Consider the following 57671-nt stretch of genomic DNA (forward strand, 5'->3'; position numbering starts at 1 on the left):
GGAAGAAAAACTAGATTTTGACATCATGAAATTAAAAGGTGATATTTCTCACTTAATTCAAGTTCATAATCATGTTCTAAATTTCCTTATTACAGCAAGATTGAAAGAAAAACGTATTTACTTAGTAACTAATGCTCATCGAAAAGGCATTGCACTAAAAATGCAAATGTCAAAGCTGGAAGGCTACTTTGATAAAATTATCTCTTCACATGATTTTGGAGTTGTTAAGCAGGAGCAACAATTTTGGGAGCAATTGACAACTGTCATTCAATTTGACAATGAAAGAACAATTTTTTTTGATGACTCGCTAGATGTCTTAAAGTCAGCTTCAACATTTAAAATTAAGAATATAATCGCAATAAATAAACCAAGTAGTATGATTGATAAAAAAATAGTTCCTGGCTTTATAAATATTGAGAATTTTCTTGAAGTAATGCCATAGAAAGTATTATTAGCAACTTGCAAATTATTAATGAAACAAATTGACACAAAATCTTAATTTGTCCTCTATAAAATTATATTTCTTTAAAAATACTTAATATTAATATAATTAAACTGCACTATAGAATTATTGAAGGCTATATTTACTTCAAATGATATACTTCTGTTCAGTTAGAAGAGAAATTTATAAGTGGGCTGATTAGCAGCGTCCTTAAACTTATCTCCTTTTTATTTTAACTACAAACTAACAATAAAATATTATGAAAAATGCTTTTTATGCTCAATCTGGAGGAGTCACAGCAGTAATAAATGCTTCGGCTAGTGGCGTTATTGAAACAGCTCGTAAACACCCAGATAAAATTGGCACCGTATATGCAGGTGAGAATGGAATCATTGGAGCCTTAACTGAGAATTTGATTGATACGTCAGTTGAAACTGATGCCGATATAGCAGCACTAACTCACACTCCTTCAGGTGCATTTGGGTCTTGTCGCTATAAAATGAAGTCTCTTGAAGCAAATAGAGCTGAATATGAACGCTTAATTGAGGTTTTTAAGGCTCATAACATTGGTTATTTTTTTTATAATGGTGGGGGCGACTCGGCAGATACCTGCCTAAAGGTATCTCAGCTCTCGGAAAGTATGGGGTATCCGATTCAAGCGATTCATATTCCTAAAACTGTTGATAACGATCTTCCTGTTACTGATAATTGCCCTGGTTTTGGCTCGGTAGCTAAGTATATTGCAGTCTCTACGATGGAGGCCAGTTTTGATGTCGCATCAATGGCTGCTACGTCAACAAAGATTTTTGTACTTGAGGTTATGGGACGTCATGCTGGGTGGATAGCAGCTGCTGGTGGGCTTGTTGACTCGTCAATACCCGTTGTAATTCTTTTTCCAGAAATTGACTTCAATAAAGAGAAATTCCTAGAAAAAGTAGATACGAATGTAAAAGAGTTTGGCTACTGCACTATTGTCGTTTCAGAAGGAACCAAATGGCCTGATGGAAAATTTTTAGCTGAGCAAGGAACGCGTGATGACTTTGGACATGCTCAATTAGGCGGCGCAGCGCCAGTTGTTGCAAATATAGTAAAAAAAGCCTTCGGCTATAAATTCCACTGGGCAGTAGCAGACTATCTCCAGCGATCAGCCCGTCACTTAGCATCGCATTCAGATGTGGAGCAAGCTTATGCACTTGGCAAGGCTGCAGTTGAAATGGCACTAGATGGTAAGAACTCCATTATGCCTTCAATTGTCAGGTTATCTAATAACCCCTATAAATGGGAAATAGGTTATGGCGAATTAAAAGACATTGCTAACGTCGAAAAAATGATGCCAGAAAATTATATTTCAGAAGATGGATTTTCAATTACTAAATCATGTCGTGAATATTTGCTTCCACTTATTGAAGGTGAGAACTATCCACCGTATAATAATGGGTTACCCGATTATGTCGTAATGCAAAAATCAAAAGTTAAGAAAAAATTACCGCCTTTTGAAGTTTAACTACAAAGTGTCCATATGAACGTTATTTTATTAGGGCCGCCTGGTGCTGGAAAAGGTACTCAAGCAGCTCATATTTGTGAAAAATTTAATATCCCGCAGATTTCTACGGGTGATATGCTGCGGGCAGCAGTAAATGCAGGAACTTCTATTGGACTCGAAGCAAAAAAAACTATAGACGCAGGAAACCTTGTCCCAGATGAGATAATTATTGCTTTGGTTAAAGAAAGAGTTCAATCAAAAGATTGCAGTAATGGCTATTTACTTGATGGATTTCCTAGAACCATTAATCAAGCTGATGCTCTTAAATTACAAGGCATTAAGATTGACTATGTTGTTGAGGTTAAAGTTCCAGACGATGACATAGTAGTTAGAATGTCTGGTCGCCGCGTTCATTTACCTTCAGGAAGAACATATCATATTGCCTTCAACCCGCCAACATTAAAAGGCAAGGATAACTTAACTGGTGAAGATTTAATTCAGCGCGTTGATGATGATGAAACGATTGTTAGAGGACGTTTAAAAATTTACCACAAACAAACTGAGCCACTTGTTAAATACTATCGTGATGATGCAAAAATTGCTGCTTCAGGCTCAAAGTTTATCGCTATAAGTGGAGTTGGCTCACTTGATGAAGTCAAAAACAGAATTACATCAGCTCTAATTAGTTAAATTATAGTTTTTTAGAGATCGATTTTAAACTTTACTCTTTTAGTCCCATCCTCTGAGCCTTTAACAATAACTTTATCGTTATTAATGTCATAGGTTAATGTGTCACCACTAAACGAGTCAAATCCTTGAACTAAGTAGGCATTCCCAACCAAAAAAATCATGCCTTCATTCACATCATAGGTAATCAATGTTGCAGTTGCCTCTATAAAGCGCGCCTGATTTTCTTGACTTTGAATATACTTAGCAGGATTATCAACTGTGCCAGTTGCTTTCATTGTTTCAACACCATCTGTGTCAGTTTGAACCTGGATAAGCTCTGCAGTCATCAAGAGTGAACCCTGCCTAACTTCAGCATTTCCACTAAACTCATTAAAACCTGATAGCTCATCAACTATGACAGACTCAGCTTCAATTTCTATAGGCTGCTTTGCATCTTCTGGGAGCGCAAAAACAAACGTCGTAAAAAAAATGGTAATTAATAAAATAATTTTATTCATAAACAGCCACAACCCTATTCATTAATTCAAGTTTCTTTGTTACAGCATCATAATGCATTTTTTTTGCCTTTATGTCAACAGTATTTGATTTAAAGTGAGAAAGTGAGTTTGATTTTAAGACCTCACCATCATTGGACTGATCAATTACAACATTTGAACTCTTAAGAACACCTCCAGATCCACTCACAACCTCTACTTTTCCTAACAGATTAATTAGCTTTATATTCATATCCATATCAATTCCATTTTCTGAATTAACAATAGTATCTTTTGAGCGATAAACTGTTTTTTCTTTACTTTTATATATTTTTTCACCTGCATTATGACTAATATTTAGATTTTTTGTATCAACCGTCATACCAGAATCTTCAAAAATTTTAACATTGCCACTTAAATACATCATATCACTATCAATATTCATTTCCATTCCCTCAGAAATGATTCTTACTGTCTCACCTAAATATGTAACCTCTTTATTACTTTTGATTTGTCCATTATCACTGAGAACAATTAAGGACTCTGTATCAAGCTCATGTGAAACTCCTGTCTTAGTTTCAATTTTTACCTCGCCATTAAAAAACATCTCGCCAGATTTAAGGATTTCAGCACGGTTTGATCTAAGTACGAGTCCTTCTTCTTGATTATCATTAAATGTTTTAACTTCAACGTTGAGAATCTGGACTGGGGAGTTTTTATAACTGAAGTAAGTATCAGCTTGTATCGTGTGCAATAAAATCTGCTCATTTGAATATTCTTTAAGAATAAAATTATCTATTTTTTCAAGATAAGTAGTTTCTTCAGGCTCTTCAGCACTTAAGATTGATTGATCTGAAACTTTTTGAAACACCAAAAGCTTTAGAAAATTATCTTGAAATACCCATAAGATAGCTGCCAAGACTATAATGAATACTATAAATGATTGAATTTTCTTAGTTTGAAAAAGAGCCATGATATGTTAAATCAAAGAATAAAAGGTCTGTACGGAATCACGCCAGACAAAGACCTGAATATTGCCCTTATTGAGAATGCAATTAAAAAACATAAAGTAAATATTCTCCAATACCGCCGTAAAATCCAAGATGAAAAACGTAAGCTACATGAAGCAACACAGTTGCTTGAACTATGCATACAATATAATACTTTATTTATAGTCAATGATGATGTCAACCTTTGTAAGAAAATTGGCGCTGATGGAGTTCACTTGGGACAAAATGATGTGGATATTTCTGCTGCAAGACATCTGCTTGGCAAGAAATTTATTATTGGTGTTTCATGCCATAATGATCTTGAACTTGCTTTAGAAGCTGAAAAGAATGGTGCAAATTATATTGCTTTAGGGGCTGTTTTTAAATCTAAAACTAAACCAAATGCTGCTTATTGTTCTCACTCAACGATTCAAAATATTAAAAGCAATATTAATATTCCAATTGTTGGTATAGGGGGAATTACTTTTGAAAACCAACAAAGTGTACTTGATGCAGGCTGTAACTCTATTGCTATGATAGAGGGTCTTTTTGGTCACTAAATCTAGAATTATTTTTGTAATTATAGCCACCTTTTAAGCCCTTTTTTGAAAGCACAAACTGCCATAAGTGGTTTTTTCTAGAGCGAAAAGAAGCTGCACACATTAGCAAATAGTACTCCCACATCCTCTTAAATCTTTCATCATATACTTCAGTTAATTTATCAAAGTTTTTTTGAAACTTTTCATTCCATGCCATTAATGTTGGATCATAATCTTGTCCAAAATTATGCCAATCCTCTATAACAAAAAAACCTTCGATAGATTTGCAAATTTGACTGGAAGAGGGAGACATTCCATTTGGAAAAATATACTTATTAATCCATGGATCCGTTGCACGCCCTGGGTTGTTTCTTCCAATAGTGTGTAATAAAAACAACCCATCATCCTTTAAGCATCTGTTTACAACTTTCATGTAATTTCTATAGTTTTTATACCCCACATGTTCAAACATTCCTATTGACACTATACAATCATATTTTTTTTTAAGTTCACGGTAATCTTTTAATTCGAACGATACATCAAGGCCATCGCAAGATTTTTTTGCATAACTTACTTGTTCTTTTGAGATAGTTACTCCATGCACACTTACTCCATAATTTTCAGCGGCATATTTTGCAAAACTACCCCATCCACAACCAATTTCCAGAACACTCATCCCAGGCTTAAGGTGAAGTTTTCTGCAAATTAAATCTAATTTATTGATTTGAGCTTGCTCCAAATTCTCTGCCCTCCTCCAATAGCCACATGAGTAATTCATTCTTTCATCGAGCATTAATGAAAATAAATGATTGCCAATATCATAATGCTCTGTTCCAACTATGTAAGCTCTTTTTGTTGTTTGGGCATTGAATAAGTAAGCTCTAACTACATTCATTAAAAAATAAGGGTTGGTTATTTTGACTTGCTTATCTATTCGTGCACTCAGCAGCTTATCTCCGAATTGATCTAATGATTCACAATCCCACCATCCATCCATATAGCTCTCACCAAGCGCTAAAGACCCTCCACTTAAAACGCGAGCATAAAATAAATCATTATTAATTTTAGGGTCCCACGAGCGTGGCCCATTGATTTGAATATCAGCGGAATTAAATAGTTTGTCTACTGTTTTTTTAAAATCAGTCAAATATTCAAATACTTCTGTTTTCTATCGAAATATTATCTTACCACAGAATTAATTATTTTGGAAATTGTGAACTAACTTTGAAATTTAATTTGAAAAATTTGTCCTTAATAGAGCAAAAAGGCTAAGAGCGACAATAACTATAAAAAAGATTAAGGACCAGCCTGCCATACTCAAACCTAAAAATTGCCATGGTATTTCAGCGCAATTACCATCACCCATAAATAACGCATTTAAAACATCGGCAAATGGAAACACATCAATAATGTATTCAAGCGGAGGACCACAAAGTGGAACCTCATCTTCGGGAAGTCCTTGCAACCAAACCTGGCGACCAGAAATCCATACACCAGCAATAGCAAAAAGAGCTATAAAAAAAGAATACAGTTTGCTGGCTCGAATATGCGGATTATGCAAAAAAGCTACAAATGAACTAACGCCAATCAAACAATAAAAAAACTGCTGAGTTATGCATAGCGTGCAAGCCTCTAGACCTAGAACCTTAATACTATAAGCTGCATAACCAAGCAATGACCCTACTAGTATAAAAATAATTAAGTGTATTTGTCTTGGTAGAAGTTGAAGTAAAAAAGTATTCATTTTATTAAATTAATTTGAATTAGTTATCATACAAGTTTTTCAGGCTCATTGAACTTGGGACTTGAAAAAAAATCATTGATCATAGGAATAAAAAATTCTAGAGGCTTTGTCTCATAATTTGGATCAAAACAATTCTGATCATATTCATGACAAAACTTTATAGCATCTTGATACCAAGGGCTATTAATAAATAATTCTCTAGCATTTCTATCTCCACCTGAATGATGTGCATAGTAGTACATCTGAAAGACACCATGGTGTTTTACAATCCAATAAGTCTTCTCTGATACAAAAGGTCGAAGGATTGCTGCTGCCATTTCTGAATGTGAATATGGAGCTAGACCATCTCCTATATCATGAAATAAAATCGCTATTACTATTTCCAAATCTTCCCCGGCAAAATGGGCTCTTGTAGCACCCTGTAAACTATGCTCAAGCCTACTAATTTGATAACCAGAAAGACTTGAATTAAGTGATCTCAGTGAAGCAATCAATCGCTTTGGAAGCTCTAAATTAAATTCATCTTCAAGGTCATTTAGAAAAGCATACTCTTCAGCAGTTCCATTCTCCATACTTTTAAAGCTAACCTTTTTCATAATAAATTATTCTTCCTTATATTCTTTTTGCACTATCCTTTAATAATCCAGCAACATAATGAGAAAACGAGTGTCTAACCATCATCAACAAATTTCCCTCAATATTTCGATAAATACAAACTGGCGCTTGCCCACAAGTAGTTGATACAACTTTACCTATAGTCAAGGAGCCCTCTAAATCATAACTCATCCATCTAGACAATAAGGTGTCTACATTATTTCCTGAAAACTCCAGAATACCATAAGCTCCAGAACTGTCTGTCGTTGACATTCCTTTAGGGAGTGATTTAAACTTTTCAAGAAGTTGATCTTTATTATTTCTATTATGTAGCAACCAAATTTCATCTGGGCTTATCCATAGAAAATTATCACCATTATCATTGAGGCTTGCAGATAAAGATTCAGGTAACTCTGCATTAAAAATGTCTTTAATAGTAATAGCATTTTTTTTATGATCTTTTGATGTTCTTATAACCATTAAAGATAAATCTGAAATCTCACGGCAAACTAGGTCATCTTGATTAATAAGAAAACCATCCTGATCCAAAACAGGTTGAAAAGTTGTTCTAAATTCCATAATATTGTTTTCTACTAAACTACTCATTACCATCCACCTTTTCACCTTCAATATCATAAAAAACACTACTAGAAACTTCACAAGGGATTTCCTTTAAACCTTGTTTCTCTTGAACAATTTTAACTAATACTATTTCAGTCATTTTTGAAAGTCCCCCCTTAAGTTGAGCCATTGCAATTGACCTTCTAAGTATAGGGCTAAAATAACTGGAGGTCACATAACCTATGGAGCCTCCTTTATTATTAATTATGTGAGAACCTTCTGGAAGCACAACATGAGCATCCTTTGTTAATAGTCCTACTAGTTGAAAGCGATCATCAGAATTGAGTGCAGAAATACTAAAAGAACGACGGCCAATATAAGAAAAAGGTTTATCTTTTGCAAGAATCCAATTCATGTTGACATCCATTGGTGTCATCGAACCATCAGTATCTTGACCAACAATAATATAACCTTTTTCCGCGCGAAGTACATGCATTGATTCAGTTCCATAAGGCGTTATATTCCATTGCTTACCAGCCAATGCAACCTCATCCCAAATATACCGACCATAATTAGCCTCAATATTAATTTCATAAGCAAGTTCGCCAGAAAAACTAATCCTCATAATCCTTGCTTCTACGCCACATACTGTTCCAGGTCGCCACTGCATAAACTTAAAATTATCACGCTCAAAGTCAATGTCATGACATAGAACTTTCATCAAATTACGAGCATTTGGTCCAACAACTGCAACGGTTGCAAATTGGTCTGTAACACTACTAAGATGAACATCTAAGTCACTCCACTCGGTCTGAAGCCACATCTCTAAAGCAGAGTAAACGCTTGCAGCACCTCCAGTTGTAGTAGTCATAATAAAGTGATTATCATTGATACAGGCTGAGACTCCGTCATCAATGATCATTCCTTTCTCATTACACATAAGTCCATAACGACAGCTCCCTGGAGCAAGCTTCATCCAAGCATTGGTGTAAACTCTGGATAAAAATTCTCTAGAATCTTTCCCTTGAACATCAATTTTTCCAAGAGTTGATGCATCCATCATTCCAAGTGAAGTTCTAACGGCAAGACACTCTCTATTAACTGCTTGATGAATATCTTCTCCACTCTTTGGATAATACCAAGGTCGGTACCATTGGCCTACAACCTCGAACTCTGCTCCACTTTCTAAATGAGAGTCGTGGATTGTTGTATACCGTTGGGGATCAAAAAAACCTCCTACTTCCCGGCCTGCCATAGCACCAAAATCAACTCCAGTATAAGCTGGGCGAAATGTAGTTGTTCCAACTTCAGACAAAGGAACATCTAGAAACTGTGCTGCAACAGCAATACCATTGATATTACCAGTTTTACCTTGATCAGTTCCAAATCCCATCGCAGTGTAGCGCTTAATATGTTCAATCGAGCGATACCCCTCTCTAATTGCTAGAGCAACATCTAAAGTAGTCACGTCATTTTGCATATCAATAAACACTTTAGGCCTATTCAGAATTTCTATTGGCACAAAAAATTGACTAGCATTGTAGTAATCTAAATAATTTTCGCTCATGCTATCTTGGGTAGATTTCTTAATTTCGCCCAAAGATAAAAGAGTCAATTGAGCTTTATTTTTTGCATCAATTACAACATCCTTCCAAAATCCAATGGCACTAATTGAGCCACACACTTGTCTATTTTTTCGCACCTTTTGTGGCAAAAAAGCTTGAGAACCTTCATCAAAAAAAGTTTTTGCGCCGCAATGACAGTCAAGGTGGACCACCGGATTAAAGCCACCTGATGATGCCAATAAGTCACAATTCAATCTTTTTGAAGGACCTGTAAGCCTCCACTTCTTGCCTTGCACTTCAACCGAAGAAACCTCGATACCTTTTACAAGGTTTGTTCCATGTGCTTTTAGCACAGCATAACCTTGGAGAACTTCGATACCTAATTTTTTTGCCTTTAAGACAGTTTCACTCTCTCCACCAGATGGCCTAATATCAATGACCTTACAGTTAATCTCATTATTATTGATGTCAATTGCTGTGCTATAGATGCTGTCATTATTTCCATACAAAACAACATCTTTGCCTGAGATTACACCAAACTCATTAAGGTAACGCCTAACAGACTGACTCAACATTATATTTGCTAAATCATTCGTTTCAAATAATATAGGGCGCTCATGAGCTCCAGTTGCCAATATAACTTCTTTAGCTCTTATCTTATGCAGCACTTTCCTAGCAGCTTGTGTGCCTCCTGATATCAATGACTCACCAGTAGCATTAGTTTGCAATACCTCTATATAGTTATGGTCATACCAAGCATAGGCTGTTGATCGGGAGAATATTTTCAAACGACTATTGGCTACATTTTTAAATTCCAGTAACTTACTAAGATTATCATGATGCCAACTAATGGCAGTATCATCACTTTGAAATTCATTAAATAATTCCCCACCTAAATGCGCTCGCTCATCAACCAAAATAACCCTTGTTGTTTTAGAGTTATTGAGAACTTCTAATGCAGCTGTTATTCCCGCTACGCCACCTCCAACAACAAGGACCTCAGTATGATGGAAAATATGATCATAAACATCCTCATCTTTTTCAGTAGGGGCTTTTGAAAAGCCTGCAAGTGATCTTAGGCTATCTTCAACCATTGCCCAAACCTTTTGCTTTATAAAGGTTTTATAATAAAAACCTGCTGGCATAAATCGATGTAATGGTTTAATTAAAGCGCGAAAATCAATTGAATTTGGATTACTAGAGCTCACTGCACTTAAGCCATCATAAATCATAACTTCAGTTGCCTTCAAATTAGGCGTATAGCGCCCACCAATTTCTAGTGAAACAAGTGCGTTAGGCTCCTCAACACCTGAACCCATTAGGCCACGCTTACGTCCATATTTAAAGCTTCTAGCATAGAATAGAACGTCATTTGCTATTAATGCAGAAGCTAAGGTGTCGCCTTTGTACCCCTTATAGGATTTGTTATTAAATATAAAGCTTAGAACTTCAGATTGATCTATAAAGTCACTCTTATGATTCTTTAATCTCATGATCGATTCTCGCTCGTTACCTCTCCAAAAGCCGCAACCTCAAGAATTTCATGGCTAATCGTAGATCTTTTAACTAAGAAATATTTACGACATCCATTAGTATGGACCCACTGCTCCCAGTGATCTCCTTTGTGATTAGTGCGATAAAATACATAATCAGACCACTCATCATCACTAAGCTCTTCAGGGTTCTGAGGTCTGGCAATAAAAGCCTCTCCAGCAGGAGAAAATTCATTTTGATCTCTCGATTCTTTACAATATGGACAATCTATCAAAAACATAATATTACCTTTATATATAACTAATGTGCAACTCCTGCTGCACCATGCTCGTCAATAAGAGCTCCACTTGTAAAACGATCAATATGAAATGGAACTGCTAACTCATGTTGCTTATCTTGAGCAATGGTGTGAGCAAAAACATTTCCAGAGCCTGGAGTCGCTTTAAAGCCTCCAGTTCCCCAGCCACAGTTAAAGTAAAGCCCTTCAACTTTTGTTGGACTAATTACAGGACAAGCATCAGGGCAAACATCAACTATGCCTCCCCATTGACGGTTCATACGAACTCTCGAAAAAATTGGAAACAATTCAAGTATTGCAGCAGCGCAATGTTCTACTATCTTTGCACTACCTCTTTGAGCATATGAGTTGTAACCATCAATACCAGCTCCAATAACTAAATCTCCCTTATCACTCTGGCTTACGTAACCATGAACAGCATTCGACATTACTACCGTATGGAGAATTGGTTTCATAGCTTCAGACACAAATGCTTGAAGAGGGTGGCTTTCAACTGGCAGTCTTAATCCTGCCATTTTTGCAACAACTGAAGAGTGCCCTGCACTTACGCAGCCAACTCGATCTGCCATAATATCACCCAATGTTGTCTTAACGCCTTTTACTCTTCCTTCTTCAACCTCGATGTCAATAACCTCACAATTTTGTATAATGTCAACTCCAAGATTTGAAGCGGCCCTGGCAAAACCCCAAGCAACACCATCATGCCTAGCAACGCCAGCACGTGCCTGGAAAGATGCTCCCATAATTGGGTATCTTGCATTTTTAGAAGTATTAATAATTGGAATTTGTTCTTTTATCTCCTTTTGGTCAACTACTACCGCATCAACACCATTGAGCACATTAGCATTTACTCTTCGCTCAATATCTCTCATATCTTGCAGAGTGTGTCCAAGGTTGTACACCCCTCTCTGACTAAACATAACATTGAAGTTTAGATCTTCACTAAGCCCTTCCCAAAGTCTCATGGAGTGCTCATAAAGACTAGAAGCCTCGTCCCTTAAATAGTTTGAACGAATAATAGTGGTATTTCTGCCAGTATTTCCACCACCAATATAGCCTTTTTCAAGAACCGCTACATTTGTAATACCGCACTCTTTAGCTAAATAATAAGCTGTAGCTAGTCCATGGCCACCACCACCAATGATAATAACATCGTACTTAGATTTAGGTTTTGATAATGGGATCGCTTGATCCCATTCTTGATTGCCTAATCCAGCCTTTAATAACGAATACCAAGAATATTTTTTTTGCATAATAATTTAAGCTCAAACAATAAAACTATAAATCAAGAACTACGTCACTTGTGGGATAAGAACAACAAGTAAGTATGTAACCCTCTTCCTCATGAGACTTTAAAAGCCCACCCTGAGCATCCATCTCAACTGTACCTTCTATCATCTTGGTGCGACATGTTCCACATAGCCCCATAGAGCAAGCAAAAGGAACTGTAATGCCTTGTTTTTGAATTGAAACCAATATACTCGAATTACTGCCACAAGACACCACCTTATCACTCTTCGACAGGGTGACATTATATTCATTTATTCCACTATCTGGAACTTTATGTTCTGGCAATTCCAGATTAACTGCCATATTACTTTGAGCAGTTGAACTCTCAATATCAAAGCTCTCTTGATGATAAGCAGACATATCAAAATTGCTCGATTCTAAAATCTTTTTTGCATTTTGCATATAAGGTTCTGGCCCACAACAATATACCTCTCTATCAGTGAAATCTGGCACAAGTTCTAAAAGCAGTTCAGAACTTAAAAATCCACTAGGTCCCTCCCAGTTTGCATCTGGTTTATCACATATAAAATGCCTTTTAAAGTTAGTCTGATGAAGTTCATAAAACTCAAGCTCTTCTTTTGAAATTAAATCTTTGGGAGATAGTGCATTATGAATAAAAACTAAATCAACATTTATAGATAAATCAATAAAGTATCTTGTCATTGAGAGCATTGGGGTAATACCACTTCCACCTGACATAAGTAAAATTTTAGGCCTAGGCTGATCAAGAGCAACACTAAAAGACCCTCCAATATTAAGAGCATCAACGCAATCACCAATCTTTAAGTTGTCATGCATCCAGTTAGTAACAACCCCATCCTTCATTCTTTTATTAGTAATAGTTATTGTGTACGGTCGAGTTGGACTTGACGCTATGGTATAAGTTCTCATAACCTCATTGCCATCTATATTTAAAAATAGAGTTGTATGCTGGCCTGGCAAAAACTGAAACCATGCGTCTTTCTTTGACTTAAAAGTAAAGCTCTTAACATTGTGAGTTTCATCTTTGATTTCAACACACTTTAGAGGTGATAGATCTCCAACCCACCTATCAAGACTTTCAATATTTATATTGGGAAAAACTAATTCATTCATCTTACTTCAACTTAGTATTTAAATAATTGTTTACAATTTTATCATTGCCTTATGCAGTTGTAAAAATTAGAAAAGAAAACAGACTGTTTTTAATTCCAGCTAGACTTAATTAAAAATAACACTCTAAGGCATAGGAATTACATGTTTTTTTCTGGCATTCATTCCCTGAAAAATAATTGCCATAAATATAGCGCAACCACCAATTAAAGTATTTGTACTCGGAACCTCGTGAATGCCAAATATTGGAAGCCATGCCCAAAAAATTCCCAAAACCACCTCAAGCAATGAAAGCATTACAAGCTCACCACTAGGCAAATATTTTGCCCCTAATCCATATAATATAAGGCCAACTCCAACTACTAAGCCATGCATCATACTAATTCCAATATTGGCTGAGGCCATCTCAAAACTACTTCCACTTACTAGAATTAAAATTGTTGCCCATAACATACAAAAAAAGCCAGCAAGAGCAGGCGTTAATAATTTAGGCACTTCAGGGTTTTTTCGAATTGTAATTGTGTATATTGCAAAGCCTAAAGCTACAAAGAAACCATAAACAACACCTAATAAAGTAGTTGATTTTTCAGTATCCCAAACCATAATTGTAATTCCAGCAGCAACAATCAACATGTTTATGAAAGTTATAGGGCTCAACCTTTCACCTAAAATAAGATAGCCTAAAAACGCAGAAAGAACTGGGGACAGGGCAAGCATTAATAGAGTAATAGCAACTGTTGTTGTTGTTAATGCATAAATCCATCCAAAAAATGTAAATGACATTACAACGCTTCCGACCAAACTCCAGGAGTCGATCCTCTTAAACGTAAGAAAAAAATCTTTGCCTTCTCTAAATGCTACATAAATGAGAATCACCGATGTGATTATTAAACCCCTATAAAGTAGATATTGAAGTCTATAGTTTTCAGCATCTTCTAGTAGGCGAACAAGTGGCGCACCAAAACTCCAGATGATTCCGCTGATAACGACTAATAAAAATCCAAGAAAATATCTATTCTGCATGAAACCCCTACATAACATAAAGATTGACACTAATTATTTCCGCATTTTGTTCTTAAAATATATATCTGTCAATCATTTTTTTACGTGCCAAGAAGAGATACCAAAGTTAACACTATTATTTGTACAAAAAAATAAGTAAATTCAAAGCTTAGTTCCAGTTAAAATTTAACTTTAAACACTTAGACCTAAAAAATTCATGGATAACTTAAGAGGTATTCTATTCATGATTCTTGCAATGGCTGGATTTGCATTTGAGGATTTATTTATTAAAATTCTCTCAGCTTATTTTCCAATTTCAGAAGTAATAATAATTCTTGGCTTTACTGGAAGTATCGTTTTTCTCATAATTGCACTTTTTCAGAAAGCACCAATTTTTCATAAAGACCTATTAAATAAGCATGTAATAATTCGAACAATTTGTGAGCTTTTAGGGGCGGTATTTTTTGTTACAGCAATTGCTTTAACGCCTCTTTCATCCGCTTCAGCTATTCTACAAATAACGCCATTATTAGTAACCATTGGTGCTGTAATATTTTTTAGAGAAAAAGTAGGATGGAGGCGCTGGACAGCAGTATTTGTTGGCTTTATGGGTGTGTTATTAATTTTGCGTCCTGGCTATGGTGGCTTTATGCCGGCTTCAATATTTGCATTGCTTGGATCTTTATTTCTAGCAGCAAGAGATTTATCAACTCGCGCAATGAAGGTTGACCTTCCCTCGGTAACGATTGCTTTATATGCCTTTATAGCTTTTGGAATCTCAGGTATTTTAATTATTCCATTTAATTCGCCAATGATCGCTCCATCACTATATCAACTTATGTACTTTATTGGAGCATCGACTTTTGGGGTAATTGCTTATTATTCACTTGTTATATCATCACGTATTGGTGAAATGTCCGTTATATCACCATTCCGATATTCACGGATTGTATTCGCAATGCTTCTAGCAATAATAGTTCTTGGAGAGAGGCCAGATAGCTTTACCCTTATTGGAGCATCAATTGTCGTAGCTTCAGGACTTTATACATTCATACGTGAAAGTATTTTAAATAAACCTCAATGAATTAGAGTAATTAGACCATGGGTCGTAAACTATTTTTCATCAAGCAGAAAATATATGCTTTAAGAAAAGCTTGCTATACTTTACTAAAATGACTAACATCCGCACAAATTAACTCAATCAAAGGAGTCGCTATGAATATGCCAAGAACAATACTTATACCAAATGGTGACAATATAGTTCACACATTTAGTGATAAAGAATTCCAAAATCGCCAGCAAAGTCTCAGAACTCATATGGCGCAAAATAACATTGATAGTGTAATTTTTACGTCAATTCATGGCATTAATTATTACAGTGACTTCCTCTATTGCTCTTTTGGCAGACCTTACGCACTTGTCGTTACGCAAGATAAAACTACAACGGTAACTGCAAATATTGATGGTGGCCAACCTTGGCGTAGAACTTTTGGTGAAAACTTAGTCTACACAGACTGGCAAAAAGATAGCTTCTTTTATGCACTACAACAGCTCGTACGTAATGGCGATAAAATTGGCATAGAGTATGATCATATAACTAAAGAGCGCTTGGATAAGCTTCAAGCTGCATTTAACAAATCAAACTTTATTGATATTTCAGTTGATTGCATGAAGATGCGCTCTATCAAGTCAGATGAGGAAATTGTTCATATCATTCAGGGAGCAAATGTTTGTGATATAGGCGGAGCAGCACTCGTTGAAGCCGTTAAAGAAGGAGTGCCAGAACACGAGGTAGCCCTTCACTCGACGCAGGCTATGGTCAGAGAAATTGCTAAGCGATATCCAAACTCAGAGCTAATGGACACCTGGACTTGGTTTCAATCTGGCATTAATACTGATGGCGCGCACAACCCCGTGACCACTAGGAAAGTTCAAAAAGGTGATATTTTAAGTCTTAATTGTTTTTCAATGATTGCAGGCTACTATGTTGCACTCGAAAGAACATTATTTTATGATCATGTTGATGACGCATCCATGAGATTGTGGGAAATTAATGTAAAGGTACATGAGGAAGGAATGAAACTTATCAAGCCAGGAGTTGCATGCAAAGACATCGCACTTGAACTTAATAAAATTTTTGAAGAGTACGGCTTGCTTGAAAGTAGAACTTTTGGATATGGTCATTCATTTGGAGTTTTGTCTCACTACTATGGCCGTGAAGCTGGAGTTGAGCTAAGAGAGGATATAGATACAGTGCTGCAAAAAAATATGGTTGTCTCTATGGAGCCTATGATTATGATCCCAGGAAGTCAGCCTGGTGCTGGTGGTTATCGTGAACATGATGTTATGGTGTTAACTGAAGATAGCGCCTATGACATTACCAAATTTCCATTTGGTCCAGAGCATAATATTATTACTTAGTAGTTTTTATAAAACACTAACCCAGAAAAATGGAAACTATTGATTACTCGTATTTATTAAAAGAGTTGAAATTAACAGCCCGAAATGCTGGTAATGAAATTATGAAAATCTATGCTAATTCAATAAATGTTAACTTCAAAGAAGATGGATCGCCGGTTACACTAGCTGACAAAGCAGCAGAGCATGTAATTCTTAAAAAACTTAAAGAGATTACCCCAGATATCCTAATCGTCTCAGAAGAAGACTCAAAAAGTCATAGTTCAAAAGCTACGAATCAGTTTTTTCTCATAGATCCACTTGATGGCACAAAAGAGTTCCTTAAAAAAGATGGCTTAGGTTCATTTACTGTAAATATTGGACTTATTGAAAATGGCATTCCAACTTTAGGGGTTGTTTATGCACCTGTACTTAACAGGATGTTTTTTGCTTCAGTTACTACTGGCGCTTTCGAAGAATCAAATGACTTAATTAAGCCTATAACTATTCGAGAATTACCTCAATCTGGAGCTGTTGCTGTAGCGAGCGTTTCTCATCGTGACGAATTAACAAACACTTGGTTAAATGATCATAAAATTAAGAATACAACATCCATTGGGTCTTCATTAAAATTTTGTTTAGTTGCCTGTGGTGAGGCTGATGTCTATCCTCGATTTGGTCCAACTATGGAATGGGACACTGCTGCTGGAGATGCTGTATTGAGATGTGCAGGTGGCTCAGTTAAGCATCCAAATGATGAGCCGTTTAACTATGGAAAGTCTAATTATAGAAATGGTCCATTTATTGCTTATGGAAGTTTCTAGATCAAAAGAAATAATAACTCTTACTAATCAAACCATCCTAACTTTCGTAAGAATATATCTCTACCATCATCTCATCTGCAATTAGCTCAAGCTTATCTCTAATAAGGTTTTCGTCAAGAGAGACTGGCAAATGAAGAGTAATTTGTGCTTTGAAAAGCTGCTCTCCAGACATAGATGCATCAATTATCTCAGTCTTTAACTCTTCTACATTTGCTTGCAAATCATCTGCTAGAACATGAGATAGTTTATTGATAATGCCAACATGATTTTGACCAATAAGTTCAATGTTATAACTCTTTACATTAGCTTGCTTTAATGGAGAAGTTTCTTCGCACGCTATTTGCAATCCTAAAGACGATGAAACCAACTCTTTACTTAATTGAGTAGCATTTTTGGATGGCACATTAACCTTCAGAATTCCAGCAAACTTTCCTTCAAAGCTGGACATATTACTCTCAATCCAGTCACCATTATTGGCCACAATAATCTTTGAAAGACCATCAATAAGCCCAGGTTTATCGTCACCTAAAACACTAATCAAAAATGATGTCATAAAATTTTTATTTATAATCTTCTACACTTGGACAAGAACAAATTAAGTTCTTATCACCATAGACATTATCCACTCGCGAAACTGGCGGCCAGTATTTAACTCGCCTTAAACTTTCGACAGGATATGCTGCCTCTTCCCTGGAGTATGAAAAATTCCATTCTGTAGATGTTACCATTTCTAGAGTATGTGGAGAATTAATTAGCGGGTTATCTTCTGTAGAGTATTCTCCAGACTCAACTTTTAGTATCTCTTTTCTGATTTGTATCATAGCATCACAAAATCGATCAAGCTCATCCAATGACTCAGACTCTGTTGGTTCAATCATCAACGTTCCAGCAACTGGAAATGACATAGTTGGGGCATGAAAACCGTAATCAATGAGTCGCTTAGCTACATCATCTACACTTATACCAACTGTGTCTTTAATGGGCCTAATATCAATAATACACTCATGGGCAATCCTACCATTTTCATCACTATAAAGTATTGGATAGTGCTCTTCAAGTCTCTTTGATATATAGTTTGCATTTAAAATTGCATTGCATGTAGAAGCATAAAGGCCTTCTTTACCAAGCATTGCAATATACATCCAACTGATAGGCAAAATACTGCCAGAACCCCATGGAGCCCCAGAAATACTTCCAACATCTGTATTATTTAATGGCGTTGTTGGTAAAAAATGTACTAAATGCTCTTTAACGCCAATTGGCCCAACTCCAGGACCACCCCCGCCATGAGGAATAGCAAATGTTTTATGTAAATTAAGGTGTGATACGTCGCCTCCAAATTCACCTGGAGCAGAAACACCAACCATTGCATTCATATTAGCACCATCAATATAAACCTGACCTCCAGCATTATGAACAATTTCACAAACCTCTTTTACATCCTTTTCAAATACTCCATGAGTCGAAGGATATGTAATCATTATTGCAGCTAGATTATCGGCATGCTCTTTTGCTTTTGCTTTTAAATCTAAAAGATCAATATTGCCATCCTCTGCACTATCAATTACGATTACCTTCATACCAGCCATTTGTGCAGATGCTGGATTAGTACCATGGGCAGAAGATGGAATTAAACAAATATTTCTGTTTTCTTCACCTCTACTTCGATGATAAGCACGAATTGCAATTAACCCCGCATACTCACCCTGAGCTCCTGAATTAGGCTGCAGTGATATTGCAGCATAACCTGTTGCCTCACAAAGCATTTCTTCAAGCTCACTAATCATCTCTTGATAACCTATGACTTGATTCATTGGAACTGCTGGATGGATCTGAGAAAATTCTGGCCAAGATACTGGTATTAATTCAGCTGCAGCATTAAGCTTCATTGTGCATGAACCAAGAGGAATCATTGAGCGATCAAGTGCAATATCCTTATCTCCTAAATACCTAATATAGCGCATCATATTTGTTTCTGATCGATAGGTATTAAAAACATCATGTGTCAAGAAGCTTGATTTTCTTTTTAGACTTTTGTGAATTTGAGTCTTATTTTTTTCAAATATAATTTGAGTATTTAGGCCAGATTCTGTATTAAATATTTTCCATAAGCGTTCTATATCCTCAGGAGCACTGAGCTCATCAAATGAAACTGAAACGAGTGTCTTACTAAAAACATTTATGTTGTATCCATTCTTTTCAGCTTGCATAACTACTGCATCAGAGTTCTCAACTTCTATAGTTAATGTATCAAAAAATGTCTCATTTAAAATACGAAATCCCATTTCTGACATGCCGTCAGCAAAAACACTTGAGTAGCGAAAAATTCGATCAGCGATATTTTTAAGTCCCTCTGGTCCATGATAAACAGCATACATGCTTGCCATAATTGCTAGAAGAGCTTGAGCAGTACAAATATTACTTGTCGCTTTTTCACGGCGAATGTGTTGCTCTCTAGTCTGAAGCGCAAGTCTATAAGCAAGCCTCCCTTTAGTATCAACCGATGCTCCAATAATACGCCCAGGCATAGACCTTTTGTATTTGTCACTGATAGACATGAAGGCAGCATGTGGACCACCATAACCAATTGGCACTCCAAATCTTTGAGTATTACCAACTACTATGTCTGTACCCATTTCACCAGGTGGCTTTAAAAGTGTTAAAGAAAGTAAGTCTGCACTAACTGCAACGAGAGCTTTTTTTGATGAACTAATTCTATTAAACTTGAGTAATCACTATAGCCGCCATAAGTATTAGGATATTGCAATAACACTCCAAAACAATCAAGCTCTTTTAGATCAGTTAGAGGGTCACCAACAACAACCTCAATATTTAGTGGCTCAGCTCGAGTTTTAATTACTTCAATATTTTGAATAAAACAATCATTAGCTACAAAGAAGATATTACTCTTAGATTTACTAACTCGATGACATAAAGTCATAGCTTCTGCGCAAGCAGTTGCCTCATCTAGCATTGATGCATTTGCTAAATCCATCCCTGTTAAGTCTGAGACCATTGTTTGAAAATTCATTAATGCCTCTAACCGGCCTTGAGATATTTCTGGCTGATAAGGAGTATACGCAGTGTACCAAGAAGGATTTTCTTGGACATTGCGCTGAATTACTGGTGGTGTAATTGCATTGTAATAACCCTGGCCAATGAATGACTTATAACGAATATTCATTCTAGCTAGATTTCTTAATTTTTTAAGGGCTGCCAACTCCGACATACCTTTAGCTATATTCATCGGCTTTTTCCGACGAATAACATCTGGCACAATCTCATCAATTAACTTATCTAAGTTGTCAAAACCAAGATAATCAAGCATCTGATTTTTCTGCTCAGTTGAAGAACCAATATGCCTAGTAGTAAAGGCATCATTATTTAATAAATCTTCAATTTTTTTAGCCATTTAACTCTTTCCTTATTCCTCAATAAAAGTGTTGTACGCGCCTTCATCCATTAACTCATCTAATTCTTCAGGACTTGATAATTTCACCTTGATAAACCAACCTTCGCCCATAGAGTCTTCAGTGACAAGTTCTGGCTCATCTTCTAAACGACTGTTAACTTCAACAATAGTTCCAGATACTGGTGCAACTAGATCTGAAGCAGCTTTAACTGATTCAATTACGGAAATATTCTCTCCGCGGCTACACTCATCCCCAACTTCCGGTAACTCAACGTAAACCAAATCTCCTAATTGCTCTTGGGCAAAATCCGTTATCCCAATAACTACTAGATCATCTCCTTGTGACTGAATCCATTCATGATCTTCTGAAAATTTAATACTCATTACTGCTCCTCATATTAATATTTAACCTCTGTAATAGTTCTGTTTAACAAATGGCAGACTTACAATCTCAACTGCAATTTTTTTATCCCTAACTAATGCAAAAAGCTTGGAATTTTTTTCTATATAACTCTTTTTTAACCTTGCTATAGCTATTGGTCTATTTATGCTAGGGCCAAAGCCACCGCTTGTTACCTTTCCCACATTATTACCCAACTCATCTTCAATCATGGCTCCATCTCGAACAGGCATTCTTCCTTGTGGTTGAAGGCCAACAACCTTTGATTCAGAGCCCTCATTAAGGTGCTTCATAATAGTTTCGAAGCCTAAATAATTACCTTCTCTTTCTCCACCAGTTCTTCTTACCTTGGATAAGGCCCAGCCCAATGAAGACTCAACAGGACTATGATGAATATCAAGCTCATGACCATAAAGAGATAATCCAGCTTCTAAACGAAGAGAGTCTCTTGCACCTAAGCCAACCCATTCAACTTCTATATTAGAAAGTAAAAGTTTTGCTAACTCTTCAGAATCTTTGGCTGCTAATGAAATTTCAAAACCATCTTCTCCTGTATAGCCAGATCTTGTTACCAAGCATTCCATTCCATTTATAACTACTTGTTTAGCGCTCATAAAAATCATTTCACTAATAGAAGGTGCAATCTCAGATAAAACTTTGTGGGCTAAAGGGCCTTGTAATGCTAAAAGCGCAACATCTTCAAGAAACTCTACTTTACAGTCATCACCAATTGTCCTTTGTAAATGAGCAAAATCAGCATTTTTACAGCCGGCATTAACCACTAAAAACAAATCTTCATCGCCCAGATTGGTAACCATCAAGTCATCCATTACGCCGCCAGATTTATTTGTAAATAAAGCATAGCGCAATTTCATTAAGGGTAAATCAATAATATCAACTGGAACTATAGACTCAAGTGCTTTTTTTGCATTTGCACCACCCAGCCTTATTTGTCCCATATGAGAGACATCAAAAAGTCCTGCTTTTTCACGTGTGTGGTTGTGTTCTTTTTTTATCCCAAGAGGATAACTTACAGGCATATCATACCCAGCAAATGGTACCATCTTTGCTCCAGCATCTAAGTGCATTTGGTGCAAAGGAGTAGTTCGAATTAGCGTATCTTTAGACATTAAAATTTGTCTCAAAAAGCCATATTATATAAGAATAGTTTATTTAGTTGAATTCAATTCGTCTTGAATTGATATAAATAGGGTAATTATGTGAATATCGACAGAATGGTTACAAGTCTCACCCAGTCTTCCTTTAGTTAATCATAAAGTTTTATATCAGAATTAATACCCATTAGTCCTACTATATATAGGATAAGGCAATTCTCCTTTTTGGATTCGATAGATGTTTTCAGAAATAGTTTGTCCTGCTGAGTTTGGATTACTTTGGCCTGCAATGTGTGGCGTTATATAAACTGAAGGATGGTCCCAAAGTGAATTATTTTCTGGCAACGGTTCTTGAGTAAATACATCCAAAGCAGCTGCTTTAATATACCCTTCACTAAGAAGAGTCAACAAATCATCCTCATTAATTATTCCACCTCTACCAATATTTATAATAAATGAATCTTTTGGAAGAAGGCTAAGCTCTTTTTTTGTAATAATGTTGGTAGTACCTGATGTTAAGGGAAGGACATTAATTAGAATGTTCGTCCTGCCTAAAAAATCAGAAAGCTGATCCTGACCATAATAATATTTAATATCTGTCAGTGAAGATTTTTGATTAGCGCCCCAGCCAATAACATTAAAACTTTGAGTAACTAATAATTCACCAATACTTCTGCCAATATTCCCTAGGCCCATAATGCCAATTGTTCGGTCCTCTGTCTGAATAGAGCTTTGCTGAATCCACTGGCGTTTAAGTTGTTGAGATCTATAAAGATACTGACCGCTATGAAAATGAAGCACCCAATGCAAGGCATGAAGGCACATTTCATGAGTTAATTTTTTATCAACCAGGCGAATTATAGGTAATCCTTCTGGTAAGTCAGGATCACTAATAATATGGTCTACTCCCGCCCCCAAGGACAGAATTGCTTTTAAATTAGGATATTTTTTTAAAATACCTCGAGGATGCTTCCAGACAACAGCAAATTCAACCTCATTAACATCACCATCATCTGGATAAACTTTTATATCCATCTCTGGCATAGCTTTTTGCAGGCCATTTGACCAAACCTCCATATCCTCCCAGAAGTCTGTAGACGCTAATACTATTGACATAATTCAACCCATAGTGATTTTCTAATTAATATTGATATTTTAATTTACTTATTAAGACAGTACTCTTAAAAATAGCTATTAAGAAATTCACGGTATCATGAATTTTTTTAATAGCTAAAATCAAATATTAATGTAGAATGTTAGTAATAATTTTTATCTAATTTTTTTATGTTTATCAGTGTTTTAGACTTATTTAAAGTTGGTGTTGGGCCTTCAAGCTCGCACACAATGGGGCCTATGGTTGCTGCCAATGATTTTATGACGCATGTCAAAAAATTTTTAGATTCAAATCCTGCTGGTGAAATGCGTCATATTAGATGCACTCTAAAGAATTCTTTAGCTTACACAGGAGTTGGCCATGCAACAGATAGAGCTGTCACTCTTGGACTTAATGGATATCTTCCAAATACCATCATTAAAGAGAATATGGATGAAGTCATTGAGAGAACTTGGAGCTCAAAAAATATAGCTATCAACAACACTCAAAAAGTTGCATTCTTTTCGGAAGATGATATCATTTTTGATACTAGGAACTCATTAAAGCAAAACCCTAACGGTATGGTTTTTGAGCTTCTTGACAAGACAGATTCAATTCTAATATCACATACTTATTTCTCTATCGGTGGTGGTTTTATATCTACATTAGCAGAAATAGATAATGTTGAAGCGCCCATTGCAGCGGAGCCAAGCTCAGCCTATCCATTCCCGTTTGATAATTCAGATCAAATGCTGGAAATGTCTAAAAAGCATGATAAGACTATTTGGGAAATGAAGCTCGCCAATGAAATAGAAAATATTCCTGAAAAAATTCTGAATAAGGAGCTTGATACTATCTGGGACGCAATGAAAACGTGTGTTGAGAGTGGTCTTGCAACTGAAGGTATATTGCCGGGTGGTTTAAATACCAAGAGGCGGGCAAAAAAATTGCATGAAAGCCTCCAGAGTGATCCAGAAAATACAAATTCTAGTGACTGGCTTTGTGCATATGCCATGGCAGTAAATGAAGAAAATGCTGCTGGTCACATGGTAGTGACTGCGCCCACTAATGGAGCAGCAGGTGTCGTTCCAGCAACTCTTTACTACTTCTATAAACATAAGTCGGCAACTCAAGAACAAATTCGTCAATTCTTATTAACAGCATCTGCGATTGGTGGGCTAATAAAACATAACAGCTCTATATCAGGAGCTGAGGTTGGCTGTCAAGGGGAGGTAGGATCAGCATCCTCAATGGCTGCTGCGGCTTTATGCACTGTTAGAGGCGGCACAACAGCGCAAATTGAAAATGCTGCAGAAATGGCGCTAGAACACCATATTGGAATGACGTGCGACCCAGTCAAGGGTCTTGTTCAAGTTCCTTGTATTGAGAGAAATGGATTTGGCGCAGTTAAGGCGTATACTGCAAGCTCACTTTCGCTTAGAGAAAGTGGTGAACATTTAATTTCGCTAGATCAGTGTATTGCTGCTATGAAAAGAACTGGCCTTGATATGTCTACAAAATATAAAGAGACGTCATTAGGCGGTTTGGCTGTAAGCTTTATTGAATGCTAAATTAGTCTGTATCAACTAGTCCTGCGCCTGCACCTGAAGCTCTAGACTCAGCACTTGATTTAACCAAGCAGCGTGAAAAGTAGCTATAAATTGCCTGCCAATTCTCCTCTACTTTAATGCCATTATGAAGTACTCTTAATTTTTCTTCAGCTAACTTAAATTTTTTAACATTCTTACCTTTATAGGATTTATCACCTATTTCTAGAGGTGAAATTAACACATCAGCATTGCTGCTTAATTCTATAGGATTAGATGACGAGCTTAACACTTCCCACTCTTCATTATCAGTTAAGTTAACTTGAAATTGATTTTTATCTTGATCAGTCCAAAGTACTTTTAGCCCATTACATTTATTAGCACCAAGAGCGGAAACAACTAAAAATGGAGAATCAACATTACTAATTTTTAATTCACTGACTCTACTATTAATCTCAACCCAATCAACACTGCTTGAAGATGCCTCTAAAGAAGATAAGAGCTTCTCTTCTGGACAAAATAAATGTCCCCCTGCTTTTGTTTTTTCAAATTTAATCGATAAACTACTTGCTTGACTATCTAGATTATCAAGCGCTTTTAAGCTACATAGCGAAGGGTCAAAACCATTTTCTGAAATCCACATATTGGCTCTTGCAAAGTCTTCTGAAAGACCAATAGGAGCTTCTACACCAAAGGCTGCTCTAGTGAAATAAAAAAGAACTTCATTTAATGAAATTGTTAAATAACTTTCTGACATGTACAATTTATGCACGGAAATGACTGGGGTCTTCCCGCAATTGGAAATGACCAGCAATCATGGTTTGGCTCTGACAGTTGATCAGGCATTGGAGCACCTTGATACATTGATATCCGAGTCCATAAGTCGGACTTTGGATCAAACTTTGAAGCCCCAAAAAAGGCTAACTTAAAACGTAATAAATCTAGTGGCCTCATGGATTCACTTAATAAATTATCCTGAACTTCAGAATAAGGCCTGACAAAAGTATTTTGAATTCGACGAATGATATGTCTAAATTCTGGGTACATCATTACAAACTCACTGATTGAAATATCATTAGAAGTGGATGATAATACTTTATTGAGCTGACTTACATCTCTACCAATAGCCAGTGGCATTTCTTGCTCAACGCCATCATCAATTCCTTTAGAGCCAAACCTAGGCTCCAACTTATCTTCAGAATAGTACCAAAAATGGTGCTGTGATTCTTTTAAAGAAAAATCAATACTAGTAGCCCATTGATAAGAATCTTCAACAACTTCTTTTAATTGGGCTAATGACATATCTGCATTGAATGTTGGAATCAGATTAGTTGACATTGTCTCTGCAAGATCATCTACTAATGAGCCATGAGGCTCAATAATTAAAGAGACGACCATCTCTTGACATTCTAATGAAAAATTATCCTCTACAAACTGATAAATTCCATTCCAAGGATAGGGTCTAGATATATTAAACTCATCTTCACACCAAATCCTGAGCGATTGTATTTCGTCTGTTAAGCACGAGATTCTATCAGCCTGGACAGTATCCTCAACATTCCATTCATCAACATGCTGACTAACCTGAAACAGTGACTTTAAGAAAACTTTAAGAGTACCTTCAATTGGAGTTTCAATTGATCTTACTCTTGCTAATGCGGTTTCTTTTGCAACAACCCAATTATGAATTAATGCTGGGTGTTTAAGTAAAAATGGAGCCATACCCAAGCCTGTTGCATTTCCCACACCAATAAATTGACGTGTAGTTTTATCAAGTTTAACTGCTTTTTTACCGCCTCTTTCTCTTGCAAGCTCTTCAACTGAATCAATCGTAAACCAGCGAATTAAATAAACAGTTAACAACTCCATTTGAAATGGTGCTTTACACTCCTCTCGATCAGCAATCTTAGCTCGATCTGCACAGCCAAACTTTCCACTTCCATAAACCGCGGAAGTTCTCATTAAATAACCTACAGAAGTTAATAAATCGATATCTGGTTGCTGACCTTTTGATAGAGAGTCAACTGCATTTTTAAATACTCTTAAACTTTTGTTTGCTCTTGCTAAAGCAAGCTCACTTGGTCTATATCGACCCCCTTCCTGCTTGGGGGTATTATTTGCTAAATAGTCAATATCTTCTTGAGTGGGTACACCGTCAAAAAGATTAAAAGTTGCATCCCATACTTCTGCAATAACTCTATCAGTTCTCATTTCATCTGGTATTTTTTGAGTAAAGGCAACCAATGAATATGTCCTATGTGGAGTCGTCACAGCATAAATACTTAAACCATAACCATCCTTATCAACTTCTCGACGAGTTCTCTCAAATTTCCAATTCTCACGAGCCATTCGCCTTATAAGCGTTCGCATAAAACTTAAACGAGTAGGGAATGAAGAACCCATTCTCTCAAGACGCATAACCTTTTCAGGTGATCTCATAAAATCAGATTCAATATCAATAATTGCAGTTTCTGTAGTCATAATTCCAATTATAAAGGTTCAAAGGATGCTTCAAAAAAGTTTAGCCAGTTCTTACCCATGATTGAATCAATATCATTGCTATTAAAACCAGCACTTTTTAGGCCAGTTGCAATATTTAAAAAGTCACGGTTATCACGGAACCACTTTGGCTGATCAGGAAAACCTGCAAAACTTGCAGAGCCCTCTCCAAAGTCACGCTCATTTGTCCAAGTTCCATTTCTCATCCATTCAACAACACTGTCAGGCTGATTTTGGCATAAATCAGTTCCAATACCAATATTATGAACACCCATAATTTCGGCAGTGTCGGCAACCATATTACAAAAACTCTCTAGTGAACAGTTAGTACCACCTTTAAGATGGTGCGCATAGACTGAAAAACCAAGCATACTGCCACTTTCACCTAAAGCCTTAAGAACTTTATTAGACTTATTTCTTAATGCAGGATGCCAAAAAGTTGGATTAGCATGGGTAATTGCAATAGGGCGCTCTGAGATTTCAATCGCCTCAAGCGTAGAAATTTCTGAAGAATGGCTCATATCAACCACTAAGCCAACTCTATTCATTTCTTTAATTACTTGCTTACCCATTCGGGTTATACCTGGGTCATTTTCTTCATAACAACCTGTGCCCAATAAACTCTGATTGTTATAGGTTAGCTGCATAAATCTAACACCCAATTGATGGCATATTTCGACCAATCCAATATCGTCTTCTATTGGCGAGCAATTCTGAAAACCAAAAAATATTGCAGTTCGTCCCTCATTTTGAGCTTTAAGAACATCACTTACAGACTTACCATGAAAAATTAAATCTGAAAAACTTTCAAAACGGCGATTCCAATCAATAACATTTTTCACCATCTCTTGAAAGTCTTCATGGTAACAAATTGTAACGTGGACCGCACTAAGCCCACCATCATTAATTTGTTTGAAGACCTCTTCACTCCAATTGTTATACTGAAGTGCGTCAATAAAAAGTGATGGATGAGCCATTATGGGTTTCCGCTAGAAATATATGAAGTTTTAACTTGAGTATATAGCTCTTTTGCGTATGATCCTTGCTCTCTAGGACCAAAACTTGAGTTTTTTCTACCACCAAAAGGAACATGATAATCAGTACCAGCCGTTGGTAAATTCACCATTACGCACCCACTCTCTGCGTTTCTTCGAAAATGACTTGCTCGTGATAGTGACTGAGTAATAATGCCTGAAACAAGACCAAAATCTGTGTCGTTGGCAACTGATAGAGCTTCGTCATAATCCGTAACCTTAATAACGCAAGCCATAGGCGCAAATAATTCTTCTCGGTTCACGCGCATAGCGTTATTACCGCCAACTAATAAGGCAGGCTGCATATAAAAGCCAGGATTATCGAGCTCCAGTTTTTCACCACCACATACTATTTCACAGCCCTCTTCTTTAGCTAAAGACATGTATTTAAGATTTGAGTCAAGTTGCTGTTGACTTGCTACTGGGCCAATTTGAGTCCCTTCGTGGAGCGCATGTCCAACCTTAAGAGCTGCAGTAGATTGACTCATTCGATCAACAAACTCATCATGAATTGATGCATGAACAACTAACCTTGATGAGGCAGTACACTTTTGACCTGTACTTCCAAAAGCACTCCCAGTAGCCGCAGCAACAGCAACATCAATATCTGCATCATCCATTACTACTAATGGATTTTTAGAGCCAAGTTCTAATTGAAACTTCGTTAAGTTTTTTGCCGCAGCACCAGCTATTTGAAGGCCAACATCATAGGACCCAGTAAAACTAATAGCATGGACTTTTGGGCTTTCAGCTAAAGCCTGACCGATAGATGATCCAGAACCCATAACTAAATTAAATAATCCTTTTGGAATATCTTGCTTTACAATGATTTCTGTTAACGCTACTGCACTTGCTGGAGTTAGGTTGGCAGGCTTCCAAATAACTGCATTACCGAATGCTAATGCAGGGGCAATTTTCCAGCTTGCAGTCGCAGTTGGGAAGTTCCAAGGAGAAATAATTGCAACAGTCCCCATCGCTTCTCGTCGAACATCAATTTCAATGTTTGGCCTAACTGAATCTGCAGTATCCCCACTTTGACGAAGCACTTCAGCAGCGTAGTAAGTAAAAAATTGACCAGCTCTATAAATTTCTCCTTTGCCTTCAGCTAACGGTTTACCTTCTTCACGAGAAAGTAACTCTCCTAACTCAGCACTTCGAGCCATCATCTCCTCACCAATCTTCATCAACACAGCTTGTCGCTGCTCCAAACCAGTAGCAGCCCATTGCTTTTGCGCAATTTGAGAAGAGTTAAGGGCATCCTCTAGCTGAGCATTATTTGCTTGCGCATACTCACCAATGACATCGTTAGTGTCGGAAGGATTTATGTTAGATATCGAACTAGAACCCTTGACCCAGTCGCCGGCTATAAAGTTATTAGACAGATTTGACATTATTTTTTATTTATTTTTAAAATATTAAATTTTACTCTTTATTGCTGATTTATCAAGAATATAAGGCAATAAGTAAATATAGTATTTTTCATGTTTGTATGAAAAATTAATGTACCATTTAACAAATATTTAATCAACGATACATATATTAAATATATTGTAATCAAACTATTATGGTTAACTCTTCTAAAAGACTTGGTAGGGATGCAAGGAGAACAGATCGACTAAAAGTCAAGATTGAAATGTTCCCTACTTTGAATAATGCGATGGAAGAGTCGGTATATTAAAAGAACAAAAATGAGCAAAATTAAACTACCAAAAAACCCTGGTAAAACTGGCTGGAAAGAAATCCTTTCTAAAAGAAAGGTCAATCCAAAGCTTTCTAATCATAGCAATGTAGACTATCTCATTATTGGTGGAGGTTTTGCTGGCCTCTCTGCAGCTCGACGTTTAAATCAAATCAATAAGGATGTAAAAATTGCAATACTTGAAGCCTGTGAAATTGGTGAGGGTCCTGCGGGAAGAAATTCGGGCTTTATGATTGATCTTCCTCATAACCTAGCCTCCGATGACTACCTTGGAAGTTTAGAAAAAGATCATGAACAAACCCTTATCAATCGCTCAGCAATTCAGTTTGCTAAGAGCGCTTCAGAAGAGTATGAAATGCACTCCGAAGCGATACAACTTGTCGGCAGAACAAATGCAGCAGCAACCAAAAAGGGTGTAAATTTCAACACCGAGTATGCCAAACATCTAGATAAAACGAGTGAAAGTTATAAGGTACTTGATACTCAAGAAATGAAAGATTTAACTGGAATTGACTATTACATTAACGGACTTTGGACTCCTGGGACAGCCATGCTTCAGCCAGCACTTTATATTCAATCGCTGGCGGATGGAGTTTCTAAACATTCCAATATAACAATCTATGAAAACTCTCCAGTGATTGACTTAATTGATGAAGGTATGCATGGTGGTGAAAAAATATGGAAGGCCAAAACCGAAATGGGGTCAATATCAAGTTCAAAAATTATATTGGCAGTCAATGGAATGGTTGAGCGTTTTGGATACTTTGAAAACAGACTGATGACTATTTTTACTTACTCATCCATGTCAAGAAAATTAACCTCAAATGAATCTACTATATTAGGAGGCTCAAAAGAGTGGGGGCTTACCTCAGCAGATGCAATGGGGTCCTCAGTAAGACGAATCTCTGGTTTTGGTGGAGATCGCATTCTGATTCGAAATCGCTGGTCTTACAATCCAAATATGGAGGCTTCAGATTCATTTATGATCTCTGCAGCAAAAAGTCACTCATCATCCTTTAATGCTAGATTTTCTTCGCTTGATGGTGTCACTATGGAATATTGCTGGGGAGGAAGACTTTGCCTCAGCCTTAATACTGTCTTTGCACAGGGCGAAGTTGAAGAGGGTGTTTATTCTGCATGCTGTCAAAATGGTCTTGGAACAGCTAAAGGCACAGCAATTGGCATCGTTACTGCTGAAAAAATTAGTGGGGCAATTAGTAGCCTTGTGCCTAATTTTGTTGATGAAGAAGCGCCAAAAAAATTGATGCCAAAAGCTATCATGTGGGCAGGTGTTAATGCCTACTTGGGCTGGAAAGAGCTTATGTCAGGAAAAGAAAAGTAGCTTTAAGCGTCAAGGCAATAGTACTAATTTTCCAACGTATTTTTTAGCCAAGAAGTCTTTTTGGGCACTTACAATATCCTTGAGGGGATAAGCTCTGGATACTAATGGCTTAATTTCATTTCTTTCTATATAGCCAATTAAATTTTTAAATACTTGGGAGTCCTGGACAGTGCATCCCATTAATGTTAAGTCTTTTAGGTAGAGGGTTCTAATATCAAGTTCAACAATTGGACCTGCAATTGCTCCTGCAGCAGCGTACCTTCCGCCTCTCTTTAAAACATCAAGCAGATCCGCCCAATCACTTCCAGCAACTAAATCGATAACAACATCAATACTTTCATTTTCTAAAGAGCTTACTAATCGATCTTCTCGATTAATAACCTCATCAGCACCTATCACTTTAACTGCGTCTGCCTTTGATTTACTTGCTATTGCTACTACAGAAGCGCCCCGTCTTTTTGCAAGCTGAATTGCAGCAGATCCAACGCCGCCCGATGCGCCAGATATCAGAACAACTTCGCCTGCCTTAACATTTGAACGCTCTAATAGGTTTTCTGCTGTTGAGTAAGCACAGGGTATAGATGCAAGTTCGGCAGCAGACCAATCACTTTCAATCTTAAAACTCTCTTCACTAAAAGCTACCATAAACTCTGCAAAAGCACCATCACATTCAGAGCCCATTGTCCAGCACTCGTAGGGTCGATATCCCACTGCATATTGCTGCATTGTTCTAACCAGAACACGTTCACCAATTCGCTCTGAGTTGACTCCAACTCCAACAGCAACTATCTCACCATAACAATCAGCGCCCTGGATAATTGGAAAATCAAGCGGCTTACCTGACCAACCTCCATCTTCATCTAGGCCTTCATTGGAATTAGTTTCACCAGTAACTGCCTTGGAATACCAAGCAGTGCGAGTATTGATATCTGTATTATTAATGCCAGCACCTAGGACTTTAATCAAAACTTGGTCTGACATAGGCATAGGAACTTTGACGTCTGTGCGAAATTCAAGCACCTCAAATCCACCGTGGCCAGTTGTCAAGATTGCACTCATTGTTTTTGGAATTCTACTCATATAACTAATAATTATTTGAGAGTTTTATTATAGTATTTGAAGCATATGTCTCACCAGCTTTTAGAATTGGACTTTCAAAGTTATCCTGATTTATTGCATCAGGAAAATACTGCGTTTCCATACAAAGACCATAATTTTTTCCATAAGTCCTTTGGTTTTTTCCTTGATACTCTGGATGCATATTACCACCAGTATAAAACTGAAGGCCTGGCTGATCACTTATATATTCCACACCCATTCTTGTTCGGTTACTCCATACTCTCCCAACTGGCTTCATTACTTTTTGATGGTTAACAGCGTAGTTAATGTCTATACCTCCTTGCTCCAAAAGATCTTTTGAAATCATATTACTTTCGACAAAATCGTACTTAGTATTGACAACATTTAAGAAATTACCATTAGGGATAAGGTCAGCCTCTACCTCACAAACTTCATCACCATAAATCTGAACTCCATGGTTGAGAATTTTTCCATAGTGATCATTATGGCCATGAAAGTTCCAATAATTATGATTAGTAATATTGACAATAGTGTCTTGATCTGTTGTCGCTGAATAACAAATTGAAAACTCATTATTGTTATTGAACTTGTATTTAGTTATACAGGATAAATTACCAGGATAATTTTCTTCTAAATGTTCAGAGAGGTAAGACATTGAGACAATTACTTCATCTGAAGTCTCATCAATTGAATCTAGATTCCAAAGCCTTTTATTGAAGCCAATACTCCCACCATGAAGGTGGTTGTTTCCATTATTATTATTTAATTTATGTCTCTCATTATTTAGTGTAAATTCTGCATCCTTCATACGATTACAAACTCTTCCAGTAATAACATTAAAAAAGCTTCTATCTGTCATACACCCGGATGGATCTTCATAACCAAGTATCACGTCTTCATATAATTCAGGATTGTTTCGATAAGGGATTAAAACCTGATGAATATAACCACCAAAGTTTGAAAAAGAAACACTGTAGTTATTATCATTTGTAATAGATACAAGGTAGATACCCTGATCATCAATATTAGAAATTAATTCTTTATTTATTTTCATATAGACCTCTAATTAGAAATTAATCTTCTCCAGTTTAGATTAATAAGTCTGATTCAAATGGATAGCTTGTTAATAGTTCATGCCCGTTATTAGTAATTAAAACTTGCTCTTCAAGTTTAACCCCAGGACCCCCACTTAATCTTCCAACATAGGTTTCGACGCACATCACCATGCCATTTTTTAATACACCATCAAAACTGTTTTCATTTAACTCCCAACTGAACGGGATTGCTGGAAATTCATCACATAGTCCTACGCCATGAAAAAGGACTGAATAATGTCGAAACTCATCCTTAGAATACTCCTTAGCATTAAGAGTTAACTCTTTAAAGGTTATCCCTGGCTTTAATAATTCCATATTCTTTTGGATTTGTTCATAGCCCAAAGTATAAATTTCTTTTTGCTCATTAGTTGGCTTCTCGTCGCCACAAAGCCAGGTTCTTGACATGTCAGTACAATAGCCATATGAACCAACCAAATCAGTATCAAAACCCATCAATTCTCCAGCCCGGATTGGTCTCGATGAGCACTCTTGGTACCATGGATTTGCTCTAGGACCAGAGGCAAAAAGTCGGGTTTCAATCCACTCTGCACCTCTATTGACTGCCTCCATCTGAAAACGACTCCAAAGCTCCTGCTCAGAAATACCAGGTTTAAAATAATTTCGCATTAACTCTACAGAGCGCTCACAAGCAAAAATAGAGCGCCTCATTGCATCAACCTCATCATCTGATTTAATGAGCCTTGCTAACTCCATTACCTCTTCACCATTAGTAAGCTCTAGACCAAGAGATTGAAGCTCATAAATTCCTTCTGGAGCGCAATGATCCACAGCCAACCGCCTATTGCCTTTACCGTGCTCTATCACAATATCAGATATTTCAGAAGCCCAAATCTTAGCTTTTTCTTTACTTTTATTGCCCGCAGTAAAGTAGAGGTATGTCAGTGCATGTCTGACTTCAGTTATTAATGGGTTATGATTTGATAAAAACTCATAGGCATCAAACTCAAAGATAATAACGGGCCCTTCAGTCATTATTAATGAGTATCTAGCTGCATTATGGGAAGTCCATAAAGACATATTAGTACTATCTGTTGCGTATCGAATGTTGACAGGGTCATAAAGTAGAATTCCAGCACAGTCAAATTCAACAAGTTTTTCACGAACTCTTTTAAGGCGATATTCTCTAATCTTTGTCATATCTGGAGCTTCTAAGCAAGCTTCAAGCCATTCTTTTTCTGCCAGCTCTCCAGGCCCAAGCGCGTGCTTATTAAGGCTAAAAATATCTTCAGTAGTGTCTAGATGAGAGCCAATTTTCGAGTGGTGTCTTTTGGGTATTGAAAAGCTCATAAAAATCCTCTTTTTACTGTCTCATTTTGGATCCAGAAGCATCATAGAGTGGTTTCATTTCTACCGAAGCCTTATGAAATTCGCCTAATATCTCCACTTCAAGATCTGTACTAGAGTTAATCAGTGCAACTGGAAGATAGGTCATAGCAAGGGATTTTCCAACCGAGTGGCCATAACCTCCTGAGGTAATATAAGAGACACACTTGCCTTTATACATTACCGCTTCATCTCCACTCACATCAGTTTCTGTATCAATTTGAATGACTGAAAGTTTTTTAATTGGACCATTCTTTTTTTCTATCAAGGCTGCTTTTTTACCAATAAAGTTACCCTCCCAATTAACAAAGAAATCCATTCCAGACTCCATTAAAGTAAAGTCAGGGCGATAATCCATTGTCCATGCTCCCCAATTTTTCTCAAGCCTCATTGACATTAACGCTCGTCCACCAAACCACTTTAGTCCAAGATCTTTTCCTGCCTCATCTATTTCCTCAAAAAGCTTTAATTGGTATTGTGGTGAGACATATATTTCATAGCCAAGCTCTCCTGTAAATGAAATTCTGACGCATAATGCAGGAACCCCAGCTATAAAGGTATCCCTTATATCGCGAAACTTAAAATCTTCAGAGCTGACGTCTTCTCTAGTAAGCTTTGACAACAATTCTCTTGACTTTGGTCCAGATATTGCAATACCATGAAAATCATCTGTCATGTTTTGATAGAGAACATCATCTATACCCTCAAGATGTTTTTCAAACCATCGAAGGTGCATATTTTGTGCTGCACTTGAGCCAAATAAATAATAGGTCTCTTCATCAATACAAGAAACTGTTAGGTCACCATTCAACTTACCACTCTCTAGCAGCATGGGTGATAAGTTAACGCGGCCTTTACTAGGAATATGTCCAGCAAGAATTTTTTCTAAGAAAGCTTTCGCTCCTTTCCCAGTAAACTTATGATTCGCAAAGTTTGCAACTTCGATTGCACCAACAGATTCGCGAACAGCATTGACCTCACTTGCAACATAGTCATGGGATCTTGATCGATGAAATGTAGGGTCTTCATAAGCATCCTCTGGCGAGTTTGCAAACCATAAAACATTTTCGAGTCCAAAAGTGTCTTGCCAGACTGCGCCTTTATGAGTTAAACGATCATAAATAGATGTGGTTTTTTGACGCCTTCCTTTAGGTAGTGTTTCGTTTGGAAATGTCATTACAAATCGTCTTTCATAATTTTCAGAGGATTTAGTAACACCCCATTGAGGTGTCGCAAAGCTTCCAAAGCGTGCAATGTCCATTGCCCAAACATCGACTGATGGCTCCCCTTCAATCATCCACTCAGCAAGAGTTTTCCCAACTCCACCTGCTTGACAAAAACCAGCCATAACACCGACAGCTGTCCAATAATTTTTCATACCTGGAACAGGCCCAATCATAGGATTACCATCTGGAGAAAATACAAATGGCCCATTAATAATGTTTTTAATGCCAGCGGTCGCTAGCGCAGGAATACGCTCATATGCTAGCTCCAATCGATCTGCAATATTATCAAGTTTTGGCTCCAATAAATCATGCCCAAAGGTCTGTGGTGTTCCGTCAAGAGACCAAGGAGTAGATCGAGGCTCATAGGTCCCTAGCAACATTCCAGTATTTTCTTGGCGCGTGTATATATTTGCTTCAAAATCAATAAAACTAGGTAAGCGTTGGCCATCCGCTAAGCCAGCAATCTTTTCAATCTCTTCAGTAATTAAATAGTGATGCTCCATCGGAACAACAGGCAAATGTACTCCAGACATCCGCCCAAGTTCACGTGCCCAAAGACCACCAGCATTAACAATATGCTCTGAATGGATATTCCCTTTCTCGGTCACAACATCCCAAGATCCATCTGCCCTTTGGTTGGTCTCAATAACTGGTGTATGCGTATAAAATTCAGCGCCATGAACGCGCGCAGATTTTGCATAAGCATAGACAACACCAGAAGGGTCAACATCACCTTCAGTTGGATCCCATAGTGCAGCAACATAATGTTTAGGGTCAATTAATGGGTGCTTATCTACCACCTCATCTAACGATACAAATTCTTGGTCTAAACCCAATGTTCTAGCCTTAGAGCGCTCTCGTTTGAGGTAGTCATACCAGCTTTGATTTGAAGCTAAGTAGAAGCCTCCTGTTTTGTGAAGACTAATTGAATGGCCCGAAGTCTCCTCAATTTCTTTGTATAAATTAATTGTATAGTCCTGTAACTTGGAAACATTCGGATCAGAACTAACTGTATGAAATGAGCCCGCTGCATGCCAACTTGAGCCAGATGTTAATTCGTCCCTTTCAAGAAGAACAACATCTTTCCACCCCATTTTTGCAAGGTGAAAAAGAATCGAGCAGCCTACTACGCCGCCCCCAATAACAACAACTCTTGCAGAATCTTTCATAACGAATCCCTTAATAAAAAAGTGCCCTTATAAAGGAGCGGCTCCACCCTCTGCAACCCTTTTGTCAACAAAAGCTGAAAGTCCTTCTTCCACTTCTGGCTTTAACTTTGGCTCTGAATACTCTTCTAAGAGCTGCTTCCATATTTTGTTTGCTCGTTGAGTTGCAGTTTCTGAACCTGCATCCCTCCAAGATTCAAAATTTCTCCAGTCTGAAAGCATTGGGTTGTAGTGTTCAGTCTCATATCGATCCAAAGTTTGTTGAGCTGCAAAAAAATGATTTGCAGGGCCGACCTCTGCAATCGCTTCTACCCCTAAGGTATCTTTATTCACAATTGCGGGTTGAAGAAAAGCCTCCATCATTTGGTTCATCTCAGCGTCTAAAATTACTTTCTCATAAGATGCGCAAAGTCCTCCCTCTATCCAGCCATGGCCATGCAGAATAAAATTTACTTGGCCCAGCAAGCAAGCCCATAGAGACATTTGTGACTCGTATACTGATTGCTCATCTGGAGCATTAGAGGCGTTAGCATTAGATGCTCTAAGAGGAATTTTATATTTTCTTGCTAGTTGTCCACTTGCAATTGTAGCTTGCGTATATTCTGGCGTACCAAAAGCTGGGGAGCCTGATTTCATATCAACATTTGAAGTAAAGCTGCCATACATTGCAGGAGCTCCTGGCTTAACACATTGATGAAAAGCAAGTCCCGCAAGCGCTTCAGCATTTTGCTGAACTAAGGCACCCGCAACAGTGATCGGCGCCATTGCCCCAGCTAGAGTGAATGGTGTATAAATAACAGGTTGATTATGCTCTGCCATTTCAATAGCACCTTCTAAAAGGGCCTTGTCGTAGACCAAGGGAGAGTTTGCATTTACAACTGTAGTAATTGAAGGCTCCTTCAGAAGGGTTTCTTTATTAATCCCTCTACTAATTCGGACAATTTCAATAACATCAAGCATCCTCTCACTGCCAATCGCGTATCCAAAAAGGGGTTTTGTTGTGAGGCGAGCAGCTGCAGAAACTGCCTTTAAATGCCGCACACTTACATCCAAATCGCAAGGTTCGACAGGGTAGCCACCAAATGCATGGACCGTATTTAGCATTTCGCCTAGTTTGATTAAGTTTGTGTAGTCTTCAAAGTTACCTAGAATTCTACCTCTATCTAGATCAGAAACATTGGGTGCACTGGAAACCATTGTATTAATAATAGACTGACCACCAACATGCACATGCCTTTCTTTGTTTCTTCCATGAAGCTTAAACTCACTAGGGGTGGTTGCTATTTTTTCCATTATAAAACCAGGTTCAAATCTAACGCGTCTTCCATCAGAGTCAACGGAGGCACCACCTCGTTTTAAAATCTCTACTGCTCTAGGGGACTGGATGTCCATACCTGTATCACATAAAACTTTTAAAGAGGCTTCATGGATTGATTCAATCTCATCCACTGAAAAAATGCTCATCGGCTGAAAAGGATTCTTTTTTTGTCGATAAGGGGCCTGTGTGAAGTTAGTAACTTCTCTAGTGACCTTAGCTCTTCCTCGTCTCATTAATCAATTCTATTTAAATCATTATAGAATTGATGTTAATTTAAAAATGAATTGAACTCAAGTTAAAAATATTTATTAAAAATAGTGAGCTGTATTCAGCTCACTGAGAAGTTTTTTAGGTTCTTGGAGTTTTTTTGATTCGATCTAAAATATCAACACCTTGTTGCTTCCAAAAATGCAACAGGTCAATGAAAATCCAGTTTTCTGAGAGTTTATCACCTTCGCGGCGATAGATATCTATAACCCTCATATCTCCTGGTTTTTCCGATGCAGGCATTCCCATAAAACCGCCTGTAGGGGTAAGAGTAAGGTTAGGCCATCCAAAAAAACCACCAAAATTACCTTCTGCAAGTTTACAAAGATGGCCATTAGATATACGATCTTTAAATCCAGCCCTAAATGGCCCAGAGTGCTGCTCAGCATACCTTTCAATTGTGTAGCTCGAGCCAATACCAGCAGGGCCCCACCAAATCATATCTTCATTCCAGCTAGCTCTAAGTTCATCAACTAGTGATATTTTTCCTGTGTGCTTCCAACCCTTAATATCTTCAATCATAAAATTTATTGAAGCAAGTGTTTTTTCACCTATCTCTTCATCCTGCTCTTCAAACAACAAACCCTCATGAGTCATTGGTCCTGGCTGAACAAGATGGGCACCTGTTTGAGGTGGAAATGGGTTAAGTCCAACCTGCAGCATGACATGGGGAATATCAAAAAACATTGCAGTTTCAGTTATCTTTCCATTTTCAACCTTATTAAATTCGCAGTAACGTAATAAAGCCATCTTTCTTGAAGGAGCAATTCCTAGCCATTCATTATCAAAGAGTCCCATAAGATGGCCCATAGAAACTACCCAGACGGATTCAAAACCGTCAATTTGATTTTTTCCTGCAATAAAAATATCCATACGTCTTTGAATATTTTTAAATGCATGACGAAATGGCTGCCAGAAAATTTCTGAAACTTCCTTAGCATCTGAAATCTCATTAAAGGGATGGAAGCCTCTCCAAATATAGTCTTCACTAATATAGTTTTTTAAAACTTTTGTAATATCAGCACCTTGCGCGGAGTCAAGTGCCTTGTAATAATCACGAATTAATTTTTTTTCTTTTTGCAAGTTTTGAGTCATATTTATTCCTTATTTAATATCATTGTTGCGCCCATTTCTGCAATCATCATGGTTGCTGCTGAGGTATTACCACTTACTATGCTAGGCATAATAGAGGCGTCAATCACACGTAAGTTATTCATTCTTTTTACCTTTAAATCATTTGGAGAGACGACTGCTAAATCATCGACCCCCATCTTGCAGGTCCCAACAGGGTGATAGACTGTTACTGCAGTTTTACGAATGTAGTCTAATAGCTCCTCATCTGATTGGATAGATTTCCCAGGTGCAATTTCTTCACCACGAACTTCATCAAACTCTTTAGATGATAAAACCTCTCTCGCTTTTTTAATCGCTTCAATAATGCTTTGCTCATCCCTGGTATCAGATAAAAAGTTTTGGTCGATAAGTATCTTGTGATTCTCACCTTCCTTCTTTATTTTTACTGACCCTGAACTATGCGGCCTTAACAAGCAAGTAAAAAGAGAATACCCATGCCCAAACTCAAACTTTCTGCCGCGGTGACTTCGGTAAATAGGCGTAAAGTGGAACTGGACATCAGGATACTCAGGCTGACCAAGTTTTGTATCTGCAAAACCTCCAGCTTCAACAAAATTACTCGTCCACCAGCCCATCCTTCTAAAAAGAAAGTTAAAAGGAGAGGTAATTATATGGGGCAACAAAGACCTCCATGAAACACCAATTGATTCTGCTTTCTTTGAGCGAACTGTGACCATTGTATCTAAGTGGTCTTGAAGATTTTCACCAACCCCTGGAACATTATGATGACAACTAATTCCTGCCTTTTCAAGCTCCTTCCTATTGCCTATTCCTGAAGATAAAAGTATCCTCGGTGACTCAATGGCACCAGCAGATAGTAGAACCTCTTTATTACAATATAATTCTTTATCAATACCATTAACTTGAAGCTTTAAAGACTTAGCAATATCGCCTTCCACCTCAATTGATTGGACTCTGGCATGGGTCATTATGGTTAGATTCGCTCTAGAAACAATAGGCTTAATAAAAGCCCTATAAGAATTAACTCGAGTTCCTTTATCCTGATTAACCTTGTAAATACCCAGGCCTAATTGAGATTCATCATTAAAGTCAGAATTCTTTGGAAGCCCTATATGAGTGCCAGCATTAATAAAGCGCATTGCGGTCTTATTGACCTCTTGTGGCATGACAACTGGCCACTCACCGACTGTTGAATGGTACTTAGGATCTCCCCCTGTTTTATCATTCTCAAGTTTTTTAAATATCGGTAAGACATCATTATAAGACCAGCCCTTACAACCTAGGGTCTCCCAATTATCGTAATCATTCTTATTACCACGAATATAGATCATGCCATTAATTGAGCTAGATCCCCCAAGGCACCTGCCACGATTAACAGTAATTACACGGTTGTTTAGTTTTTTTTGTGGGACTCCCTTGTAAGCATAATCAAGCTTCTTATGGTCATATGCAACAGAAAGGCCAGCAGGAATTTGCACCCAAGGACTCTTATCACTTCCGCCTCCTTCAATCAAACAGACGGTGGTTTTAGGGTCTGCGCTTAATCGATTTGCTAAAACGCATCCGGCGGAACCTGCGCCAATAATAATATAATCAAACGAGGACAATGACTAACCCTTAACTGCGCCAGCTGTTAGCCCACTAACCAGCTGCCTTTGAAAAAACATAACCAGAATAAACAATGGAACTATAGCAGATACCACTGCTGCGACTGCAAACATAATATTGCCTTCTGTTTGAGTGGTGCCCATAAAGCTGGCAATTTTAGGGACCATAGTTTGGTTTTCCTGAGAGAGTAGTAACGCTGTAACAGCAAAATCATTATATGCCAAAAGAAATGAGAAGAGTCCAGCAGTAATAACGCCTGGCCACATTACTGGAATAATTACATGTCGAAATGCTTGGAACTGAGTACACCCATCAACCTTTGCACTCTCATCAAGTTCTTTCGGAATTGTTTGAAAAAATGAGTGCAGCATCCACAATGTAAATGGCTGGTTAATCGCTACTAAAACAATAATAGTGGTCGGCAATGTTCCCCAAACATTCCAATCATAGAAGGGTTGTAAATAGCCAGAAACAAGAGTGATTGGAGGCAGTGCACGAAAAACAAGTGCAATTATTAGCAGCCAAAATGAATAACGAAACCCAGACCTTGAAAGCGCATAACCGCCTAAAGTTGCAAGAGTTAATGATATGAGTACTGTAGAAACACAAACTATCGCTGTATTAAAAAAAGCGCGCCAAAACTCTTCTTGGATCCATGCGCCCTCATAACCTGCGCCTGTAAAAGATTTTCCATATACTACTTGTGTTCTTACCCCAGAAAATACATTAGTCCAGTCTCCTTTTGAGAAAAAATCCAGCTCTACTTTGAATGAACCCCACATAGTCCATAAAAATGGAAAAGCTGCCAAAATTAACCAGAACAATACAAAGCCATATATTAATAGTTGGAGTCCTAATGGTCTTTTTATTTGATTTGAGGTCATATTATTTCTCTGGATTAAATTCACGCCATGTTCTAATTAAAACTGGCATAAGAAGTATGATGACACCAATTATTGTCAACACTGATGTCGTTGCCGCTGAAGAAAGAAGTCTTATCTCTTGGCCAATATCATTCCATATAATCCATGAAAGAGAGGTCGCATGTGCCGAAGCACTAAAACCAACTATTGGCTCAAATACTCGGAAATTATCCATCAGCTGAATTAAAGCCACAAATGCTACTAGTGGAGATAAATGAGGCACAATGACATGAATAGTTTGCTGAAAACGTGTGGCCCCATCAATCATTGCTGCTTCTATAGTTTCTTGTGGAACAGTCTGAAGTCCGGCGTAAAAAACAATGAAGGCAAAAGGGGCAGAGTGCCAAACACCGTATACAATAAGTGTTATCCATGTTAGGCCAGTTGATGCCTTTAGTGACAAGGTAGGATCTGCAAATAATTCTTGGAGGCCTGAACCAATAATACCTCGTGCATCAATCATCCAAAACAGAATTAACGAACCAACCAAAGGGGTTACAATCATCGGCAACAATGAAAAGAACACCATGAATCCTTTCAAGTGTCGATGCAGTGAATTTACTGCTATTGCAATTATAAATCCAAATAATATAACCAGTGGGGTTACCACAAAGGTATAAGTCAAAGTAAAGCCCATTGCTCGATAAAATGGAAGATCGTTTAGACTGGAAACAAAATCAATAAAGCTTGTCTTACTCTCCCAGAACTCACCAACCTCTTTAAAGGCTAAGTGGTTTCTATCAGTATAGATTTGAAATCCAACCCACTTACCTTGTGGCTTCTCTTCGTTGATTTTTTGACTTGCCTGATGATCAATAGTAGTTTCAGATTTACAACCAAATGGATCACACGATTCAACAACAATCAATACCTGGTCATGAGGTGTATGAAGTGACTGACTCACAATCGAAGTTAAGGGCAAGGCAATGAACAAAAACATTGCTAGGGCTGTAGGTAAAAAGAACCAAAAAAAAGTCTTATGCTTCATATGGAAATAAGATTAGAGAAACTTAATTATACAAAAAAAAGAAAAGGGCATGTGAAACACACGCCCTAATCTTAGGAGACAAACAACTTACAAAAGCTTATAAATAGCCTTTTTCTGTCGCAGCAGTTGTGTATGCCGCTTCTAAACCAGCTAAAGCTTCTTTAGCAGTTTCTTTGCCTTGCATGAAGTCAACTAATTCAGCACCTGCAGCTGAATGCATTAGACCTGCATATGGCAACATTGGATACGGCTTAGTTCCCATTGCAGCAGCAGCAAATACACCTGCAGCAGCTGGAGTAGGCTCATAACCATCAATTAACCAAACAGCTTGTGGCGAAGTCGTTTCGTTCAACATAGCTGGACGAATTGCATGCATCATAGCCATAAAAGTAGCCTCTGCATCTGTATCTGAAATATTCTTAGCTACAGTAAATCCATCCCACCAGAGAGTTGAAGCTGCAGTTGTACCACCACCAACTGTCATAGGACCAGCAGTAGCTGTAGCTGCTACTACAGCAGCATCTACTTCATCGCCTTTAAGGGCTCCAATACGTGATCCCCACATATTCATCAGAGCAACATTACCAGCTTTCCATTCGGCACTAGTTGCGTTTGAGTCATGTGTTAGGAAGTCTGGATTCATATATTCAGACAAAGCTTTCATCATGTTTAGTGAATCTACACCATGTTGGTTATTAACAGCAATCTCAGCTGTTCCTGGCTTAAAGAACTCACCACCATAACCCATATACATATTGACGAATTCTTCAGCTAAGTTCCAACCGGCTGCATAAGCACCGCCAATTGGGTACTGCATCAAATTATAGTTCGCAATTTTTTTAGCAGCAGCTAACATTTCTTCATAAGTAGATGGAACCGGAATTCCTAAATCTTTCAAAACATCTGATCTATAAGTCAAATGCTGAGCGTTCGCCATAAAGGCAATACCCATAATATTTCCATCAATTGTAACTAACTGGCTTTTCTGAAGACCCTGTCCGTGCTTAGCAACTAGATCATTCAAAGGTCTAATCACATCATTGTTCATCAGTGCAACAATTGATGAGTTAGCAACAATAGCTGATGTAAATTCAGCTGGGTTACCAGTCATACCTGGAAGATTAATTTTTTGATGATCAGCAGTTAGGTTTGTTTCAACTGTAACACCACCACCTGCACACTCCATTGCGCCTGCACCGATTGTTTGAATCGCTGGAAACTCATTACCAACAATACTAACTCTGCCTTCAGAGATGCCGCAACCGGCCCATGCACTTGAAGCTAGAGTAGTAAGCGCTACAACTGTAGCGATTTTTCTTAAAAACATAATATCACTCCTTTTTTTTCAATTAAATACAAATTAATAATACATCGTAACAAATATTAAAAAATATATTGCATACGATTGCAAACGATTATATCACAGAGTCTTAATCTCTATATAACTTTTTATTCAGCATATTAAACCGAGACATACTATCTAAAATTTCTCAATAACCTTGCTCAAACTTAAAAATTTATGTTCTTGATTTTTCGAAATCTTCCCATGCACTTTTAAAGCTATCAAAATTGAAATCTTTCTTTTCAGCAGGACCAAGAATCAACTGCTCTGAAGCAAATAACTTATTGATAGCGTCCTGTAAACCATTAATAACCTCTTTAGGGATTACAACTGCGCCATGAAGGTCGGCATGAATTAAATCATTTGGCGAAACACTCATACCAAGAACACTAATTTTTGTATCAATTTCTCGTACGTGAACAAATCCGTGACTTGGACCGATAGAGCTTGCAACGACTGGAAAATCTTCTGCAAGATCACCAAGATCTCTCATAACTCCGTTAGTCAGCGCACCAGAAAGACCAAACCCTTTGTGAACTTTCGTATTAACCTCACCCCAATAAGCTCCAATACAATTTGGATAATCAACATCCTCTATGACTGCAACGGCAGGGCCAGTAACTTCTGACATATAGCGGTAATAATTCATCCTCCGCTCTTTAATTATCTCTTGATCTTCTGTTGGGGGACTCAGTGCAGCAATTTTTGCAGTTTTAGCAAAACCAACCATTGCTCCACCTTTTGGTGCCGAGCTAATCATGGTTCCGCGAGTAAATTCTGAAAAACCCCTCTTGCCTTGTGCTACTTCAATTGCGTTACATACAGTAGGTGTATCTACTGATTGAAGAAGGGTGAGTAATTCTTGATCTAGTTCATAAGCCATGTTTTTAATATCTCCGTAGTTTTCTCTGGTTGTTCTAATGTTGGCAAATGACCGGCATTTTCAATTACCTCTAAAGTTGAGTTACTAATTATATTATGCATCAATTCATGCTTCTCTAGAGGGCATAATTTATCTTCCAAGCCGCACATTATCAACACAGGAATATTAAGTGAGTTAAGGGCCTCCTCTTGATCAATTCTTCCTTGGAGGGCTCTTGACTGGTTAACAAAAACTTTAGGACCTAAAGAAAGAGCCATATCCATGCAGATATTTAAAATAATATCTGGATTATCGCTATCCGCTAAATATTTAGGTTTCATCTCATCACGAATAACATTTATTAATTTTCCTGATAAAGCATCACTAATTTGAGGCTCACGCTTTGCCTTCACTTCCTCTAATTCAGATTTAGGATTAGTATCAATTAACACCAATTTTTCAACTCTTTCTGGTGCCTGTGAACAAATTTCCATGGCTACAATACCACCCATAGAGTGGCCAGCAAGGCTGAATTTTGGTGGCGCATGACTTAAAACATCGGCCGCCAAGTCGATAATATTGTCATGTTTAGAAATATCTGCAATATGCACCGATACCTCATCGAGAAGTGCCTCTATTTGTGGAGCAAAAATGCGCTCGTCACACATCATTCCAGGAATCATTACAAGGGGTGTCATAATCTATTACTTACAAGCGCAGCACCCTCAGATAAAGACTTTAATTTAGCAAAAGCAATTTCTGGATCGACCGCTCCAAACCCTGCAAATGTTCCAAAACCACAATCTGATCCTGCAATTACTCTTTCACTCCCTACTATATTAACAAATTTTTCGATGCGCTCTGCAACTAGCTCAGGATGCTCAATGAAGTTAGTGGTTGTATCTACAACCCCAGGCACAAGTATTTTCGTATCTGGTATTTCGCTTTTACGATCTCTAAAAACTGTCCATTCATGAGCATGGCGTGGGTTTGAAGTTTCAAATAAAGTATATCGAGCTTTTGCCTTCATAAGAGTTCCAAAAACCTTATTCATATCTATATCACAACAGTGGGGACCTTCATAATTCCCCCAACAAATATGAATTCTAACCTTCTCTTCTGGGACATTCTTCAGCGCATGATTTAAGGCTTCAACGTGTGACTCAATAATCTTTATAAACTCTGAGTCAGACAAGTCACTAAATAGCATATGCCTAGAAAGTGCTAGATCAGGACAATCTAACTGTAAGTCTAAACCTGACCCTACGATAGTTTCATACTCATCTCTCATAGCATCGGCCAAGGCGGCCAGGTAAGAATCCCTTGAAGGGTAGTAGTCATTTTGTAAAAATAGTGAAATAACGCCAGGCGAAGCTGCATTCATAAAACCTCTATCAATGCTATTTTTAGCCATTGCAGATTTCAAATTAGATATATCCTTTTGAAGCTCTCCTTGACCTTTTGACTTTACTTCACTTGTGCACATTGGTCTTGAATATTGAGGAGTTCCACCATCATCGGATAGCCTTTTAAGAAAGCCTGGAAACATCTTTAAGTCTTCTGGCGCATTTCGAGCACTGTCACCTGAAAAACCTGTATATCTGTCTTTCACATAGGTTGCGTATGATATTTTTGATGTCTCCCCATCACTAACAATATCGATACCTGCATTTTTTTGCTTCTCAACAGTCTTTAAAACATTCTCTTCCATGCACTCATCAAAACTCTTCTCATTATATTTTTGACTATTTTCTCTTGCAAAAATATAGTCAACAACTTCTTGAGTTCTTGGAAGTGAGCCTACGTGACTAGTTAATATTCTACTCATTCATTACTCCTTAATAATATATAAAAAAGGTCATTCCCTTATAGCTTTGTTAGGTCATCGGCAGACAAATGATCCGTTACGAACTCAGCACCACTAAAATCATTACCTTGTGTATTCGCTCCCGGGAATCCAATACACTGGATACCTGCTTCCAAAGCAGACTGCATACTAATTTCAGAGTCCTCAATGGCAATGCAATCTTTTGCATCTAGATGCAGCTCAGACAGAGCTTTTAGGTATATATCTGGACTTGGCTTTGGATTAGATACCATTGTATCGTTGCCAATGAAACTGAAATCATTGCGCTTTATCTGATCTCCTAATGCATAAAAGACGGCATCAATATTGACTTTTGAAGTATTTGTCACGAATGCTAGTAGTAAACTACTATCCAGTGAATGACTAATAAGGCTTGCTACTCCAGGGCGGAGCAGGATGGATTCTTTGGCCATCAAACTATCAAAGATTTTAGTTTTTTGTCTATGCAGATGCATTGCATCTATATCAACACCGCGTTGAATCGCATAGTTTTTGATCCTCTCGCAGCCTCCAGACTTTGCCAGTAGCTTCTGGTACTCATCAGGACTCCAATTCCAGTCAAGTTTAGCCTCAGAAAATGCCTGGTTGAATGAGCGACGTTGAAGCTCAGAGGTTTCAACAAGTGTCCCAATCGATCCAAAAAGAATTGCTTTGTGATTCATTATCATGTCCTTAAAAATTAGCTTCTCCATGTTGGGCCTGCTTGATCATCAGTCTTTGTAACCCTGAAAAGACTTGCACTTCTCAAATCTTTAGGGACAATCTTATGCAGCATTTCTGGGCGTATCAAACATGTATCCCCAGGAGAAAGAGTTGCAACATTGTCACCCCACTCTAGAGACCATTCACCACTCATTATCATATTAACCTCGTGTCGACTTGAAGAGTATTGCTCTCCAGTAAAAGTGTCAGATGTAATGTAGTCAACTTCAAAACCAGGCCGATCTTTTAAAATCCCATCTACCCCAATAACATTTAGCGGTAAATTCTGTGACTTTTGCTTTAACTCTGATGAGCTGACAAAAAAATTATTAATAAACTCTTCAGTTGTAATTTCAGAAAAATTTCTAAGATTAGTTTCAGTTAATAATGGCATTGGGTTGACATTTTTTGGCAAAATCTCCCCTTTTTTAGTATCATATAATAATCCATTTTCACCCAAAATCAGGCCAAAGTCTTTGGCATCATTAATAACCTCAGGCGCCCATGTAACGCCTCCCCCTGCATCATCACCTCCAAGTATTGCCATCAACATTCCATAATCCTCACCAACATTTTCAAATGCGCGAAACATACCTGTAGGAATATTAACCATATCGCCTTCTTCTGCAACTACCTCTCCAGAATCACCATAGCGTCCCCAGAAAAAACGCCATCGACCCTTGAATACATAGAATACTTCAGCAGTTGTGTGCGAATGTAATGAATTTGTACAACCTGGAGGTTGGCCCGCAGCGCCAATATTAAAGCCTGGTGATTGATCAATATGAACATACTGATCAGGACTCTCTGATACCCCAGAACCAATAATTGTAAAGTTATCTTTCTGATTTGATCCAGGCGTATGTGCGTCAATAAATGCAGTTTTGCAAGGCTTTAAATCAGCATATCGAACAATACACTTTTCCATTTCTTCTAAAGTCATTATCAACCAGTCTTGAGGATTATTTGCTTCCACATAGAAGTCTCATCAAATAATGTGTACTCTCTTCTTAAGCCCCATGGACCAAACTCAGCATGAGAAACTCCCATCACATATAAATCAGCACCTGTAGGTTCACCAAAAACTCCCCAACCATCATGCTTACCTTTTAGAGACCATCGAACAGCTGCGCGAGGAGACATATATGGATCTTCTCTTCCAATTTGATGCTCGATAGTAAATTTTGCACTCGGCATTGAAGATCGAAGGCCCGTCCAGAACTCATCTGCATCCGAGTAGGAATGGCCTGAAACGCCACCAGGATATTCCAAATCACAACCACGATCATACTCATCATTAATCACTGATTGATCAGAGTCCATAATCCGTTTTAATATATCAACATACTTTTCGCCCCACTCATTAGTGTTGCCCTTTCCTGTATATGGCCCAGGTTGATCCATGGAATCTTTAAAAGGGTGTAGGCATTTATCCATACCACCCTCTGAATCGATCTGCTTTCTAGCAAAGTCTTTTGGATGAACGCCCAGCTGTCTTGCCATAGCACCTACATCACGAATTAGCCATTCATCATTAACTTGATTATTAATAGCATGGCAATCTGCTATCGTTCTAAAAACAATTTTTGTACCCGTTGCTTTACCAAACTGCCCGTCGCCCATGTGAGATGCCGTTGATATAATTCTATGGGATGACAACATTCCCGTCTCAGGAGTGCCAGACCAGATTACATCTTCACCTAAGAGTTGACGATCTGGAAATTCAGATAAGGTTGCTTTGGTCGCCTCTATAACTGGCTTATTGCCAATTATCAGGGAGTGTGGGGATCTTAATATAATATCATCCGAATAAAGATAAAGCAGTTTATCAATTCCTCGATCTTCCCAAATTTCATGAGTGATGCCATTTATCCAATCTGGAAAATTAGCATATTTTGAATCAAAACCTTTCATAAATTAAACTCCATAGTTATCTAAAATTTTTGCAGATCCTCTCAGTATTAGAGGACCATCAATTTTTATACGTCTTGGCTTAGTTGAGTTATTTTCAATGCTGTCAATTAATATAGCAACTGTTTCGTCCACCATACGATTTGCACGCTGCCTTACAGTTGTTAGACTATAAGCTAGCCATTTGGCAACCGGGACATCGTCAAAACCAACAACTGAAACCTGGTCAGGTATTTTTAGTCCAAGCTCAAAGCGCATTACGTCCATTACTGCAAATGCCATATGGTCATTTGCCACAAAAACTGCATCTGGTATTTCACTTGCTGTGAACATTGATCGTGCTGCTTGACGAGCCTCGTCTAAATTAAAGTTACCAACTTCTCGAGCAAAAAGACCCTGTCCATTCTTTTTAAGTTCGTCAGTAAATCCTTTCTCTCGATCTCTTTGAGTAGATGCGCCTTCCCAGCCTGCTATATAACCGATTCGTGTATGGCCATTATCACAGAGAAATTGTGCAATTTTTTGCCCCCCAAGTTCATTATCAGAGGTAACTGCTGACAGCCTTTCGTCATCCTGAGTACGATTAAATAAAACAACTGGGATGCCAGCATCAGAACATCTTGATGCTAAATTAGTAGACATTCCAACAGACGCTGCAATGATTCCATCCACCTGATAGTCTAAAATCTCTTCCACTACGTTATCAATATTTCCTGAAGTATTTGTGGCCATAAAGATCAATACGTGATAACCATTCTTTTGAAGGGCCCCTGATAGAAGCTCTAACGCTTCAGGATAAAAGTAATTATCTAAGTAGGCAACAACAAGGCCTATAATCTTTGTCTTTCCAGTAATTAGTGATCGCGCTACTATATTAGGTCTATATCCAAGCTTCAAAGCAGCCTTTCGAACTAGCTCATTAGTTTTTTTAGAGGATGAGGCTCCAGGTGTAAATACGCGAGATACTGCAGACTGGCTAACGCCAGCTAATTTTGCTACTTCTAATGACGTGACTTTTTTATTTAGCATTAGTCAGCAGTCCAGCCTCCATCAACCATAAGTGCAGAGCCAGTGACCATTGATGAGCCAGCGGAAGCTAAAAATACAACAGCCCCCATGATATCTTCAACCTCTCCAATTCGGCCAATTTTAATCTTACTTTCAATCCACTCTTTACGATCAGGATTATCAAAAGTTGATTGAGTAAGCGGTGTACGTATAAATGTTGGGCAGATTGTATTAACTCTAATTTGATGGGAGCCCCACTCAATGGCCATAGCTTTTGTAAATCCCTCTACCGCATGCTTTGATGCTGAATAAACTGCTCTATCAATCCCACCTACATGACCCATCTGAGAAGAAATGTTGATTAATGAGCCAGGTTTTTTTGCTTTTATTAATCCATTCGCTACTGCTTGAGTTACAAAGTATGCGCCGCGAAGATTAACATTCATTACCGCATCAAAATCTTCTAATGATGTATCTTTAGAAGGTGCGTGCCTACCTAAACCAGCGCTATTAACTAAAATATCGAATGGTCCTTTATTATCAATAGTTTCTTTAATTGCATTTGTATCAGCAACATCCATCACCATTGCTTCAGCACTTAACCCTTTCGCTTTCATTGCATCAACAACAGAATGAAGTTTATCAATACGTCGGGCTGATACAACAACGTGTGCGCCTGCTTCAGCCAAGGCTACTGCACAACCAAGACCAATACCAGATGAGGCTCCTGTAATTAAAGCAGTCTTGTCATCTAGTCTAAACGATGGTGTAGTTGGAAGCTTCACACTCAATATCCTTTTGTATTTCTTGCTTTGTTAAACTCTCTTAATCTTCCGAGTACGTCGACACCCATTTGATCATAAATATCAAGGATATCAAGCATCACCCAGTTTTCTCTTATTTTTCCTTCCTCGAGCCTCCAGAAATCTAGAGAGCGAAGAAAAACTTCTTTGTTAGTTGGAACTATGCCCATCCAACCATCATGGGTAAGAGTTTGTTTCATATTTGGCCAGCCAGTTACGGCTACATAATCTCCATCGCCAAAAAAGTGGTAGCCTACTTTATCTCCCCAGCCATCTCTCTTACTATAAGTTGTATCCTTTCCTCTATCAGGCATAGCATTCAAAAATGGAATTTGATGCCAATTTCTAAAACCTTCAACTCCTCTTCCACTTCCTATAGCAGATGGTCCATACCAATTCATTTTTGGATGCCAATAGTAATCCATTTTCATAATCTCAGGGCCGCCCTCAGAAGGGTGTTTTTTCATAGCATCAGCCATTCCTAAAATATGCTCCATTGAAGTGTTACTTTTTTCTAGATCATAAGGCTTATCTGAAATTCCATCCATCGTTGCTGGACCTGGAACACACCATTCTCTTCCAAGTGATGGGGCCATTGGCCAAGAGCCTGACTGCATCATTAGTTCTGGGATGTCCCATAAAGCCTGAACTTCTATTATTTTGTCATCCCGAAAGCAATAAAATTCATGAAATCGCATGTGGGCTATATGGCCTGTTGGCGGAATATCTAAAAAAGGTTTCAAGAATGTACCATTATAAAAACCAGCACATCCTATCCACTCTAAATCCTTTTCTGTTTTTCCACCGATAACAATATAATCGCGTCTTTCTAAATCTGGCATTGATTCAAACAAGGGTTTAAGCGCCTGGTTATAAAAATTAGTTGGTCCTGAAATATCTCCAAAAGGATGAGAAAGATGAATAGTAGCTTCCTCATAAAACAAGGAGTTAAGATTTTTTCGAACCTCATCTTCGGTAAAACTATACATACTCAATCTTAGGGGCTTTATTAACTCCTTAAGATAATTAATTCTATGCACTACTGCGCAGCCTTGCCATAAGGAACATCCTCTCCACCATATCGCCTTACTCGAATATTAGCTTGCTCTGCATGGCCAACAAACGACTCAAGCATGCATAGTCTTGAGCAGTATCTACCAATCTTTACAGCTGCCTCATCCGTTGTAATTTTTTGGTAGCTATGCGTTTTAAGATACTTGCCAACCCAAAGACCACCGGTATAACGTCCAGCTTTTTTTGTTGGTAAAGTATGATTGGTTCCAATTACTTTGTCACCATTAGAAACATTTGTTCTTGGTCCTAAAAATAGCGCTCCGTAGGAATGCATATTTTCTAAAAACCAATCATCGCGATCTGTCATTACCTGAACATGCTCAGATGCAATTTCATTAGCAACATCTAACATCTCATCATAACTATCACAAAGAATTATTTCACCATACTCTTCCCAGCTCACGGAAGCAGTTTCTGCTGTTGGAAGAATCTTTAAAATTCTATCTATCTCAGAGATTGTTTCTTCTGCCAGATTTTTATTATTAGTTACCAGGACAGCTGGTGAGTTATATCCATGCTCAGCCTGACCTAACAAATCTGTTGCACATAATTCAGCATCTACCGTTTCATCAGCTATCACCATAGTCTCTGTTGGTCCAGCAAACAAGTCAATTCCAACCTTTCCAAATAATTGCCTTTTAGCTTCAGCAACAAATGCATTTCCAGGGCCAACAAGCATATCAACTGGGTCTATTGTTTCAGTACCAAGAGCCATTGCCCCAACAGCCTGAATGCCTCCTATGACATATATATCATGAGCGCCACCAAGATGCATTGCAGCGATAACGGCAGGATTTGGAGAGCCTTTATAGGGAGGCGTACAAGCAATAATTCTTGGAACTTTTGCAACACTAGCAGTTACAACAGACATGTGCGCTGACGCAACCATTGGGAACTTGCCTGCTGGGATATAACACCCAACCGATTGAACTGGGATGTTTTTATGTCCTAATATAACGCCAGGCATAGTCTCTACCTCTATATCCTTCATAGAATCTCTCTGCGCTTGCGCAAAGTTTCTAACTTGTTCTTGAGCAAACTTAATATCCTCAAGATCCTGGGTCGAAACTTGTTTTATTAAATTGTCAATCTCTGTCTGGGTTAATTTGAAGGACTTTGGAGTATAGTTATCAAATTTTTCTGCAAACTCTCTAACTGCCTCATCGCCTCTATCCTCAATGGATCTTAAAGTATTTTTTACAATCTCACTAACCTCAGCATCATCGATAGCCTTAGCTGCATCTGTCTTACCTTTTTTTAAATATGTTATCGCCATAATATCTCCAATTAGTTTGGCTTTGCAGGAGCAATCTCGCCTCGATCATAAGCCTCCCAGCCTTGACCCTTAAAAACATCCACATCAAGTTGTGACAAAATACTTGGAAAGTCAACAGTTACCCAGTTGTCTATTATGAGCCCATCCTTAACTTCCCAAAAATCTGTATAGTGAATTTTTACGCGCTTATTAGTTGGCGCTATACCCATGAATTCTCCACTATGAATAGCATCAATATGGCCAAAGCAAGACGCCCACTCACCATCTACTAAAAATTTATCAGTATTATAAATTCGGTCTGAAAAAGCAGCTCTCAGAGGGAGCTGCCAATTATTACGAAACTCTTCAAGACTTTTCTTGGTACCACATCCATTATTACCCATCCAACGAAAATCTTTATGAAAATGCTTTTCCATATTATTAGAGTTAGTACTTAAGGCCTCTTCCATAGCCTTAACAACAGCAAGTGTCATTTTGGATTGCTCGTTATGGTCCATTTTTTAAATCTCCAATTTATTAATTTTTAAATTTTTTAATTTTTTAATTTTTTAATTTTTTAATTTTTTAATTTTTTAATTTTTTAATTTTTAAGCAGTTTTCCAGTTTTAGAACTGAAAAGTAGGCATAAATTTGCTGGCACATTTGCCATAACTGTTGAACCAATCTTGGCATAATAATTTTTATCAGACTTTATGGAAATTAAATCACCACCAGCCTTAACTGAAACCATGGTCATGTCTCCCAATAACTCCATTGAAAATGCTGCTGCTTTAATCGCTCCCTTACTTTTCACAATGGATGCATCTTCCGCTCTAAATCCGAGGGTTATATCTCCAGAATGCTTTTTATTCAGGCCTTCAATTTTTACATTATCACAAGAGAAGACTCCATCTGCTATTGTTCCTTTCATCAAGTTCATGGCAGGCGAACCAATAAAGCTTGCAACAAAACTATTGGCAGGAGTATTGTATATTTCTTGAGGCGTTCCAACCTGTTGGACGAGTCCATTGTTCATAACAACAACACGATCTGCAAGTGTCATTGCCTCAACCTGATCATGTGTTACATAGATTGTTGTTACGCGTAATTTGTGTTGGAGGTTTTTAATTTGCGCTCGGGTAGAGACGCGTAATTTAGCATCAAGGTTTGAAAGTGGTTCATCCATTAAAAATACTGTCGGCTCTCTAACAATTGCTCTTGCCAAAGCTACTCTTTGTCTTTGACCCCCAGAAAGCTCTGATGGTTTGCGATGTAAGAAATCATCGAGCTCAACCATTGCAGAAGCCCTCATAACTTTTTCTTTATGAAGCTCTTTGTCAATATTTCTTACTTTTAATGGGAAGCGAATGTTTTCATATACCGTCATATTTGGATAGAGGGCATATGACTGAAAGACCATTGCAACATCACGATCCTTTGGCTCGAGATTATTTACAATCTCACCATTAATCAGCACCTCTCCACTAGTGACAGTTTCAAGTCCAGCAATCATTCGCATTGTAGTAGTTTTTCCACAGCCTGATGGCCCAAGTAATACCAAAAACTCTTCGTCAGGAATAGTAAGGTTAAAGTTATCTACACCAACGAAATCACCCCAACGCTTCGTAATGTTTTTTAGTTCAATTTTAGCCATATTTTTTTATGTATACTGTTTTAAGAAAATTGCATAGAAAGGTCGTAATGCATACGATTGCAAAATATTATATCACATGCTATTTTTTTTTGATAGTGATGTTGAAATCGTATTTAAATTTCTACTATTAGAAATCGATTTCAGTAATATATAGATTAATATAACAAACATAAATTTGGAGAAATCATATGACTAACCTTCAACCATCTCGAGAAGTTTTTATTACTTGCGCCGTTACAGGGTCCGGAGATACTACGGGGAAATCTGATAAAGTTCCTATTACGCCTCAACAAATAGCTGATTCATGTATCGGGGCAGCTCAAGCTGGCGCGGCCATTGTTCACATTCATGTTCGCAACCCAAAAACAGGAGTCCCCGCTCGAGACCCAAAGCTCTATGCTGAAGTTGTAAACATTATTCGTGAGTCAAAGGTTGATATGGTGCTCAATCTAACAGCAGGAATGGGTGGAGATTTAGTATTTGGCTCTGCTGAAAAACCTTTGCCATTAAATAATGAAGGCACCGATATGGTAGGCGCAACTGAAAGGCTTGACCATGTTAGACAAATACTTCCTGAGATCTGCACTATTGATTGCGGAACAATGAATTTTGGCGAAGGTGGTTATGTCATGACCAATACTCCAGCAGTCCTTAAGGAAATGGCAAGACAAGTTCAAGAACTTGGGGTTAGGCCTGAAATAGAAGTCTTTGATACTGGTCATTTACAGCTTGCCATATGGCTAAAGGAGCAGGGCTTAATTGATGATCCTGTTATGATTCAGTTATGTATGGGTATTCCATGGGGCGCTCCTGATGACTTAAACACCTTCCTTGCAATGACATCAAATATTCCAAAAGATTGGACATTTTCTGCCTTCTCAATTGGTAGAAATCAGTTGCCTTATGTGGCTATGGCCATCCTAGCAGGGGGCAATATTCGTGTTGGACTTGAAGACAATCTTTATCTAAAACGTGGCGTTTTTGCTACCAATGCAGACCTTGTAAAGAAGGCTGTTCAGACGGCAGAGGGCATGGGCTGTACTATTATAGGGCCAGATCAAGTCCGAGATAATATGAAACTCGAAAAGCGCTGGGGCTAGATATGAAAAGTATCAAGGCGGCAGGAGTTATTGGTGCAGGCGTTATTGGAAGTGGATGGGTAGCTAGATTATTACTCAACGGTATTGATGTTTTTGTCTATGACCCCTCCAAAGAAGCACCAAAATATGTCAATAAAGTTATTGATAATGCCGAGCGAGCATATAACAAATTGCTCACCTCCAATCTACCTAAAAAGGGCAAGCTATTATTTTCTGCCTCAATTTCAGAAGTTGCAAAATCTTGTGAGTTAATTATTGAAGCTGTTCCAGAAAGGCTTTCAATTAAGCAGTCGGCCTATGAGGAAATTGAGTCAAGCGCAGACAAAAATCTAGTCATAGCATCATCAACTTCTGGCATTCTTC

52 protein-coding genes and 1 pseudogene (2 of these 53 only partly in view) are annotated in these 57671 nt (G+C 37.8%); 11 read left to right on the top strand and 42 right to left on the bottom strand.

What is annotated here, in order from left to right; translation table 11 throughout:
• The 3 genes from yrfG to adk all read left to right on the top strand — a co-directional run.
• On the top strand, positions 1–442 hold the 3' portion of the coding sequence (gene yrfG, locus ABXT44_RS08235; protein WP_416686829.1) for a GMP/IMP nucleotidase. The gene continues 245 nt to the left of window position 1, outside the view; the window shows 442 of its 687 coding nt (coding positions 246–687); its start codon lies beyond the left edge, outside the window; its stop codon occupies positions 440–442.
• Between the two features lie 259 nt (positions 443–701).
• Positions 702–1946: a 6-phosphofructokinase gene (locus tag ABXT44_RS08240; protein WP_416686831.1), complete on the top strand. Its 1245-nt coding sequence runs from the start codon at positions 702–704 to the stop codon at positions 1944–1946.
• Between the two features lie 15 nt (positions 1947–1961).
• Entirely contained in the window at positions 1962–2615 is a 654-nt protein-coding gene (gene adk, locus ABXT44_RS08245) for an adenylate kinase (RefSeq protein WP_416677881.1), read from the top strand.
• Between the two features lie 11 nt (positions 2616–2626).
• Here adk and lptA read toward each other — a convergent pair whose 3' ends face one another.
• Positions 2627–3112 (bottom strand): lipopolysaccharide transport periplasmic protein LptA, encoded by a 486-nt coding sequence (lptA, locus tag ABXT44_RS08250; RefSeq protein WP_416686833.1) that lies wholly within the window; start codon positions 3110–3112, stop codon positions 2627–2629.
• Positions 3105–4061 (bottom strand): LPS export ABC transporter periplasmic protein LptC, encoded by a 957-nt coding sequence (gene lptC, locus ABXT44_RS08255; RefSeq protein ID WP_416686835.1) that lies wholly within the window; start codon positions 4059–4061, stop codon positions 3105–3107. Before lptC ends, lptA begins: the two co-directional genes overlap by 8 nt.
• A gap of 3 nt (positions 4062–4064) precedes the next feature.
• Here lptC and thiE point away from each other — a divergent pair, with 3 nt between their 5' ends.
• On the top strand, positions 4065–4637 hold the full coding sequence (gene thiE, locus ABXT44_RS08260) for a thiamine phosphate synthase (protein ID WP_416686837.1): 573 nt from the start codon (positions 4065–4067) through the stop codon (positions 4635–4637).
• Here thiE and cfa read toward each other — a convergent pair.
• The 9 genes from cfa to ABXT44_RS08305 form a co-directional block, all read right to left on the bottom strand.
• Positions 4609–5763, bottom strand: a complete 1155-nt coding sequence (gene cfa / locus ABXT44_RS08265; protein WP_416686838.1) for a cyclopropane fatty acyl phospholipid synthase — start codon at positions 5761–5763, stop codon at positions 4609–4611. The genes thiE and cfa overlap by 29 nt on opposite strands.
• An 84-nt stretch (positions 5764–5847) precedes the next feature.
• Positions 5848–6360, bottom strand: a complete 513-nt coding sequence (locus tag ABXT44_RS08270) for a disulfide bond formation protein B (protein ID WP_416686839.1) — start codon at positions 6358–6360, stop codon at positions 5848–5850.
• 26 nt (positions 6361–6386) lie between these two features.
• Entirely contained in the window at positions 6387–6956 is a 570-nt protein-coding gene (locus ABXT44_RS08275; protein WP_416686841.1) for an HD domain-containing protein, read from the bottom strand.
• Positions 6957–6972: 16 nt separating this feature from the next.
• Complete coding sequence (locus ABXT44_RS08280; RefSeq protein WP_416686843.1) at positions 6973–7560, bottom strand: sarcosine oxidase subunit gamma; 588 nt, start codon at positions 7558–7560, stop codon at positions 6973–6975.
• Complete coding sequence (locus ABXT44_RS08285; protein ID WP_416686845.1) at positions 7553–10573, bottom strand: 2Fe-2S iron-sulfur cluster-binding protein; 3021 nt, start codon at positions 10571–10573, stop codon at positions 7553–7555. Before ABXT44_RS08285 ends, ABXT44_RS08280 begins: the two co-directional genes overlap by 8 nt.
• Positions 10570–10854: a sarcosine oxidase subunit delta gene (locus tag ABXT44_RS08290; RefSeq protein WP_416686848.1), complete on the bottom strand. Its 285-nt coding sequence runs from the start codon at positions 10852–10854 to the stop codon at positions 10570–10572. The genes ABXT44_RS08285 and ABXT44_RS08290 overlap by 4 nt, the downstream gene beginning before the upstream one ends.
• Positions 10855–10874: 20 nt before the next feature.
• Positions 10875–12125 carry a sarcosine oxidase subunit beta family protein gene (locus ABXT44_RS08295; protein ID WP_416686850.1) on the bottom strand — a complete coding sequence of 417 codons (1251 nt, stop codon included), beginning with the start codon at positions 12123–12125 and terminating at the stop codon, positions 10875–10877.
• Between the two features lie 25 nt (positions 12126–12150).
• Complete coding sequence (locus ABXT44_RS08300) at positions 12151–13257, bottom strand: 2Fe-2S iron-sulfur cluster-binding protein (RefSeq protein WP_416686853.1); 1107 nt, start codon at positions 13255–13257, stop codon at positions 12151–12153.
• Between the two features lie 123 nt (positions 13258–13380).
• On the bottom strand, positions 13381–14277 hold the full coding sequence (locus ABXT44_RS08305; protein WP_416686854.1) for a DMT family transporter: 897 nt from the start codon (positions 14275–14277) through the stop codon (positions 13381–13383).
• 196 nt (positions 14278–14473) lie between these two features.
• Between ABXT44_RS08305 and ABXT44_RS08310 the strand changes: the two genes are divergently transcribed.
• The 3 genes from ABXT44_RS08310 (at position 14474) to cysQ (ending at position 17477) form a co-directional block, all read left to right on the top strand.
• Positions 14474–15340 carry a DMT family transporter gene (locus ABXT44_RS08310; protein ID WP_416686856.1) on the top strand — a complete coding sequence of 289 codons (867 nt, stop codon included), beginning with the start codon at positions 14474–14476 and terminating at the stop codon, positions 15338–15340.
• Between the two features lie 131 nt (positions 15341–15471).
• Positions 15472–16677 carry a M24 family metallopeptidase gene (locus ABXT44_RS08315; protein ID WP_416686858.1) on the top strand — a complete coding sequence of 402 codons (1206 nt, stop codon included), beginning with the start codon at positions 15472–15474 and terminating at the stop codon, positions 16675–16677.
• Between the two features lie 29 nt (positions 16678–16706).
• Entirely contained in the window at positions 16707–17477 is a 771-nt protein-coding gene (gene cysQ, locus ABXT44_RS08320; protein WP_416686860.1) for a 3'(2'),5'-bisphosphate nucleotidase CysQ, read from the top strand.
• Positions 17478–17514: 37 nt separating this feature from the next.
• Here cysQ and ABXT44_RS08325 read toward each other — a convergent pair whose 3' ends face one another.
• The 5 genes and pseudogenes from ABXT44_RS08325 to ABXT44_RS08345 form a co-directional block, all read right to left on the bottom strand.
• A complete protein-coding gene (locus ABXT44_RS08325) occupies positions 17515–18030 on the bottom strand; it encodes a glycine cleavage system protein R (protein WP_271541538.1) in 516 nt (171 codons plus the stop codon).
• A gap of 7 nt (positions 18031–18037) precedes the next feature.
• Positions 18038–20889: pseudogene (gcvP, locus tag ABXT44_RS08330) on the bottom strand (aminomethyl-transferring glycine dehydrogenase).
• Positions 20890–20901: 12 nt separating this feature from the next.
• Positions 20902–21273 carry a glycine cleavage system protein GcvH gene (gene gcvH, locus ABXT44_RS08335; RefSeq protein ID WP_416686863.1) on the bottom strand — a complete coding sequence of 124 codons (372 nt, stop codon included), beginning with the start codon at positions 21271–21273 and terminating at the stop codon, positions 20902–20904.
• Between the two features lie 21 nt (positions 21274–21294).
• Positions 21295–22419: a glycine cleavage system aminomethyltransferase GcvT gene (gene gcvT / locus ABXT44_RS08340; protein ID WP_416686866.1), complete on the bottom strand. Its 1125-nt coding sequence runs from the start codon at positions 22417–22419 to the stop codon at positions 21295–21297.
• A gap of 162 nt (positions 22420–22581) precedes the next feature.
• Positions 22582–23520: a 2-hydroxyacid dehydrogenase gene (locus ABXT44_RS08345; protein ID WP_416686868.1), complete on the bottom strand. Its 939-nt coding sequence runs from the start codon at positions 23518–23520 to the stop codon at positions 22582–22584.
• A gap of 168 nt (positions 23521–23688) precedes the next feature.
• Between ABXT44_RS08345 and ABXT44_RS08350 the strand changes: the two genes are divergently transcribed.
• Positions 23689–25068, top strand: coding sequence for an L-serine ammonia-lyase (locus tag ABXT44_RS08350; protein WP_416686871.1), 1380 nt, complete (start codon positions 23689–23691; stop codon positions 25066–25068).
• A 1-nt stretch (position 25069) separates the two neighbouring features.
• Here ABXT44_RS08350 and ABXT44_RS08355 read toward each other — a convergent pair whose 3' ends face one another.
• The 4 genes from ABXT44_RS08355 to ABXT44_RS08370 are packed head-to-tail and all read right to left on the bottom strand — an operon-like array spanning position 25070 to position 29968.
• Positions 25070–25801: a hypothetical protein gene (locus tag ABXT44_RS08355; RefSeq protein WP_416686873.1), complete on the bottom strand. Its 732-nt coding sequence runs from the start codon at positions 25799–25801 to the stop codon at positions 25070–25072.
• The gene (locus tag ABXT44_RS08360; RefSeq protein ID WP_416686876.1) at positions 25783–27525 is read right to left on the bottom strand and encodes a hypothetical protein; all 1743 of its coding nucleotides are present in this window, start codon (positions 27523–27525) and stop codon (positions 25783–25785) included. The genes ABXT44_RS08355 and ABXT44_RS08360 overlap by 19 nt, the downstream gene beginning before the upstream one ends.
• A gap of 8 nt (positions 27526–27533) precedes the next feature.
• Positions 27534–28520 (bottom strand): membrane dipeptidase, encoded by a 987-nt coding sequence (locus tag ABXT44_RS08365; RefSeq protein WP_416686877.1) that lies wholly within the window; start codon positions 28518–28520, stop codon positions 27534–27536.
• Positions 28520–29968 (bottom strand): aldehyde dehydrogenase family protein, encoded by a 1449-nt coding sequence (locus tag ABXT44_RS08370; protein ID WP_416686880.1) that lies wholly within the window; start codon positions 29966–29968, stop codon positions 28520–28522. The genes ABXT44_RS08365 and ABXT44_RS08370 overlap by 1 nt, the downstream gene beginning before the upstream one ends.
• Positions 29969–30265: 297 nt before the next feature.
• On the opposite strand from ABXT44_RS08370, the gene ABXT44_RS08375 reads away from it, so the two are divergent.
• On the top strand, positions 30266–31618 hold the full coding sequence (locus ABXT44_RS08375; protein ID WP_416686883.1) for an NAD(P)/FAD-dependent oxidoreductase: 1353 nt from the start codon (positions 30266–30268) through the stop codon (positions 31616–31618).
• A gap of 9 nt (positions 31619–31627) precedes the next feature.
• Here the strand turns inward: ABXT44_RS08375 and ABXT44_RS08380 are convergent, their stop codons facing one another.
• The 22 genes from ABXT44_RS08380 to ABXT44_RS08485 form a co-directional block, all read right to left on the bottom strand.
• Entirely contained in the window at positions 31628–32677 is a 1050-nt protein-coding gene (locus ABXT44_RS08380; RefSeq protein WP_416688471.1) for an alcohol dehydrogenase family protein, read from the bottom strand.
• 25 nt (positions 32678–32702) lie between these two features.
• Complete coding sequence (locus ABXT44_RS08385) at positions 32703–33752, bottom strand: aldose epimerase family protein (protein ID WP_416686885.1); 1050 nt, start codon at positions 33750–33752, stop codon at positions 32703–32705.
• Positions 33753–33786: 34 nt separating this feature from the next.
• On the bottom strand, positions 33787–35103 hold the full coding sequence (locus tag ABXT44_RS08390) for a M24 family metallopeptidase (RefSeq protein WP_416686887.1): 1317 nt from the start codon (positions 35101–35103) through the stop codon (positions 33787–33789).
• Between the two features lie 13 nt (positions 35104–35116).
• Positions 35117–37534, bottom strand: a complete 2418-nt coding sequence (locus ABXT44_RS08395) for a GcvT family protein (RefSeq protein WP_416686889.1) — start codon at positions 37532–37534, stop codon at positions 35117–35119.
• Positions 37535–37561: 27 nt separating this feature from the next.
• On the bottom strand, positions 37562–39082 hold the full coding sequence (locus tag ABXT44_RS08400; RefSeq protein ID WP_416686892.1) for a trimethylamine methyltransferase family protein: 1521 nt from the start codon (positions 39080–39082) through the stop codon (positions 37562–37564).
• Positions 39083–39197: 115 nt separating this feature from the next.
• Positions 39198–40211, bottom strand: a complete 1014-nt coding sequence (locus ABXT44_RS08405; protein ID WP_416686894.1) for an ester cyclase — start codon at positions 40209–40211, stop codon at positions 39198–39200.
• A gap of 2 nt (positions 40212–40213) precedes the next feature.
• Positions 40214–41818 (bottom strand): GMC family oxidoreductase, encoded by a 1605-nt coding sequence (locus ABXT44_RS08410; protein ID WP_416686896.1) that lies wholly within the window; start codon positions 41816–41818, stop codon positions 40214–40216.
• 3 nt (positions 41819–41821) lie between these two features.
• Positions 41822–42703 carry a carbohydrate ABC transporter permease gene (locus ABXT44_RS08415; RefSeq protein ID WP_271537275.1) on the bottom strand — a complete coding sequence of 294 codons (882 nt, stop codon included), beginning with the start codon at positions 42701–42703 and terminating at the stop codon, positions 41822–41824.
• A 1-nt stretch (position 42704) separates the two neighbouring features.
• Positions 42705–43730 carry a carbohydrate ABC transporter permease gene (locus ABXT44_RS08420; protein WP_271541948.1) on the bottom strand — a complete coding sequence of 342 codons (1026 nt, stop codon included), beginning with the start codon at positions 43728–43730 and terminating at the stop codon, positions 42705–42707.
• 97 nt (positions 43731–43827) lie between these two features.
• On the bottom strand, positions 43828–45057 hold the full coding sequence (locus ABXT44_RS08425) for an ABC transporter substrate-binding protein (RefSeq protein WP_271537273.1): 1230 nt from the start codon (positions 45055–45057) through the stop codon (positions 43828–43830).
• Positions 45058–45247: 190 nt separating this feature from the next.
• The gene (locus tag ABXT44_RS08430; RefSeq protein ID WP_416686899.1) at positions 45248–45955 is read right to left on the bottom strand and encodes an RraA family protein; all 708 of its coding nucleotides are present in this window, start codon (positions 45953–45955) and stop codon (positions 45248–45250) included.
• Positions 45940–46632 (bottom strand): alpha/beta fold hydrolase, encoded by a 693-nt coding sequence (locus ABXT44_RS08435; RefSeq protein ID WP_271541952.1) that lies wholly within the window; start codon positions 46630–46632, stop codon positions 45940–45942. The genes ABXT44_RS08430 and ABXT44_RS08435 overlap by 16 nt, the downstream gene beginning before the upstream one ends.
• Positions 46629–47762 carry a cobalamin-independent methionine synthase II family protein gene (locus ABXT44_RS08440; RefSeq protein WP_271556904.1) on the bottom strand — a complete coding sequence of 378 codons (1134 nt, stop codon included), beginning with the start codon at positions 47760–47762 and terminating at the stop codon, positions 46629–46631. Before ABXT44_RS08440 ends, ABXT44_RS08435 begins: the two co-directional genes overlap by 4 nt.
• A gap of 38 nt (positions 47763–47800) precedes the next feature.
• The gene (locus ABXT44_RS08445) at positions 47801–48463 is read right to left on the bottom strand and encodes an HAD-IA family hydrolase (protein WP_416686902.1); all 663 of its coding nucleotides are present in this window, start codon (positions 48461–48463) and stop codon (positions 47801–47803) included.
• A gap of 17 nt (positions 48464–48480) precedes the next feature.
• On the bottom strand, positions 48481–49446 hold the full coding sequence (locus tag ABXT44_RS08450; RefSeq protein ID WP_416688473.1) for a cupin domain-containing protein: 966 nt from the start codon (positions 49444–49446) through the stop codon (positions 48481–48483).
• A 2-nt stretch (positions 49447–49448) separates the two neighbouring features.
• Positions 49449–50417, bottom strand: a complete 969-nt coding sequence (locus ABXT44_RS08455) for a nuclear transport factor 2 family protein (RefSeq protein WP_416686905.1) — start codon at positions 50415–50417, stop codon at positions 49449–49451.
• Between the two features lie 3 nt (positions 50418–50420).
• Positions 50421–51443 carry a LacI family DNA-binding transcriptional regulator gene (locus ABXT44_RS08460; protein WP_416686906.1) on the bottom strand — a complete coding sequence of 341 codons (1023 nt, stop codon included), beginning with the start codon at positions 51441–51443 and terminating at the stop codon, positions 50421–50423.
• A complete protein-coding gene (locus tag ABXT44_RS08465; protein ID WP_271556908.1) occupies positions 51443–52207 on the bottom strand; it encodes an SDR family NAD(P)-dependent oxidoreductase in 765 nt (254 codons plus the stop codon). The genes ABXT44_RS08460 and ABXT44_RS08465 overlap by 1 nt, the downstream gene beginning before the upstream one ends.
• Positions 52208–52209: 2 nt before the next feature.
• A complete protein-coding gene (locus ABXT44_RS08470; protein ID WP_416686909.1) occupies positions 52210–53214 on the bottom strand; it encodes an ester cyclase in 1005 nt (334 codons plus the stop codon).
• Positions 53215–53264: 50 nt separating this feature from the next.
• Positions 53265–54575 (bottom strand): histidinol dehydrogenase, encoded by a 1311-nt coding sequence (hisD, locus tag ABXT44_RS08475; RefSeq protein WP_271541987.1) that lies wholly within the window; start codon positions 54573–54575, stop codon positions 53265–53267.
• Between the two features lie 11 nt (positions 54576–54586).
• Complete coding sequence (locus ABXT44_RS08480; protein ID WP_416686912.1) at positions 54587–55072, bottom strand: ester cyclase; 486 nt, start codon at positions 55070–55072, stop codon at positions 54587–54589.
• Between the two features lie 83 nt (positions 55073–55155).
• Complete coding sequence (locus tag ABXT44_RS08485) at positions 55156–56208, bottom strand: ABC transporter ATP-binding protein (RefSeq protein WP_416686915.1); 1053 nt, start codon at positions 56206–56208, stop codon at positions 55156–55158.
• A gap of 188 nt (positions 56209–56396) precedes the next feature.
• Between ABXT44_RS08485 and ABXT44_RS08490 the strand changes: the two genes are divergently transcribed.
• Together ABXT44_RS08490 and ABXT44_RS08495 are read left to right on the top strand one after the other, a co-directional pair.
• Positions 56397–57308, top strand: a complete 912-nt coding sequence (locus tag ABXT44_RS08490; RefSeq protein ID WP_416686918.1) for a 3-keto-5-aminohexanoate cleavage protein — start codon at positions 56397–56399, stop codon at positions 57306–57308.
• A gap of 2 nt (positions 57309–57310) precedes the next feature.
• Positions 57311–57671 carry the 5' portion of a carnitine 3-dehydrogenase gene (locus ABXT44_RS08495; protein ID WP_416686921.1) on the top strand. The gene runs 1118 nt beyond the window's last position, so the window shows 361 of its 1479 coding nt (coding positions 1–361); its start codon is at positions 57311–57313; its stop codon lies off the right edge, out of view.

Origin of the sequence: Candidatus Pseudothioglobus sp. Uisw_041 (genome assembly GCF_048087625.1) — a bacterium.
GTDB lineage: Bacteria > Pseudomonadota > Gammaproteobacteria > PS1 > Pseudothioglobaceae > Pseudothioglobus.

Coding starts and splice junctions, on each gene's coding strand:
- ABXT44_RS08240 (WP_416686831.1), top strand. CDS start 702: ATGAAAAATGCTTTTTATGCTCAATCTGGAGGAGTCACAGCAGTAATA.
- adk (WP_416677881.1), top strand. CDS start 1,962: ATGAACGTTATTTTATTAGGGCCGCCTGGTGCTGGAAAAGGTACTCAA.
- lptA (WP_416686833.1), bottom strand. CDS start 3,112: ATGAATAAAATTATTTTATTAATTACCATTTTTTTTACGACGTTTGTT.
- lptC (WP_416686835.1), bottom strand. CDS start 4,061: ATGGCTCTTTTTCAAACTAAGAAAATTCAATCATTTATAGTATTCATT.
- thiE (WP_416686837.1), top strand. CDS start 4,065: ATGTTAAATCAAAGAATAAAAGGTCTGTACGGAATCACGCCAGACAAA.
- ABXT44_RS08270 (WP_416686839.1), bottom strand. CDS start 6,360: ATGAATACTTTTTTACTTCAACTTCTACCAAGACAAATACACTTAATT.
- ABXT44_RS08275 (WP_416686841.1), bottom strand. CDS start 6,956: ATGAAAAAGGTTAGCTTTAAAAGTATGGAGAATGGAACTGCTGAAGAG.
- ABXT44_RS08280 (WP_416686843.1), bottom strand. CDS start 7,560: ATGAGTAGTTTAGTAGAAAACAATATTATGGAATTTAGAACAACTTTT.
- ABXT44_RS08285 (WP_416686845.1), bottom strand. CDS start 10,573: ATGAGATTAAAGAATCATAAGAGTGACTTTATAGATCAATCTGAAGTT.
- ABXT44_RS08290 (WP_416686848.1), bottom strand. CDS start 10,854: ATGTTTTTGATAGATTGTCCATATTGTAAAGAATCGAGAGATCAAAAT.
- ABXT44_RS08295 (WP_416686850.1), bottom strand. CDS start 12,125: ATGCAAAAAAAATATTCTTGGTATTCGTTATTAAAGGCTGGATTAGGC.
- ABXT44_RS08300 (WP_416686853.1), bottom strand. CDS start 13,257: ATGAATGAATTAGTTTTTCCCAATATAAATATTGAAAGTCTTGATAGG.
- ABXT44_RS08305 (WP_416686854.1), bottom strand. CDS start 14,277: ATGCAGAATAGATATTTTCTTGGATTTTTATTAGTCGTTATCAGCGGA.
- ABXT44_RS08310 (WP_416686856.1), top strand. CDS start 14,474: ATGGATAACTTAAGAGGTATTCTATTCATGATTCTTGCAATGGCTGGA.
- ABXT44_RS08315 (WP_416686858.1), top strand. CDS start 15,472: ATGAATATGCCAAGAACAATACTTATACCAAATGGTGACAATATAGTT.
- cysQ (WP_416686860.1), top strand. CDS start 16,707: ATGGAAACTATTGATTACTCGTATTTATTAAAAGAGTTGAAATTAACA.
- ABXT44_RS08325 (WP_271541538.1), bottom strand. CDS start 18,030: ATGACATCATTTTTGATTAGTGTTTTAGGTGACGATAAACCTGGGCTT.
- gcvH (WP_416686863.1), bottom strand. CDS start 21,273: ATGAGTATTAAATTTTCAGAAGATCATGAATGGATTCAGTCACAAGGA.
- gcvT (WP_416686866.1), bottom strand. CDS start 22,419: ATGTCTAAAGATACGCTAATTCGAACTACTCCTTTGCACCAAATGCAC.
- ABXT44_RS08345 (WP_416686868.1), bottom strand. CDS start 23,520: ATGTCAATAGTATTAGCGTCTACAGACTTCTGGGAGGATATGGAGGTT.
- ABXT44_RS08350 (WP_416686871.1), top strand. CDS start 23,689: ATGTTTATCAGTGTTTTAGACTTATTTAAAGTTGGTGTTGGGCCTTCA.
- ABXT44_RS08355 (WP_416686873.1), bottom strand. CDS start 25,801: ATGTCAGAAAGTTATTTAACAATTTCATTAAATGAAGTTCTTTTTTAT.
- ABXT44_RS08360 (WP_416686876.1), bottom strand. CDS start 27,525: ATGACTACAGAAACTGCAATTATTGATATTGAATCTGATTTTATGAGA.
- ABXT44_RS08365 (WP_416686877.1), bottom strand. CDS start 28,520: ATGGCTCATCCATCACTTTTTATTGACGCACTTCAGTATAACAATTGG.
- ABXT44_RS08370 (WP_416686880.1), bottom strand. CDS start 29,968: ATGTCAAATCTGTCTAATAACTTTATAGCCGGCGACTGGGTCAAGGGT.
- ABXT44_RS08375 (WP_416686883.1), top strand. CDS start 30,266: ATGAGCAAAATTAAACTACCAAAAAACCCTGGTAAAACTGGCTGGAAA.
- ABXT44_RS08380 (WP_416688471.1), bottom strand. CDS start 32,677: ATGAGTGCAATCTTGACAACTGGCCACGGTGGATTTGAGGTGCTTGAA.
- ABXT44_RS08385 (WP_416686885.1), bottom strand. CDS start 33,752: ATGAAAATAAATAAAGAATTAATTTCTAATATTGATGATCAGGGTATC.
- ABXT44_RS08390 (WP_416686887.1), bottom strand. CDS start 35,103: ATGAGCTTTTCAATACCCAAAAGACACCACTCGAAAATTGGCTCTCAT.
- ABXT44_RS08395 (WP_416686889.1), bottom strand. CDS start 37,534: ATGAAAGATTCTGCAAGAGTTGTTGTTATTGGGGGCGGCGTAGTAGGC.
- ABXT44_RS08400 (WP_416686892.1), bottom strand. CDS start 39,082: ATGAGACGAGGAAGAGCTAAGGTCACTAGAGAAGTTACTAACTTCACA.
- ABXT44_RS08405 (WP_416686894.1), bottom strand. CDS start 40,211: ATGACTCAAAACTTGCAAAAAGAAAAAAAATTAATTCGTGATTATTAC.
- ABXT44_RS08415 (WP_271537275.1), bottom strand. CDS start 42,703: ATGACCTCAAATCAAATAAAAAGACCATTAGGACTCCAACTATTAATA.
- ABXT44_RS08420 (WP_271541948.1), bottom strand. CDS start 43,730: ATGAAGCATAAGACTTTTTTTTGGTTCTTTTTACCTACAGCCCTAGCA.
- ABXT44_RS08425 (WP_271537273.1), bottom strand. CDS start 45,057: ATGTTTTTAAGAAAAATCGCTACAGTTGTAGCGCTTACTACTCTAGCT.
- ABXT44_RS08430 (WP_416686899.1), bottom strand. CDS start 45,955: ATGGCTTATGAACTAGATCAAGAATTACTCACCCTTCTTCAATCAGTA.
- ABXT44_RS08435 (WP_271541952.1), bottom strand. CDS start 46,632: ATGACACCCCTTGTAATGATTCCTGGAATGATGTGTGACGAGCGCATT.
- ABXT44_RS08440 (WP_271556904.1), bottom strand. CDS start 47,762: ATGAGTAGAATATTAACTAGTCACGTAGGCTCACTTCCAAGAACTCAA.
- ABXT44_RS08445 (WP_416686902.1), bottom strand. CDS start 48,463: ATGAATCACAAAGCAATTCTTTTTGGATCGATTGGGACACTTGTTGAA.
- ABXT44_RS08450 (WP_416688473.1), bottom strand. CDS start 49,446: ATGACTTTAGAAGAAATGGAAAAGTGTATTGTTCGATATGCTGATTTA.
- ABXT44_RS08455 (WP_416686905.1), bottom strand. CDS start 50,417: ATGAAAGGTTTTGATTCAAAATATGCTAATTTTCCAGATTGGATAAAT.
- ABXT44_RS08460 (WP_416686906.1), bottom strand. CDS start 51,443: ATGCTAAATAAAAAAGTCACGTCATTAGAAGTAGCAAAATTAGCTGGC.
- ABXT44_RS08470 (WP_416686909.1), bottom strand. CDS start 53,214: ATGTATAGTTTTACCGAAGATGAGGTTCGAAAAAATCTTAACTCCTTG.
- hisD (WP_271541987.1), bottom strand. CDS start 54,575: ATGGCGATAACATATTTAAAAAAAGGTAAGACAGATGCAGCTAAGGCT.
- ABXT44_RS08480 (WP_416686912.1), bottom strand. CDS start 55,072: ATGGACCATAACGAGCAATCCAAAATGACACTTGCTGTTGTTAAGGCT.
- ABXT44_RS08485 (WP_416686915.1), bottom strand. CDS start 56,208: ATGGCTAAAATTGAACTAAAAAACATTACGAAGCGTTGGGGTGATTTC.
- ABXT44_RS08490 (WP_416686918.1), top strand. CDS start 56,397: ATGACTAACCTTCAACCATCTCGAGAAGTTTTTATTACTTGCGCCGTT.